The sequence below is a fragment of the Sphingomonas sp. CFBP 13720 genome, assembly GCF_014842075.1.
Classification (GTDB): domain Bacteria; phylum Pseudomonadota; class Alphaproteobacteria; order Sphingomonadales; family Sphingomonadaceae; genus Sphingomonas.
Window position 1 is genome coordinate 1 of record NZ_JACYVA010000006.1, and the last position, 57671, is coordinate 57671.

General features: G+C 66.4%; 46 protein-coding genes, 2 tRNA genes and 1 pseudogene (1 of these 49 running past the window's edge). 24 read left to right on the plus strand and 25 right to left on the minus strand.

Features of this window, described 5'->3' with window-relative positions; translation table 11 throughout:
* Positions 1-132: 132 nt before the first annotated feature.
* Positions 133-2205 carry a TonB-dependent receptor gene (locus IFT55_RS12535; RefSeq protein WP_192092560.1) on the minus strand — a complete coding sequence of 691 codons (2073 nt, stop codon included), beginning with the start codon at positions 2203-2205 and terminating at the stop codon, positions 133-135.
* A gap of 555 nt (positions 2206-2760) precedes the next feature.
* Positions 2761-4374, minus strand: coding sequence for an alpha-L-fucosidase (locus tag IFT55_RS12540; RefSeq protein WP_192092562.1), 1614 nt, complete (start codon positions 4372-4374; stop codon positions 2761-2763).
* Between the two features lie 98 nt (positions 4375-4472).
* Between IFT55_RS12540 and IFT55_RS12545 the strand changes: the two genes are divergently transcribed.
* The 7 genes from IFT55_RS12545 to IFT55_RS12575 all read left to right on the plus strand — a co-directional run bounded on the left by IFT55_RS12545 (position 4473) and on the right by IFT55_RS12575 (position 17697).
* Positions 4473-5276, plus strand: coding sequence for an IclR family transcriptional regulator (locus IFT55_RS12545; protein ID WP_192092564.1), 804 nt, complete (start codon positions 4473-4475; stop codon positions 5274-5276).
* A 146-nt stretch (positions 5277-5422) separates the two neighbouring features.
* Positions 5423-6724, plus strand: a complete 1302-nt coding sequence (locus IFT55_RS12550; protein WP_192092566.1) for an L-fuconate dehydratase — start codon at positions 5423-5425, stop codon at positions 6722-6724.
* An 89-nt stretch (positions 6725-6813) separates the two neighbouring features.
* Positions 6814-8445: a DUF5597 domain-containing protein gene (locus IFT55_RS12555; protein WP_192092568.1), complete on the plus strand. Its 1632-nt coding sequence runs from the start codon at positions 6814-6816 to the stop codon at positions 8443-8445.
* Entirely contained in the window at positions 8442-11297 is a 2856-nt protein-coding gene (locus tag IFT55_RS12560) for a glycoside hydrolase family 31 protein (protein WP_192092570.1), read from the plus strand. The genes IFT55_RS12555 and IFT55_RS12560 overlap by 4 nt, the downstream gene beginning before the upstream one ends.
* Before the next feature lie 566 nt (positions 11298-11863).
* The gene (locus tag IFT55_RS12565) at positions 11864-13075 is read left to right on the plus strand and encodes an efflux RND transporter periplasmic adaptor subunit (RefSeq protein WP_446740730.1); all 1212 of its coding nucleotides are present in this window, start codon (positions 11864-11866) and stop codon (positions 13073-13075) included.
* 6 nt (positions 13076-13081) lie between these two features.
* Positions 13082-16273, plus strand: coding sequence for an efflux RND transporter permease subunit (locus tag IFT55_RS12570; protein ID WP_192092572.1), 3192 nt, complete (start codon positions 13082-13084; stop codon positions 16271-16273).
* Positions 16270-17697 (plus strand): efflux transporter outer membrane subunit, encoded by a 1428-nt coding sequence (locus tag IFT55_RS12575; RefSeq protein ID WP_192092573.1) that lies wholly within the window; start codon positions 16270-16272, stop codon positions 17695-17697. Before IFT55_RS12570 ends, IFT55_RS12575 begins: the two co-directional genes overlap by 4 nt.
* A 244-nt stretch (positions 17698-17941) precedes the next feature.
* Here the strand turns inward: IFT55_RS12575 and IFT55_RS12580 are convergent, their stop codons facing one another.
* Entirely contained in the window at positions 17942-18385 is a 444-nt protein-coding gene (locus IFT55_RS12580) for a hypothetical protein (RefSeq protein WP_192092575.1), read from the minus strand.
* Positions 18386-18433: 48 nt separating this feature from the next.
* Complete coding sequence (locus IFT55_RS12585) at positions 18434-19150, minus strand: hypothetical protein (RefSeq protein ID WP_192092577.1); 717 nt, start codon at positions 19148-19150, stop codon at positions 18434-18436.
* A gap of 112 nt (positions 19151-19262) precedes the next feature.
* Here IFT55_RS12585 and IFT55_RS12590 point away from each other — a divergent pair, with 112 nt between their 5' ends.
* Both IFT55_RS12590 and rarD read left to right on the plus strand, forming a co-directional pair.
* A complete protein-coding gene (locus tag IFT55_RS12590) occupies positions 19263-19484 on the plus strand; it encodes a hypothetical protein (RefSeq protein ID WP_192092579.1) in 222 nt (73 codons plus the stop codon).
* A gap of 4 nt (positions 19485-19488) precedes the next feature.
* Positions 19489-20388 (plus strand): EamA family transporter RarD, encoded by a 900-nt coding sequence (rarD, locus tag IFT55_RS12595; protein WP_192092584.1) that lies wholly within the window; start codon positions 19489-19491, stop codon positions 20386-20388.
* 1 nt (position 20389) lies between these two features.
* Here the strand turns inward: rarD and IFT55_RS12600 are convergent, their stop codons facing one another.
* Both IFT55_RS12600 and IFT55_RS12605 read right to left on the minus strand, forming a co-directional pair.
* Complete coding sequence (locus IFT55_RS12600) at positions 20390-20953, minus strand: glycine zipper 2TM domain-containing protein (RefSeq protein WP_192092586.1); 564 nt, start codon at positions 20951-20953, stop codon at positions 20390-20392.
* A gap of 111 nt (positions 20954-21064) precedes the next feature.
* Positions 21065-21889 carry a class I mannose-6-phosphate isomerase gene (locus IFT55_RS12605; RefSeq protein ID WP_192092588.1) on the minus strand — a complete coding sequence of 275 codons (825 nt, stop codon included), beginning with the start codon at positions 21887-21889 and terminating at the stop codon, positions 21065-21067.
* A 92-nt stretch (positions 21890-21981) separates the two neighbouring features.
* Between IFT55_RS12605 and IFT55_RS12610 the strand changes: the two genes are divergently transcribed.
* The 3 genes from IFT55_RS12610 (at position 21982) to IFT55_RS12620 (ending at position 24993) form a co-directional block, all read left to right on the plus strand.
* Positions 21982-22935: an outer membrane protein assembly factor BamD gene (locus IFT55_RS12610; RefSeq protein WP_192092590.1), complete on the plus strand. Its 954-nt coding sequence runs from the start codon at positions 21982-21984 to the stop codon at positions 22933-22935.
* Between the two features lie 82 nt (positions 22936-23017).
* Positions 23018-24682: a DNA repair protein RecN gene (recN, locus tag IFT55_RS12615; protein WP_192092592.1), complete on the plus strand. Its 1665-nt coding sequence runs from the start codon at positions 23018-23020 to the stop codon at positions 24680-24682.
* Positions 24679-24993, plus strand: a complete 315-nt coding sequence (locus tag IFT55_RS12620) for a hypothetical protein (protein ID WP_192092594.1) — start codon at positions 24679-24681, stop codon at positions 24991-24993. Before recN ends, IFT55_RS12620 begins: the two co-directional genes overlap by 4 nt.
* Before the next feature lie 606 nt (positions 24994-25599).
* Here the strand turns inward: IFT55_RS12620 and bla are convergent.
* Together bla and IFT55_RS12630 are read right to left on the minus strand one after the other, a co-directional pair.
* Positions 25600-26526 (minus strand): class A beta-lactamase, encoded by a 927-nt coding sequence (gene bla, locus IFT55_RS12625; RefSeq protein WP_192092596.1) that lies wholly within the window; start codon positions 26524-26526, stop codon positions 25600-25602.
* Between the two features lie 386 nt (positions 26527-26912).
* Positions 26913-27557: a DNA-3-methyladenine glycosylase family protein gene (locus IFT55_RS12630; RefSeq protein ID WP_192092598.1), complete on the minus strand. Its 645-nt coding sequence runs from the start codon at positions 27555-27557 to the stop codon at positions 26913-26915.
* A 63-nt stretch (positions 27558-27620) separates the two neighbouring features.
* Here IFT55_RS12630 and IFT55_RS12635 point away from each other — a divergent pair, with 63 nt between their 5' ends.
* Positions 27621-27938, plus strand: a complete 318-nt coding sequence (locus IFT55_RS12635) for a 2Fe-2S iron-sulfur cluster-binding protein (protein WP_192092600.1) — start codon at positions 27621-27623, stop codon at positions 27936-27938.
* A gap of 326 nt (positions 27939-28264) precedes the next feature.
* Here the strand turns inward: IFT55_RS12635 and rlmB are convergent, their stop codons facing one another.
* Together rlmB and IFT55_RS12645 are read right to left on the minus strand one after the other, a co-directional pair.
* Complete coding sequence (gene rlmB, locus IFT55_RS12640; RefSeq protein WP_192092602.1) at positions 28265-29014, minus strand: 23S rRNA (guanosine(2251)-2'-O)-methyltransferase RlmB; 750 nt, start codon at positions 29012-29014, stop codon at positions 28265-28267.
* A gap of 1 nt (position 29015) precedes the next feature.
* Positions 29016-30611 carry a M20/M25/M40 family metallo-hydrolase gene (locus IFT55_RS12645; protein WP_249403808.1) on the minus strand — a complete coding sequence of 532 codons (1596 nt, stop codon included), beginning with the start codon at positions 30609-30611 and terminating at the stop codon, positions 29016-29018.
* Between the two features lie 137 nt (positions 30612-30748).
* Here IFT55_RS12645 and IFT55_RS12650 point away from each other — a divergent pair.
* A tRNA-Tyr gene (locus IFT55_RS12650) sits at positions 30749-30835 on the plus strand.
* A gap of 66 nt (positions 30836-30901) precedes the next feature.
* A complete protein-coding gene (locus tag IFT55_RS12655; RefSeq protein ID WP_192092606.1) occupies positions 30902-31210 on the plus strand; it encodes a YnfA family protein in 309 nt (102 codons plus the stop codon).
* 110 nt (positions 31211-31320) lie between these two features.
* On the opposite strand, the gene IFT55_RS12660 is transcribed toward IFT55_RS12655, so the two are convergent.
* A tRNA-Gly gene (locus tag IFT55_RS12660) sits at positions 31321-31394 on the minus strand.
* Between the two features lie 131 nt (positions 31395-31525).
* Between IFT55_RS12660 and IFT55_RS12665 the strand changes: the two genes are divergently transcribed.
* The 5 genes from IFT55_RS12665 (at position 31526) to IFT55_RS12685 (ending at position 37611) form a co-directional block, all read left to right on the plus strand.
* Positions 31526-32881 carry a cation:proton antiporter gene (locus tag IFT55_RS12665; RefSeq protein WP_192092608.1) on the plus strand — a complete coding sequence of 452 codons (1356 nt, stop codon included), beginning with the start codon at positions 31526-31528 and terminating at the stop codon, positions 32879-32881.
* 54 nt (positions 32882-32935) lie between these two features.
* On the plus strand, positions 32936-34270 hold the full coding sequence (gene hisS / locus IFT55_RS12670) for a histidine--tRNA ligase (protein WP_192092610.1): 1335 nt from the start codon (positions 32936-32938) through the stop codon (positions 34268-34270).
* On the plus strand, positions 34267-35340 hold the full coding sequence (gene prfA, locus IFT55_RS12675; protein ID WP_192092612.1) for a peptide chain release factor 1: 1074 nt from the start codon (positions 34267-34269) through the stop codon (positions 35338-35340). Before hisS ends, prfA begins: the two co-directional genes overlap by 4 nt.
* Positions 35341-35556: 216 nt before the next feature.
* Positions 35557-36375 (plus strand): peptide chain release factor N(5)-glutamine methyltransferase, encoded by an 819-nt coding sequence (gene prmC / locus IFT55_RS12680; protein WP_192092614.1) that lies wholly within the window; start codon positions 35557-35559, stop codon positions 36373-36375.
* Positions 36376-36618: 243 nt separating this feature from the next.
* Positions 36619-37611, plus strand: coding sequence for a DUF4167 domain-containing protein (locus tag IFT55_RS12685; protein WP_249403809.1), 993 nt, complete (start codon positions 36619-36621; stop codon positions 37609-37611).
* Between the two features lie 733 nt (positions 37612-38344).
* On the opposite strand, the gene lpdA is transcribed toward IFT55_RS12685, so the two are convergent.
* The 9 genes and pseudogenes from lpdA to mdh all read right to left on the minus strand — a co-directional run bounded on the left by lpdA (position 38345) and on the right by mdh (position 48744).
* On the minus strand, positions 38345-39745 hold the full coding sequence (lpdA, locus tag IFT55_RS12690) for a dihydrolipoyl dehydrogenase (protein WP_192092617.1): 1401 nt from the start codon (positions 39743-39745) through the stop codon (positions 38345-38347).
* Complete coding sequence (locus IFT55_RS12695) at positions 39738-40385, minus strand: DUF4276 family protein (protein WP_274604045.1); 648 nt, start codon at positions 40383-40385, stop codon at positions 39738-39740. Before IFT55_RS12695 ends, lpdA begins: the two co-directional genes overlap by 8 nt.
* 4 nt (positions 40386-40389) lie before the next feature.
* On the minus strand, positions 40390-41601 hold the full coding sequence (locus tag IFT55_RS12700) for an AAA family ATPase (RefSeq protein WP_192092621.1): 1212 nt from the start codon (positions 41599-41601) through the stop codon (positions 40390-40392).
* Between the two features lie 25 nt (positions 41602-41626).
* Positions 41627-42112 carry a DUF1877 family protein gene (locus IFT55_RS12705; protein ID WP_197976457.1) on the minus strand — a complete coding sequence of 162 codons (486 nt, stop codon included), beginning with the start codon at positions 42110-42112 and terminating at the stop codon, positions 41627-41629.
* Positions 42113-42132: 20 nt separating this feature from the next.
* Positions 42133-43389, minus strand: coding sequence for a 2-oxoglutarate dehydrogenase complex dihydrolipoyllysine-residue succinyltransferase (gene odhB / locus IFT55_RS12710; RefSeq protein ID WP_192092624.1), 1257 nt, complete (start codon positions 43387-43389; stop codon positions 42133-42135).
* A gap of 43 nt (positions 43390-43432) precedes the next feature.
* Positions 43433-46390 carry a 2-oxoglutarate dehydrogenase E1 component gene (locus IFT55_RS12715; protein WP_192092626.1) on the minus strand — a complete coding sequence of 986 codons (2958 nt, stop codon included), beginning with the start codon at positions 46388-46390 and terminating at the stop codon, positions 43433-43435.
* A gap of 77 nt (positions 46391-46467) precedes the next feature.
* Positions 46468-47352: a succinate--CoA ligase subunit alpha gene (gene sucD, locus IFT55_RS12720; RefSeq protein ID WP_192092880.1), complete on the minus strand. Its 885-nt coding sequence runs from the start codon at positions 47350-47352 to the stop codon at positions 46468-46470.
* 38 nt (positions 47353-47390) lie between these two features.
* Positions 47391-47681 (minus strand): annotated as a pseudogene (locus IFT55_RS12725) (GIY-YIG nuclease family protein).
* A gap of 100 nt (positions 47682-47781) precedes the next feature.
* Complete coding sequence (gene mdh, locus IFT55_RS12730) at positions 47782-48744, minus strand: malate dehydrogenase (RefSeq protein WP_192092628.1); 963 nt, start codon at positions 48742-48744, stop codon at positions 47782-47784.
* Between the two features lie 286 nt (positions 48745-49030).
* On the opposite strand from mdh, the gene IFT55_RS12735 reads away from it, so the two are divergent.
* Positions 49031-49312 carry an ETC complex I subunit gene (locus tag IFT55_RS12735; RefSeq protein ID WP_192092630.1) on the plus strand — a complete coding sequence of 94 codons (282 nt, stop codon included), beginning with the start codon at positions 49031-49033 and terminating at the stop codon, positions 49310-49312.
* A gap of 198 nt (positions 49313-49510) precedes the next feature.
* Here the strand turns inward: IFT55_RS12735 and groL are convergent, their stop codons facing one another.
* From groL to IFT55_RS12750, 3 genes are all read right to left on the minus strand, one after another.
* Positions 49511-51157, minus strand: coding sequence for a chaperonin GroEL (gene groL / locus IFT55_RS12740; RefSeq protein WP_192092632.1), 1647 nt, complete (start codon positions 51155-51157; stop codon positions 49511-49513).
* 44 nt (positions 51158-51201) lie between these two features.
* On the minus strand, positions 51202-51489 hold the full coding sequence (gene groES / locus IFT55_RS12745) for a co-chaperone GroES (protein WP_192092634.1): 288 nt from the start codon (positions 51487-51489) through the stop codon (positions 51202-51204).
* Between the two features lie 153 nt (positions 51490-51642).
* Positions 51643-53085: an MATE family efflux transporter gene (locus tag IFT55_RS12750; RefSeq protein ID WP_342029308.1), complete on the minus strand. Its 1443-nt coding sequence runs from the start codon at positions 53083-53085 to the stop codon at positions 51643-51645.
* 203 nt (positions 53086-53288) lie between these two features.
* Here IFT55_RS12750 and sppA point away from each other — a divergent pair, with 203 nt between their 5' ends.
* Both sppA and IFT55_RS12760 read left to right on the plus strand, forming a co-directional pair.
* Entirely contained in the window at positions 53289-55178 is a 1890-nt protein-coding gene (gene sppA, locus IFT55_RS12755) for a signal peptide peptidase SppA (RefSeq protein WP_192092636.1), read from the plus strand.
* A complete protein-coding gene (locus tag IFT55_RS12760; protein WP_192092638.1) occupies positions 55175-55738 on the plus strand; it encodes a GNAT family N-acetyltransferase in 564 nt (187 codons plus the stop codon). Before sppA ends, IFT55_RS12760 begins: the two co-directional genes overlap by 4 nt.
* A gap of 150 nt (positions 55739-55888) precedes the next feature.
* On the opposite strand, the gene IFT55_RS12765 is transcribed toward IFT55_RS12760, so the two are convergent.
* Positions 55889-56518 (minus strand): trimeric intracellular cation channel family protein, encoded by a 630-nt coding sequence (locus IFT55_RS12765; RefSeq protein WP_192092640.1) that lies wholly within the window; start codon positions 56516-56518, stop codon positions 55889-55891.
* Positions 56519-56602: 84 nt separating this feature from the next.
* Here IFT55_RS12765 and IFT55_RS12770 point away from each other — a divergent pair, with 84 nt between their 5' ends.
* Positions 56603-57259 (plus strand): YoaK family protein, encoded by a 657-nt coding sequence (locus IFT55_RS12770; protein ID WP_192092642.1) that lies wholly within the window; start codon positions 56603-56605, stop codon positions 57257-57259.
* Between the two features lie 22 nt (positions 57260-57281).
* On the opposite strand, the gene IFT55_RS12775 is transcribed toward IFT55_RS12770, so the two are convergent.
* Positions 57282-57671 carry the 3' portion of a response regulator gene (locus IFT55_RS12775; RefSeq protein ID WP_192092644.1) on the minus strand. The gene runs 3 nt beyond the window's last position, so only the last 390 of its 393 coding nucleotides appear in the window; the start codon falls outside the window, past its right edge; its stop codon occupies positions 57282-57284.

The following is a 57671-nucleotide window of genomic DNA, read 5'->3' on the forward strand; positions in this document are numbered from 1 at the left end:
AGACGGCGGAAGAGGGGGGAGGCGGAGGAAGACGGGGGGAGACGGGGGGCGGTAAGCGCCATCAGGATCAGGCTAATCGCGCGCCCACGCCCCATCCGTCCTTCCGGCACGGGCCGGAAGGACGGAGCAGGTTCAGATCGCCAGCCGCGCGGTCACGCGGATGTCGCGCCCGGCGAGCGGCGCATAGTCCTTGAGGAAGCTGGCATGTCGCCGCGCCTCCACGTCGAACAGATTGTTGGCCGACAGCGTCACGCTGGTCGCGTTGCCCTTTCCGAACGGGCGCAGTGCGATCGATGCGTTGACCATCGTATAGCCGGGCGTTTCGGTTTCCAGCACGGCGGTGCGGTCCTGCGCCGTCACAAGTTCGACCTCGCCGCGAACCCGTACCAGCCGTCCCTGTGCTTCCAGCCCGCCGAGCAGGCGCAGCGGCGGGATGCGCGGGGCGGGGCCGGTGTCGACGATCGTCGCGCGGGTATAGTCGGCCAGTGCGTCCGCGACGATCGCGGTCTCGCCGATCCGCGCCAGCCGTGCCGACGCCTCCGCCTCGAACCCCCACAGCCGCGCATCGGCCTGCGAATACTGGAACACGGGCAGGTCGTCCTCGACCTCCCCGGTCGGGGTTTCGTAGATGAAGTTGCGGAACCAGTTGTGATAGGCCGACAGGCCGAAGCTGTAGCCGTCGCCCGATCCCTTGACCGTCGCCTCGATCCCGTCGCTGATTTCCTTGACGAACGCCGGGTCACCGACCTCGAACGCCTGCGTCCCCGCATGCGGACCGTTGGCGAACAGTTCCTCGGCCGACGGGGCACGTTCGGTGTGGCTGCCGTTCAGTCCGAACCGGATGCCGTCGACCACCGCGATGCTGCCGCCGATCGATCCCGAGAAACTGTCGAAGCTGCGACGCAGCCGGTCGTTGCCCAGATCGGCATCGGCATCGGCCCGCGCGACGGTATATTCATAGCGTCCACCGGCTTCGGCACGCACCGGGCCGAAATCGAACGACTGAAGCGTGAACACGCCGAACTGCTGCGTCTCGCTCTTGGGCAGGAATTTCTCCTCGCCCACCACGTTCAGGTCGCGCAGGAACATCTGCCCGCCGAACGCGCCGCGCCAGTTGCCCCGTTGCGCCTGCACCGCCTCGATCCGGGCTTCCATCCCCTGATTGTAGAAGGTCGTGCCGATCTCGCCGGTATCCTCGATCTCGTCATGGCGATAATCGGCGAAGCCCGCGCGCACCCGGATCTTTTCGAGCAGCCCGCCGCCGGTCTGCACCTCGCCACGCAGGTCGGCGCGCGTCTGCTGGACGTGCAGCGTCACATTCTCCGCCTCGCCGCCCGTCAGGTCGTAGCGCAGCGGCACGCCGTAGCGGTTGTCGAGATGGCTGACCGAAAATCCCAGATTGCCGGTATCGGTCACCACCGACGCGCCGCCCGCGACTTCCCACATTTCCGAGGCGGAATTGGGCAGTTTGCCGCGCAGGTCGGCAAGTTCGCGGATCGCGGGATCGGCGCTGGCGGCGGCCTGCGCCCGCAACGGCCGCGACAGGATCGATCCGCCGGTTTCCAGATCGCCGGTCTTTGCCCAGGTGCCGTCGACGTGCAGCACGATCTTGCCCATCACAGGCACATCGACCGCCGCCGCGCCACTGCGCTGTTCGGCGGCGGTGCCATAGGTGCCGATCGCTTCGGCATGAACCGGTTCGGTCGGCACGCGGCGCGGGATGCGGCTGTCGATCACGTTTACCACGCCGCCGATCGCCGACGATCCGAACAGCAACGCGGCCGGACCGCGCAGCACTTCGATCCGGTCGGCGGTCAGCGGGTTGATCGCCACCGCATGGTCGACCGAGGTGTTCGACACGTCGAAGCTGCCGATCCCGTCGGTCAGCACGCGGACCCGTTCCCCCTGCAAACCGCGCAGCACGGGGCGCGAGGCATTGGGACCGAAGCTGGTCGCCGACACGCCGGGCTGCCGCGCCAGCGTCTCGCCGATCGTCGTGCGCAGTTCGCGGGTCAGTTCCTGTCCGGTCAGCACGCTGGTGCCCGACAGGATATCCGCCTGGTTGCGGGCATAGGGGGCAGTGACGACGATCTCGGCAGGGGCTTCGTCGTGATAGGCATCGCCCTGTGGCGTGGGCGTCTGGGCAAACGCCGCGAACGGCAGGAACAGCGCGGCACTCGACAGCAACAGGGCGGGGCGGGACATGGGACTACTCCGGTTTACGATGGCACCGTCCGTAAAGCGGTATGGTACAACATATCAAGCTATTTTGTGCGGTGCGGTAGAATGGCGAGGATGACGTACCGATGAGACCTTCATCCCGGCGCCGCCCGGGGACTTTTCGGGTATGTGCCGCCCTGGCCACCAATCGTACCGCCCAGGGATGTACTGCCCTCGCCACCGCCAGTCGTCACCCCAGCGAAGGCTGGGGTCGTTTGCGGCAGTGTTGGCACGCATCCCCGAGCGACCCCAGCCTGCGCCGGGGTGACGATTGGTTGTGGCAGGGGCGGCACGCTTTTCCGGGCGACCCCAGCGTGCGCTGGGGTGACGATTGGTTGTGGCAGGGGCGGCACGCTTTTCCGGGCGACCCCAGCCTGCGCCGGGGTGACGATTGGTTGTGGCAGGGGCAGCACGCTTTTCCGGGCGACCCCAGCCTTCGCTGGGGTGACGACTGGTGGTGGCGAGCGCAGCACGCTTTACCGGAAGACCCCAGCCTGCGCTGGGGTGACGAACGGTGAAGGGGGCGGAGGGCGCCCCCTCTTACACCAGCCCGCGTCCCTCGATCCGCACCACCGGCAACTGGCCGCCCGCCGGGCGCGGGGGCAGCGTCAGCATCAGCGCGTCGTCGCCCGCCACGAACCGCACCCGGCCGCCTCCGACCAGCGTCACGCGCTCGACGCTTCCGCCGTTGAGTCGGCCCCGGCCGAGCGACGCGACCCGCACCGGTGCGGTCGGCCAGTCGAGCAGGATCGCGTTCAACGTCCCGTTCTTGACCGTGAAGCGCACGTCGTTCGCGCCCAGCCGGCTCGCCTGCCCTTCGTTGTGCATGCCGCCGGCCAGATCGGTCGGCCCTTCGCCATAGATCCGCCATGGCCGCGAGCCATAGATGGCGGCCTCGCCCTCGCGCGTCATCCACCGGCCCAGATCGGACAGGATGCGTTCTTCCTCGCTGTCGATGCTGCCGTCGCCGCGCATCGGGACCGACAGCAACAGATTGCCGTTCTTCGACACGACGTCGGCCAGCCGTTGAAGCACCTGATGCGCCGGCACATAGCTTTTGTCGGTGAAGCGCGACCGGTTGTAATGCCAGTCGCCCAGACAGGTGCAGGTCTGCCACGGTTCGGGCCGCAGCCGGTCGGAAAAGCCGCGCTCGACATCCTCGACCATCGCCGTCCGCTGGAACGGGGTCAGCAGCTTGCCGGTCAGCACCACGTCCATCGCGCCCTTGTCGGCGATGCTCTGGCCATAGAAATGCGCCGCCGCCTCGACCCCGGCGGGGCCGAACGGCAATCCGGTATTGTCGAAATAGACGATGTCGGGACGGTATTTCTCGACCATCTCCTTCTGTCGCGCCAGCCAGCCGGTGACGAACGGCAGCTTGTCCGACGGCGCGAATTCCATCCAGCGGCGGCTGGTCGATTCGACCCAGTCGTCCATCGCCGCCTGCGTACGGATGCCGTCGGGCGGGGCGAAGCTGGGGCCGGTGTACAGCGCCTGCGGGTCCAGCCCGTCCCAATATTTGCCGCGTCCGTCCCGCTTGGTCAGGCGGGCGGCATCGTACCGCTCGCCCGCGCGCGGACCGGTGGCGTCATAGCCATAGGCGGTCTGCCACCAATGCCACGCATGGCTGATATGGTTCGACAGGCCAAAGCGCAGTCCCGCACCGCGCACCGCGTCACGCCACCCCGCCGCGATATCGCGCTTCGGCCCGACCCGGACCGAATTCCACGGATGATGGCTGCTGTCGAACAGGTCGACATTGTCGTGATGCCCCGCCATGCCCATCACGTAGCGCGCGCCGGCGGCCTTCCACCGCGTCACCAGCGCGGCCGGGTCCCAGCGTTCGCCGCGCCATTGGCCGAGGATGTCGATGAACCCGGTATCGGCGGGATGGCCATAGGTCTTGCGGTGATGGTCGTAGAACGGGTCGCCCTGTTCATACATCTTGCGTCCGTACCAGTCGCCGAATTCGGGGACGCATTGCGGTCCCCAATGGCCCCAGATGCCGAATTTGGCGTCGCGGAACCAGTCGGGCACCCGGAACGCGGCGGCCAGCGACGACCAGTCGGGCGTGGTCGTCTGTGCGGTGGCGGGCGCGGCCATGGCCAGCCCGATCGTCGACCCGCTGGCCGACAGGAACGTGCGACGGTTCATAATAGCAATCCTCTCGACATCATATATGCACGGCGCGTGCGCCGGTGCAAACGGTCAGCGGCTTGCGCGCGACGGTTTTTGGCGCGAGTGTCGCGCCCATGAACGCACCAGCCATTGTCGATGCCGACGAAGACGTCGTCGAGGACCGCCGATACCGCGCACCCGCGCTGGAAAAGGGTCTGGATATCCTCGAACTGCTGGCCGGGATGGCGACGCCGCTGACGCTGACGCAGATCGTCCAGCGGCTGGGGCGGTCGCACGGCGAACTGTTCCGCATGGTGCAGGTGCTCGAATATCGCGGCTATCTCACGATCGAACCGGGCGGGGAGGGCTATGTTCTGAGCGACCGGCTGTTCTCGCTCGGCATGAACCAGCCGCGGACCCGGCATCTGATCGAGGTCGCGTTGCCGGTGATGCGCCAACTGGCGCAGGATCGCGGGCAGTCGTGCCATCTGGCGGTGCATACGCGCGGCGACATGGTGGTCGTGGCGCGGATGGAGTCCGGTCAGGAACTGGGGTTCGCGGTTCGCGTCGGTTATCGCCGGCCGCTGTTGCAGGCGGCATCGGGGGCGGTGCTGTACGCATTCCAGCCCGCCGACGTGCGCGCCCGATGGGAAGCGCAGTTGCAGCCGACCCCGGACAAGGCCACGCTGGACGCGTTTCGCGCGCATGCGGACGAGGTTCGGCAGCGCAGCGTCGAACGCACGCCCAGCCGCTTCGTATCGGGAATCACCGATCTTTCCGCCCCGATCCTGCGTGGCGGTGCGGCGGCGGCGGCGCTCACCATGCCCTATCTGCCCAAACTGGACGGCGAGGACGCGATCGATGCCGCCGTTGCGGCGGTACAGGCGGCGGCGGCGACCATTTCGCAGCAACTGGTCGACGGGGACAATCACGCCTGAACCGTGGACCACGAAAAGGTCGCCGCATAATTCGCGGTTGCAACGAAAATCGCTCGCACATATAAAAACCGCTGGACCTGCCACCGGCGGGGCGGGGCGGATATGACACCAGCAAGGCACGCCGCCCGTGCGAGGACGGCGAACGCATGACGATCATCACCCGGCTTACGGTACACGACATCCGTTTTCCCACGTCCGCGTTTCTCGACGGGTCGGATGCGATGAACCCCGAACCGGATTACTCCGCCGCCTATTGCATCCTCGAAACCGACACGCCGGGGCTGGAAGGCCATGGCCTGACGTTCACCATCGGGCGCGGCAACGACCTGTGCTGCGCGGCGATCGCGACGCTGGCCCCGCTGGTCGAGGGACTGTCGCTCGAATCGATCGCGCAGGATGGCGCGGGATTCTGGCGGCGGATGACCGGCGACAGCCAGTTGCGCTGGGTCGGGCCGGAAAAGGGGATCATCCATCTGGCGACCGGCGCGGTGGTCAACGCGGTGTGGGACCTGCTGGCCAAGCATGCCGGACTGCCGCTGTGGGATCTGATCGGGTCGATGACCCCGCAACAGATCGTCGGGCTGATCGACTTCCGCTACATGACCGACTGCATCACGCCCGAAGAGGCGGTGGCGCTGCTCGAAACCCGCGCGGCGGGCAAGGCGGAACGGCGGGCGACGCTGCTGGCGGAGGGGTATCCGGCCTATACCACCTCGCCCGGCTGGCTCGGCTATTCAGACGAAAAGCTGGCACGGCTGTGCCGTGAGGCGGTCGAGGCCGGCTTCGTCCATGTGAAGCTGAAGGTCGGCGGCGATCCCGCCAACGACCGCCGCCGGGTCGCGATCGCGCGCGACGTGCTGGGTCCCTACATCGACCTGATGATCGACGCCAACCAGGTGTGGGAAGTCGATCAGGCGATCGCCTGCGTCAACGACCTCGCCTTCGCCAAGCCGCGCTTCATCGAGGAGCCGACCTCGCCCGACGACGTCGAGGGCCACCGCGCGATCCGGCAGGGGGTCGCCCCGGTGCAGGTCGCGACTGGCGAGATGTGCCAGAACCGCATCGTCTTCAAACAGTTCATCATGCGCGAGGCGCTGGACGTGGTCCAGATCGATGCGTGCCGGCTGGGCGGCGTCAACGAAGTGCTCGCCGTGCTGTTGATGGCGGCGAAGTACGAGCTTCAGGTATGGCCGCATGCCGGCGGCGTCGGGCTGTGCGAATATGTCCAGCATCTGTCGATGATCGACTATCTGTGCTTTTCGGGCGTCAAGCACGACCGGGCGGCTGAATTCGTCGACCATCTCCACGAACATTTCGTCGATCCGTGCATCGTCGAGCGCGGTGCCTATCGTGCGCCGACCCGTCCGGGCTATTCGATCGAGATGAAACGCGAGTCGCGGGAAGCGTACCGCTGGACCGGCAAGGCAGCGACACCAGTAAAAACATGAATCATAAGACAAAACGCCTTGCTTCCTATCCGGCACAAGGGCAACGTATCCCCTGACACCGTAGGACAAATCGGGCGACAGGGGACAGGATGAGAAGGCTTGGATACGCGACGGCATTTGGGCTCGCGCTTGCCCTGACGGGGCAGGCGGTCGCACAGACCGCGCCCCTGCCCACGCTGGAACGCAGCAAGGGCCGTCACGCGCTGATGATCGACGGCGCGCCGTTCCTGATGCTGGGCGTGCAGGCGAACAATTCGACCAACTATCCGTCGGCATTGCCGAAGCTGTGGCCGACGGTGCGGCGTCTCCATGCCAATACCGTCGAGATTCCGGTGGCGTGGGAACAGATCGAACCGGTCGAAGGGCGGTTCGATTTCAGCTATCTCGACGTGCTGCTGCCACAGGCGCGCGAACAGGGTGTGCGGCTGGTGCTGCTGTGGTTCGCGACGTGGAAAAACACGTCGCCTTCCTATGTCCCGACATGGGTGAAGACCGACAACGCCCGCTTCCCGCGGATGCGCACGCCCGACGGCAAGGCACATTACGCGATGTCGCCGCACGCGCCTGCGACGCTGGCGGCGGACAAGAAGGCGTTCGTCGCGCTGATGACCTATCTGCGCGAAAAGGACCCGCAGCATACGGTGGTGATGGTCCAGCCGGAGAACGAGGTCGGCGTCTATCAACAGGGACGCGACCATTCGCCGCAAGCCAACCGGTTGTTCGCGCAACCGATTCCTGCCGCACTGGCGAAGCGCACGGGCAAGTCGGGCAGCTGGGAACAGGCGTTCGGCAAGGACGCGGCCGATGCGTTCTTCAATGCATGGTACACCGCGTCGTATATCGACGAGATCGCGGCGGCGGGACAGGCGGTCAAGGATCTGCCGATGTACGTCAATGCGGCGGTCGGCGACCCGTTCGGCAAGCCCGGCGCCAGCGGCGGTGCCAGCGGCGGCCCCGACTGGGGCGTGATCGACGTATGGAAAGTCGCTGCCCCGCACATCGATTTCGTTGCACCCGATTTGTATGGCCGCGATCCCAAACCCTATGCCAAGTTCCTCGATCACTATGCGCGTCCCGACAATGCGCTGATGATCCCCGAAACCGGCAATGCGGCGGCGTTCGCCCGCTATCTGTGGCCGGTGCTGGGCAAGGGCGGCATCGGGTTCGCGCCGTTCGGGATGGACGACACCGGCTTCTTCAACTTTCCGCTGGGTGCCAAGGCGCTGGACGACGCGACGATCGATGCGTTCGCGTCGAAATATGCGTTCCTGGCACCGCAGGCGCGCGGCTGGGCGGCGCTGGCCTATGCGCATCCGACCTGGGGTTCGACCAAGGGGCTGGACGATGCGCAGCAGACGCAGGTCATGGGCCGCTGGCGCGTGACCGCCAGTTACGAGGAATGGCAGTTCGGCGACCGCGCATCGCCATGGCTGAAGAGCGAGCCGGTGCCGACCGCCGGACAGCCGGTCGGCGGCGCGGCGGTGGTGCAGGTCGCGCCCGACCAGTTCATCGCGATGGGCAGCGACGTGCGCCTGAAATTCGGCCTTGCCGACGGGAAACCGGGTGAGAACGGCATCATGCTGCGCACCGAGGAAGGTCATCTGGACGACACCGGCCGCTTCGTGGCGGAACGGGTGTGGAACGGCGACCAGACCGATTATGGATTGAACTTCACGCGGCCGACGATGCTGCGGGTGACGATGGGGATGTTCCGGGGATGACGAAGTTTTCCAAAACCGCCTTCGTGGCGCTGCTGATGACGAGCGCGCCTGCCCTTGCGGCGGACGTAAAACAGGTGGCCAACGGCGTGGTCGTCACGCCCGATGCCGGCCCGGCCAAGCGCGTCCGCGTGCTGGTCTATGGCGACGATCGGTTCCGCGTCACCGCGTTTCCGGGTGCCGAAACCGACCTGCCCGACAGCCTGATGGTGGTCGCGAAGCCGACCGGCAGCTATGCCGTCACGCAGGCCAACGGCATCGTCACGGTCAAGGCGGGCAAGGCATCGGCCGAGATCGACATGGATGACGGCGAAGTCCGTTTCCGCGACGCCGCCGGCCGGCTGACGCTGGCCGAAGCGCCGCGCGCCCGGTTCGAAACGACCAGCGTCGACGGAAAGCCGTACGTAAAGACCCGCCAGCAGTTCAACCGCGCGACGACCGAGGGTTTCTTCGGGCTGGGCCAGCATCAGAACCGCCAGATGAACTATCTGGGTCAGGACGTCGAACTGGCGCAGCACAACATGGACATCGGGATTCCGTTCGTCCTGTCGACGAAGAATTACGGCGTGCTGTGGGACAATAACGGCATCACCCGGTTCGGCAATCCGACCCCGTACAAGCTGGTCGGCGACGGGCTGGCGGTGTCGAGCGGCGGCAAGGCCGGATGGACCGCGAAATATTATCTGGGCAACGCGCTGAAGGTGACGCGCCAGGAACCGACGATCAACTATCAGTTCATCAAGGATCAGGCGAACTATCCGGCGGAGGCAAAGGCGGCGACGGTCGCGGCGACCACCGGTCAGAATACCGCCGGCAACGCGGTAGAGACGCAGAAGGTCGTGTGGACCGGACGCGTGACCCCGGCGCAGAGCGGCACGCACCCGTTCCGCCTGTATTCGTCCAGCTACGTCAAGGTCTTTGCCAACGGCAAGGAAGTGCTGTCGCGCTGGCGGCAGAACTGGAATCCGTGGTTCCATAACTTCGATCTGCCGATGACCGCGGGCAAGCCCGTCGACATCCGCATCGAATGGGAACCCAATGCCGGCTATATCGCGCTGTACGGCAACGATCCGCTGCCCGCCGCCGACCGCAATTCGCTGTGGTGGTCGTCCGATCTGGGCCGCGCGGTCGATTATTACTATGTCGGCGGCGACAATCTGGACGGCGTCGTCTCGGGCTATCGCGCGCTGACCGGCAAGGCGGTGATGATGCCGCGCTGGGCCTATGGTTTCTGGCAAAGCCGTCAGCGGTACGAGACGCAGGACCAGTTGCTGGGCGTCGTGCGCGAATATCGCAAGCGCCGCATCCCGCTCGACAACATCGTCCTCGACTGGTTCTACTGGCCCGAAGACCAGTGGGGCAGCCATGATTTCGACAAGGCGCGCTTCGCCGATCCGGTCGGCATGGTGAACGAGGTTCACGCGAACAACGCCAACATCATGATTTCGGTCTGGCCGAAATTCTATCCCAACACCGACAATGCGAAGGAACTGGCGGCCAAGGGCTTCCTGTATCAGGGCAACCTGCTCGCCGGGGAAAAGGACTGGGTCGGGAAGGGCTATGCCAATACCGATTACGATCCGTACGCCCCCGAAGCGCGCAGCATCTATTTCCGCCAGATGCGGGAAAAGCTGGTCGACAAGGGGTTCGACGCATGGTGGATGGATGCGACCGAACCGGACATCCATTCCAACCTGTCGATCGAACAGCGCGCGGAGCGCATGGGACCGACGGCGCAGGGCCCGGGCGCGGAATTCTTCAACAGCTTCCCGCTGGTCCATGCCGAAGGCGTCGCCGACGGCCTGCGCAAGGCACGGCCGGGGCAGCGTCCGTTCATCCTGACGCGGTCGGGCTTCGGCGGACAGCAGCGGACGTCGTCCGCGCTGTGGTCGGGCGACGTCGCGGCACGGTGGGACGATCTGCGCGACCAGATTTCGGCGGGCACCAACCTGTCGATGACCGGCGTGCCCAACTGGACGCACGATATCGGCGGCTTTGCGGTCGAGGACCGCTATTCGAAGGCCGATCCGAAGGCGCTTCCCGAATGGAAGGAGCTGAACCTGCGCTGGTTCCAGTTCGGCGCGTTCAGCCCGCTGTTCCGCAGCCATGGCGAAACGCCCAAGCGCGAAATCTATGAACTGGGCAAGGACGATCCGGCGCTCTACGCGGCGTTGGTCGACTATACGAAGCTGCGCTATCGTCTGTTGCCCTATATCTATGGGGCGGCGGCGGACACGTGGCTGCGCGACGGCACCATGATGCGCGGGCTGGCGATGGACTTCCCTGCCGACCGGCGCGGATGGAATGTCGACGACCAGTATATGTTCGGCCGGGCGTTCCTCGTCGCGCCGGTGACCGAGTTCAAGGCGCGCAGCCGGTCGGTCTATCTGCCCGCCGGCACCGGCTGGTACGACTTCGCCACCGGTGCCTATACGATGGGCGGCAAGTCGATCACCGCACAGGCACCGCTGGCCCGCATGCCGCTGTACGTCCGTGCCGGATCGATCGTCCCGACCGGTCCCGACGTGCAGTATAGCAGCGAACAGCTCGACGGCCCGATCGTCCTGCATGTCTTTACCGGCAAGGACGGCGTGTACGAACTGTACGAGGATGACGGCAAGACCGACGGCTATCAGCGCGGGCAATCCTCGCGCGTCGCGGTGGGCTGGAACGAAGCCACGCAGACGCTGACGATCGGCGCACGGACCGGCAGCTATCCCGGCATGGCGGCCAAGCGCGCGATGTCGGTCCGCTTCCACACGCCGGGCAAGGCCGTTGCGCCCGACTTCGCGATGAACCCGGCGACGACCTTCACCTATACCGGACAGGCGATATCGGTGCCGATGAAGCGATAACGGCTAGGTAGACGGCGGGAGCGTGCGATGCTCCGGCCGTTCGTTCGCGGTTAAAACCGGCGGGCCAATTAGTGCCAGCCGCCCGCCGCGCCCTGACGCCACCCCCAACGTCATGCCAGCGAAGGCTGGCATCTCCCCGTAACGGAGGGCCGTCCTGCAACCGCGCCGCGCCCGTCGACGCCCCAAGTCCATACCCAACCCATCCTGCGTAGCCATCGAACCCGTCGAAATGGCGTATCGAAGGACCGCACCGGCGCCTCGACCGGCTCGGTGTCCGTTCGGCACGCACAGTTACGGCCGTCCGTAGCGCTACGGAACCGACGTACCCCTGCGAACGGCGAGCAGCGAACCCGCGACCCGCAGGACTCGCCACCGCCGCCACGTCGTCCCGGCTAACCCACTGAAATCTTAAGTCGTGCCGCCCCGACTGTGCACCAGCCGTACGCCACGACATTTTGCGACAAATCCCGCATTGCGCCCGCCCGTGCCGGGTTTATGGAGGATGCAGACATATCGGATGGCCCGGCCGGTCCATCCGCGCCGACTCAAGCAGAGTATCCGCCTTGATCCGATCGCCCGCGTCGCCGCGCGCCTGTCTGTTTCCGTTGATCGCCCTTTGCGGCCTCGTATCGCTGACCGGCTGTGGCGGGGGCGACGCGGCGGCGGACAAGGATGCCAAGGGCAATCGCGGCCCGACGCAGGTCGGCTTCGTGGTGGTCCAGGCGACCAGCGTCGAACAGACCACCGATCTCGCCGCGCGCGTCGTCGCGTTCCAGCAATCCGAAGTCCGGCCGCAGGTGGCGGGCATCATCCGCCGCCGGTTCTTTACCGAAGGCGCGCTGGTCCGCGCCGGGCAGACGCTCTACCAGATCGATCCGCGCCTCTATCGCGCACAGACCAACGAGGCTGCGGCCAATCTGAACAGCGCGCGCGCCAATGCGGAGGCCACGCGCGTCCGCGCCGAACGCTTCCGCCCGCTGGCGGAGATCGAGGCGGTCAGCCGGCAGGATTATACCGACGCCGCCGCACAGGCGCGACAGGCACAGGCGGCGGTCGAACAGGGACAGGCGCAGTTGGAGACGGCGCGCGTCAACCTGTCCTTCACCAACGTACCCGCGCCGATCACCGGCCGGATCGGGCGCAGCTATTTCACCGAAGGCGCGCTGGTCACGACGAACCAGACCGATCCGCTGGCGGTGATCCAGCGGCTTGACCCGATCTTCGTCGATATCCAGCAATCGAGCGCCGATCTCCTTGCGCTGCGCCGTTCGCTGGCGGCGGGCGGGACGGTGCCCGGATCGGCGGCGGTGCGTCTCAGTCTTGAAGACGGCAGCGATTACGGCGCGACCGGCACGGTGCAGTTCGCCGAGGTGATGGTGAACGCCCAAACCGGCACCGTCACGCTGCGCGCGCGTTTCCCCAATCCGCAGGGTATCCTGCTGCCCGGCATGTTCGTCCGCGCGAAATTCGCGCAGTCGATCAACCAGCGCGCGATCCTCGTCCCGCAACAGGGGCTGAAACGCGATCCGAAGGGGCAGGCGACGGTGTTCGTCGTCGGTCCGAACGACACGGCGGTGCAGAAGGTCGTGCAGGCCGAACGGACGCAGGGCGCGTTCTGGGTCGTCACCGGCGGGCTGAACCCCGGCGACCGGGTGATCGTGCAGGGCACCGCCAATCTGCGTCCCAACGCGAAGATCCGCGCCGTGCCCGCCACCGCCGCGCAGCGCATCGCCCCGCCACAGGGTGACGCCGCCGCCGCCGCGCCGAAGGGCGGATAAGCTTTTATGTCGCGTATTTTCATCGATCGCCCGATCTTCGCATGGGTCATCGCGATCATCACGATGCTGGCCGGGCTGGGGGCGATCCTGAGCCTGCCCATCGCGCAATATCCCGACGTGGCACCGCCACAGGTCAATATCCGCGCGACCTATCCCGGCGCCAACGCCGACACGATCCAGAATTCGGTGACGCAGATCATCGAACAACAGCTGACCGGACTGGACGGGCTGCTGTATTTCAGTTCGCAAAGCTCGTCGCGCGGACAGGTGACGATCAGCGCGACGTTCGACAAGGGCGTCGATCCCGACATCGCGCAGGTGCAGGTCCAGAACCAGGTGCAACAGGCGCTGTCCCGCCTGCCGCAGCAGGTCCAGCAACAGGGTATCCGCGTCACCAAATCTAATCCCGACTTCCTGATGATCGTCGGCATCTTCGACGAAACCGACCAGCGTACCAACGGCGACGTGTCCGATTTCATGGAAGCGAACCTCGTCGAACCGCTCGCGCGGATCAACGGGGTGGGCGAAACCAACGTGTTCGGATCACAATATGCGATGCGGATCTGGCTCGATCCCGCGCGGCTCGCCTCCTATTCGCTGATGCCCGGCGACGTGGTGACGGCGATCCAGAACCAGAATACCGAGGTCGCGGCGGGCGAACTGGGCGGACAGCCCTCCGCGCCCGAACAGCAGTTGAACGCCACCGTCACCGCGCAGTCGCGACTGCAAACACCCGCACAGTTCAAGGCGATCATCCTCAAGACCCAGCCCGACGGCGCGACCGTGCGCCTGTCCGACGTGGCGCGGGTCGAGCTGGGGCAGGAGAATTACAACGCGCTCAGCCGGGTCAACGCGCATCCCGGCGCGGGCCTCGCCATCAGCCTCGCCCCCGGTGCCGACGCGCTGGAAACCGCCGAGCTGGTCAAGGCCGAGGTCGAGCGGCAGTCGGCGAAATTCCCCGCCGGGCTGACCTTCGCCTATGCCAACGACACGACCGCGTTCATCAAGCTGTCGATCGAGGAAGTGGTCAAGACGCTGATCGAGGCGGTGATCCTCGTCGTCATCGTCATGTTCGTGTTCCTGCAAAGCTGGCGCGCCACGCTGATCCCGACGATCGCGGTGCCGGTGGTGCTGCTCGGCACGTTCGGCGTGTTCTATCTGTTCGGCTTCTCGATCAACACGCTGACGCTGTTCGGTCTCGTCCTCGCCATCGGCCTGCTGGTCGACGATGCGATCGTGGTGGTCGAGAATGTCGAACGGTTGATGGAGGAAGACCCCGACCTGTCGCCGCGCGACGCGACGATCCGGTCGATGGAGGAAATTCAGGTCGCGCTGATCGCGATCGGCATCGTGCTGTCGGCGGTGTTCCTGCCGATGGCGTTCTTCGGCGGATCGACCGGGGTCATCTATCGCCAGTTCTCGGTCACGATCGTGGCGGCGATGGTGTTGTCGGTGCTGGTCGCGCTGATTCTGTCGCCCGCGCTGACCGCGACGCTGCTGAAACAGAAGAAGCGCGGTGAGGACGGCAGTCTCGAAGGCGGCTGGCTGGAACGCAAGTTTCCGCGCGTCGCGCATGTCGGCGAACGCGCGCGGAACGGCTTCAACCGCAATTTCGACAAGGGCGTGGCCAAGTACGAACGCGGCGTGACCCATGTCATCGACCGCAAATGGCTGTACCTGCTGATCTATGCCGGGGTGCTGGCGATCCTTGTCCTGCTGTTCTTCCGCCTGCCGACCAGCTTCCTGCCGACCGAGGATCAGGGCGCGGCATCGATCCGGTTCCAGCTGCCCGCCGGATCGACGCGCGGCCGTACCGAGGAAGTGCAGCGTGAGGTCGAACGCTATTTCACGACGCACGAGAAGGATAATGTCCGCACGCTGCTGGTCGTCGCGGGCGGTGGGGGCGGATCGTCGGGACAGAATACCGGGCAGGGCTTCATCAACTTCACCGATTGGGCCGACCGCAAGGGCAAGGAGAACCAGGCCGACGCGATCATCGCCCGTGCCTCCGCCGCGTTCCGCGGCTTCCGCGATGCGCAGGTCTTCGCGCTGCTGCCGCCCGCCGTGCGCGGGCTGGGGCAGGCCAACGGCTTCACGATGCAGTTGCAGAATACCGGCGCGATGACGCCGGCGCAGTTCGCGGAGGCGCGCGAGAAACTGCTCGCCGCCGCGACCGCCGATCCGATGCTGACCGGGGTCCGCCTGTCCGAACTGCCCGATATCGCCACGCTGAACGTCGGTATCGACCAGCAACGCCTGTCGACGCTGGGGCTGACGCAGGGGGACGTGAACAACACGCTGTCGACCGCATGGGGCGGGCGGTACGTCAACGACTTCATTGATCGCGGCCGGGTGAAGCGCGTGTTCGTCCAGGGGGACGCGCCCTATCGGTCCGAACCCGCCGACCTGTCGCAATGGTTCGTGCGCGGATCGGACGGACAGATGGTGCCGTTCTCGTCCTTCGCCCGCACCGGCTGGACCGTCGCGCCGACCACGCTGTCGCGCTTTCAGGGACTGCCCTCGTTCGAATTTCAGGGGCAGGCGGCCGACGGCGTCAGCTCGGGCGAGGCGATGGACCGCATCGCCGAACTGGCCGGACAGATCCCCGGCACCGGCGTGGCATGGTCGGGCCTGTCGTTTCAGGAACGGCTGTCGTCGGGGCAGGCGCCGCTGCTTTACGGCCTGTCGATCCTCGTCGTGTTCCTGTGCCTTGCCGCGCTGTACGAAAGCTGGTCGATCCCGGTCGCGGTGCTGCTGGTCATTCCGCTGGGCCTGATCGGCGCGATCGCGTTCGTGACGCTGCGTGGGCTTGAGAACGACGTCTATCTCCAGATCGGGTTGCTGACGACGATGGGGCTGGCCGCCAAGAACGCGATCCTGATGATCGAATTCGCCGAACAGGCCGAACGCAAGGGCGCGACGGTGATCGATGCGGCGATGGAGGCGGCGCGCATCCGGCTGCGCCCGATCCTGATGACGTCGCTGGCGTTCATCTTCGGCGTGTTGCCGCTGGCGATCTCGACCGGCGCGGGCGCGAACAGCCGGATCGCGATCGGCACGGCGGTGATCGGCGGCATGCTGACCGCGACGATCCTTGCCATCTTCTACATCCCGCTGTTCTTCGTGCTGGTCCGCCGGGGCTTGCGCGGCGGGATGCACAAGCTGCGCGGCACGCCGCCCGTGGAGGGAACGGCATGATCCGCCGCCTGTCGCCTTTGCTGCTGCTCGCCGGCTGTTCGATGACCCCGGCCTATGATCCCGCGCCGTTGCCCGTGCCGACATCATGGCCGGCGGGCGACGCCTATCTGAAACAGCGCGAGGCGGCGTTGCCCGCGCTGACGTTCGAACAGGTGTTCGTCGATCCCTGCCTGCGCACGCTGGTCGGGCAGGCACTGGTCAACAATCGCGATCTTCGCATCGCCGCCGCCAACATCCGCATCGCGCGGGCGCAATATCGCATCCAGCGCGCCGGCCTGTTCCCGCAGGTCGATGCATCGGGCGGGGCAGGCTATCGCGGCGGCGGCGGTGGCAGCAGCGGCGGCGGCGGCACGCAGGGTTCGGGGACGAACGTCTCGCTCGACGTCGGTGTCACCGCGTTCGAGATCGACCTGTTCGGTCGGCTGCGATCGCTGACCGAAGCCGAACAGAATCGCTATTTCGCGACCGAGGCCGGCGCGCGCGCCACCCGGCTGACGCTGGTCGGCGACATTGCGGAGGGGTGGGCGACCTACGGTGCGGACCGCAGCCTGATGGAGATCGCCGAACGGACCGCCGCCAACGCCCGGCGCAGCGTCACGCTGACCCGCGCGCGGTTGCAGGGCGGCGTCGCGCCACGCACCGACCTGCGACAGGCCGAACAGATCCTCGCCACCGCCGAAAGCGACGTCGCCGAACAGCGGACGCAACTGGCGCAGGACATCAACGCGCTGCAATTGCTGGTCGGTGCGCCAATCGATCCCACGCTGCTGCCGGAATCGATCGACCGGGTGCTGCCGACCATCGCCGACCTGCCCGCCGGGATCGATTCGGGGGTGCTGCTGCGCCGGCCCGACGTGGTGCAGGCCGAATATGAACTGATCGCCGCCAATGCCGATATCGGCGCGGCGCGTGCCGCGCTGTTCCCCCGGCTGTCGCTGACCGGACTGGTCGGGTTCGCCAGCGACGCGCTGCGTACCTTGTTCAGCGGCGGGGCGTTCAGCTACTCCGTGTCGCCGGGCATCTCCTATCCGATCTTCCGCGCGGGCGCGGCGCGCGCCAACGTCGAACTGTCGCAGGCACAGCGCGACGCGCTGCTCGCCAGCTATGAACGCACGATCCAGACCGCGTTTCAGGAAGTGTCCGACGCGCTGGCGCGGCAGGGGACGATCGCCGAACAGACCCGCGCCGACCGCGCGAACCTGAATGCCGCGCAGGACACGTTCCAGCTGACCGAGGCGCGCTATCGCGGCGGGATCGATACCTTCCTCACCAGCCTCGACGCGCAGCGATCCTATTACACCGCGCAGCGTCGGCTGGTGACGACCCAACTGGTCGCGGCGACCAACCGGGTGGCGCTGTACCGGGCGCTGGGCGGCGATTCGCGGCTGGAAACGACGGCGGCGGGACCGGTCGGGATGCGCTGAGGGGCGATTGCGCCGTTTCGGTCGAGGCAGACCCTTTCCCGGTTCGCCTGGCCGCTATCGCTGCCCCGTACGTCCGACCGATCCCGTTCGCAAGGGATAGGATCGCTCACGCGCAGTAGTCATCGAGCCTGCCGAAAGGGCGTATCGAAGGACCGCCACGCCGACTTCGTTCATCCTTCGATGTCGCCCATCGCTACCCGGCATGAACGGGTGTTGCCGACCCGATCATCCGCCGAGAGCGACGTCAGGCCGCCAGTGCAAATCGCGCAGGGCCATCGCCATCGTCGTTCGCCGCCTTGCGCACCGCCCGCGTCCGGCGTGCCCGCCCCGTTCGTCCGACCGTCCGCCGGAACCACAGGCGAACCGGCACGCCGCGCACGACGCCCGCCGCCGCAGCGACCGCCAGCGCGGCATCGATATAGGCGGCGAACTCGATCGTCCCCAACGCCACGACGATCTCGGGCGAAGCCAGCCCCATGACCACGATCATGTCGCCGCCCATCCAGAACGCGGTGCCGACCCCGGCCGCGACGATCAGGAACAACAGCCAGTGTCCCGTCGTCAGCGCGGCATCGCGCCGGGCCAGCGGTTCGACCAGCCAGCCGTCCAGCGTCCGGGCCAATGGCAATCCGGGCCATCCGCGCAGGACGACGATACAGGCAGCGAGCATTGCGACGATAGCGATCATGGTTCCCCCTGCGTAACGACATGGGGAGCCATGGGCCGTCCGTAAAGATCAGCCGCCATCGACGATCAGGTCGACCGACGTCCCGTCGCCGTCGGGCGTCAGGAACGCGACATAGGCCGCGTCACCGCGCGTGCCGCCGACCAGATGCTGCTCGCCCTCGGCCTGATGCTCCGCCGAATAGCCGCCGCGACGGGCCCGGGTATAGGTCCAGTCGACCATCTGCCCGACTGGACGGGCGATGACGAAGTGGACCACGCGCAGGCGACAGCCATCGGCGTCGGTGCCGGCGGCTTCGACGACGCGCGCATCGGGATGCAACGCGAACGGGCCGGGCAGGCGGTTGGCCCAGACGGCGGAATAGCCGACCTTCGTCGCGCATTGCCGGTCGCCCGACCGCTGTGCCGTCGCCAGTTCGCCCAGCGTCAGCGCTTCACGTCCGCCGCGACACGTCGGACAGTCGCCGGGGGCGGGGGCGTGTTCGAGCTTTTCGTCGCGGCCCGCGCTGCCCGCCGCGACGGTCGCCGATGGCACCGGCGCACCATATGGGCGATCGGGCGGGCGCACCGCATCGCCATTGGCCTGCGCCGCCAGCGTCGGATCGACCATGATCCGGTCCCGCAACGCCGCCGTCACCGCCGGATCGGCCGCATTGTCCTGCGCCAGTTCGGCTGCCAGCGTGTCGGGCGCGCCATCGCCCTTGCCCGCATCTCCGCAGGCGGCCAGCGCGAGCGTCGCGGCCCACAGGACAGGATGGCGAATCGTCATGCGAACTCCCGGATCGTTGCCGCAGCATGGCACGCCGACGGTTAAGCCCTGTTTGCGCGAAAAAGTCGCGTTCGTCATTGTCGTGACAGCGAACCGGGGCCATGTCGGGACCATGCTCAATATCGTTTCGCTCCTGATCGGTCTCGTCGCGCTGGTGATGGCCATCCCTGCGCTGATCCCCGTCATCTCGCTGATGAACTGGATCGTGTTCCCCATCGCGCTGGTCGGGTTCGTGGTCGGGTTGCTGTCGTCGAAGACGTCGGGGCGCAACCTGAACCTCGTGATCCTGATCGTCAGCGGGCTGCGGCTGTTCCTGACCGGCGGACTGATCTGATCGGATGACGCTGGCGGGGGACCGGCGCGGGCTGGCATATGGCGTCGGCGCCTATGTGCTGTGGGGGCTGTTGCCGCTCTATTTCCGGGTGTTGCACGACGTCGATCCGGGGGAGATCGTGGCGCAGCGCGTGCTGTGGTCGGCGCTGCTGGTCGCGGGCATCGTCATCGCGGTCCGGCGCGGCGCGGCGTTGCGCGCGGCGTTCGCCGACCGGCGCGCGCTGCTCAACCTGATCGGCAGCGCGGCGTTCATCGCGGTCAACTGGATCGTCTATGTCTGGGCGGTGCTCAACGGCCATGTGCTGGCGGCCAGCCTCGCCTACTTCCTCAATCCGCTGCTCAACGTGCTGCTCGGCGTCACGCTGCTGGGCGAACGGATGAACACCGCGCAGCGGGTGGCAATCGCACTGGCGGGACTGGGCGTGGCATTGTTCGCGATCGGATCGCTCGGCGAATTGTGGATCAGCCTCAGCCTCGCGTTCAGTTTCGCGTTCTATGGCCTGATCCGCAAGACGGTGTCGGTCGGCGCGCTCGAAGGGTTGATGGTCGAAACCACGCTGCTCGCCCCGGTCGCACTCGGCTATCTGCTGTGGCTGGGCAATGGCGTCCCGCTCGCGATCGAGCGCGGGGCTGGCATGGCGGCGCTGCTGGTGTTCGCCGGTGCGGCGACCACCGCGCCGTTGCTGCTGTTCTCCGCCGCCGCGCGTCGCCTGCCGCTCACGAGGATGGGCATGCTCCAGTTTCTGGCGCCGTCGATCCAGTTCGTGCTGGCGATCGCGGTGTTCGGCGAAACGCTGACCCCGGTGCGACTGGCGTGTTTCGCGCTGATCTGGGCCGGGCTCGCGGTCTATATCTGGGGCGGCGTGCGACGGCGGCCGGTCGTCCCGGCCGCCGTCCCCGAATAGATCAGCGGCAGACGACCTGACGCCGGTCGATCGACCGCCCCAGCAATGCGCCGCCCGCGCCGCCGATCAACGTGCCCAACAGGCGCGAATCACCGCCCGCGATGACGTTGCCCAGCGTGCCGCCGGCCAGCCCGCCGATGATGAGGCCGGTCGTCCCGTCGTTGCGCCGGCAATAATAGCGCCCGTTCTGCCCGCGATAGATGCGGTCGTTGCGGGTCAGCGAACGCGGCTGGTAATAGCGCCCGTCGCGATAATAGCGGTCGGCGAAATAGCGGTTCTGCCCGCGTTCGGGGCGGTTGTAATTGAAGTTGCGATATTGCCGCCAGTCGCGCTGGTCGCGGCGGACGTCCTGTCGCGCGTCGCGGACGTCGCGACGATATTCGCGCTGCGCCTGCCGCACTTCGCGAGGGTTGTCGGCGCGGCGTACGTCGCGGCGAAGATCGCGCCGCGCGTCGCGCACTTCGTCGCGATATTCCTGACGCGGCGATTGCGCCAGCGCCGGGGCGGCGGTGAGCGCGGGCAGGGTGACGGCCGCCGCCAGCGCGGCGAGAATGGGAAAACGCATTCGTCCAACTCCTTGAACAGAGATGATACGAAAACGTTGCGGTCGCGTAGCGGGTTGCGTGAACGGCAAACTACCCGCCGTTCACGCAACGCTCACGTGGCGGTGGTCCGCTCAGACGTATTTTTCACCCGGATAGGCGAACAGCAGGTCGGCGTCCGCGCCTGCGCGCAACGTCACCGTTCCATCGAACGTCAGGCAATCGCCTGCCGCCCATGCGACGCCGTCCGCCGTGCCCGACCCGGTGACCGGCACGAACCAGCCCTTCACGCCCGCCGGCACCGTCACGCTGCGGTCGCCGCCGGTCCAGCGTTCGAGCACGAACTTCGGCCCGTTGACCAGGATCGTGCGGTCGTCCGCGATCCGGCCCGGCGCAGGCGGCGCCACGAACGGACGCGCGTCGGACACGGCGACCCCGTCGTCCAGATGCAGCTCGCGCGGCCGGCCGTAATCGTACAGGCGGTAGGTCGTTTCCGAATTCTGCTGGATCTCGATCAGCGTGATTCCCGCGCCGATCGCGTGGACCGTCCCCGACTTCGCATAGAAGAAGTCGCCCGGCTTCACCGGCTTCCAGTCGAGCTTGTGTTCGATCGATCCGTCGAGCGCGGCGTCCTTCAGCTGTTCGGCGGTCATCGGCTCCAGCGTGCCCAGCGCGATCGTCGAATCGGGTTCGGCGGCCAAGAGCGTCCAGCATTCGTCCTTGCCGCGCGGCAATCCGCGCGCATGCGCCTGCGCATCGTCGGGATGGACTTGTACCGACAGTTTTTCGGACGTGAACAGATATTTGACCAGCAGGTCGGGGGTGTCGTCGCCGGGCGCCTTGAACCAGATTTCGCCGACCGGGTCGGCATCGGCGGGCTGGTCGGCAAAGCCGAGGCCGAGATGATGGCGGCCCCACGGCTTTTCGACGCGGTGCATTTCAAGCTTGGTTGCGGGCACGGAATCGCTCCTGTTCGGACAGTTTGGGGGTCGGTGCCGACATGCGCGAAAGGGACTGTTCGCGCTACCCCTTGCGCAGTACAAGCCCGTCCATGCGTACCGTATCGTCCCGCGCATCCGCGCTGCTCCTCGTCGCCCTCGCCGGCGTCGGCCTGTCCGCCTGTGCCCGTGGTGGTGCGGGGGCTGGCCGCGACCTGCCCTATGTCGCGCGCGACGTCGGCACCCTGTATTCCGCCGCGAAGGATCGGTTGGACCGCCATCAGTACAAGGTCGCCGCCGCGCTGTTCGACGAGGTGGAGCGCCAGCACCCCTATTCGGTCTGGGCACGCCGCGCGCAGTTGATGGGGGCGTTCAGCTATTATCTCGACGCCGATTATACGAAGGCGATTGCGGGATCGCAGCGGTTCCTGTCGGTCCATCCCGGCAACCGCGACGCACCCTATGCCTATTATCTGATCGCGCTCAGCTATTACGAGCAGATCAGCGACGTGACCCGCGATCAGAAGATCACGTTGCAGGCGATGGAGTCGCTGGGCGAACTGTCGCGCCGCTATCCCAACACGCCCTATGCCGCCGATGCGCGGCTGAAACTCGACCTTGTCCGCGATCACCTTGCGGGCAAGGAGATGGAGATCGGGCGCTTCTATCAGCAACGCGGCCAGTGGCTGGCGGCGCAGATCCGGTTCCGTTCGGTCGTCGACGAATATCAGACGACGACGCACGCGCCCGAAGCGCTGATGCGCCTGACCGAAACCTATCTGGCGCTGGGCGTGCCGGGCGAAGCGAAGAAGTCGGCGGCGGTGCTGGGTGCGAACTATCCCGGAACCGACTGGTATCAGCGCGCCTACGACCTGATCGGCGACAAGACCCCGCCGCCGCCCAAGCCGATCCCCGTCAAGTTCGCGCCGCCCGAAGCACCGCCTTCGGGAATCGTGACGCTGGAACCCGACGACGAACCGGCCCCGACGACGCCGACCACGCCGGCCCCGCCGCCGGTCACCCCGTCGCCCAGCACGCCGTCGCCCAACGGGCCGACCGGCAACTGACGCACGGCATCGTACGTTCGGCCCTTATGCCGTACGAAGATGTTTGTTCCTGCACTGTTCCTGCGGTAAGGGCGAAGGCGCGATGCTGACTGCGCTTTCCATCCGTGACGTGGTGCTGATCGAGGCGCTCGACCTCGATTTTGCCGAAGGACTCGGCGTGCTGACCGGCGAAACCGGCGCGGGCAAGTCGATCCTGCTCGACGCGCTCGGGCTGGCCCTGGGCGCGCGGGGCGACACCGCGCTGGTCCGGCATGGCGCGAAACAGGCGGCGGTGACCGCGACGTTCGCGCCGCCCGTCCCCGAGGGTCCGGTCGCGCGGCTGTTCGACGACAACGGTCTCGACCTCGAACCCGGCGAACCGCTGGTCATCCGGCGCATCGTCAAGGGCGATGGCGGCAGCCGCGGCTTCGTCAACGACCAGCCGGCATCGGCGGGGTTGCTGCGCGACCTTGCCCCGCACCTTGTCGAGATTCACGGCCAGCATGACGATCGCGGCCTGCTCAACCCGCGCGGCCACCGCGCGCTGCTCGACGGGTTCGGCCGCATTGACACCGCGCCGGTCACCGCCGCCTATCGCCGCTGGCGCGATGCCGATGCCGCGCTGGCGGCGGCCCGCGCGCAGATCGACGTCGCGCAACGCGATCGCGAATGGCTGGAACATGCGGTCGGCGAACTGACCGCGCTCGCCCCCGAACCGGGCGAGGAAGACATCCTCGCCGAACGTCGCCACGGCATGCAGCGCGCCGAAAAGGTCGCGGACGACCTGCAACAGGTCGAACAGCGGCTGGGCGGGTCCGATGGCGCACTGTCGGTGCTGCGACAGGCGGCGCGCGTGCTCGAACGCATCGCGGAGGATCACCCCGCACTCGCCGAATCACTGGCAGCGGTCGACCGTGCGCTGATGGAAGCGGAAGCGGCGGAGACTTCGCTCGGCGAAGCGGCCAGCGCGCTGGCGTTCGATCCGTCCGCGCTGGAGGATGACGAATCGCGTCTGTTCGCGCTGCGCGGCATGGCGCGCAAGCATCGCGTCCAGCCCGACGATCTGGCGGCGCTTGCGGAGGAACTGTCGGCACGCCTCGCGCTGCTCGAATCGGGCGAAGCCGGGATCGGCGCGCTGGAATCGAAGGTGGCGCAGGCGCGTGCCGTCTATCTGACCGCCGCCGACAAGGTGCACGACGCGCGCGCCGCCGCCGCCGTCCGGCTCGACGCGGCGGTCGCGGGCGAACTGGCCCCGCTCAAGCTGGATGCCGCGCGGTTTCGGACGGTCGTCGCCGCGCTCGACGACGGGCAATGGTCGGCGGCGGGGCGCGACCGGGTGGAATTCGAGATTTCGACCAACCCCGGTGCGCCGTTCGCGCCGCTGGCAAAGATCGCGTCGGGCGGTGAATTGTCGCGCTTCATACTCGCGCTCAAGGTCGCGCTGGCTGAAGAGGGCGGGGCGGCGACGATGATCTTCGACGAAATCGATCGCGGCGTGGGTGGCGCGGTCGCCTCCGCGATCGGCGACCGGCTCGCGCGGCTGGCACAGGCGACCCAGTTGCTGGTCGTGACGCACAGTCCGCAGGTAGCGGCGCGCGGCGCGCGGCACCTGCTGATCGCCAAGAGCCATGACGGTACGGTCACCCGCACCGGCGTCCGCCCGCTGACCAGCGACGAACGGCGGGAGGAAATCGCTCGGATGCTGTCGGGCGCGGAAATCACCGACGAAGCGCGGGCGCAGGCGCGACGGCTGATCGAGCCGGCGTGAGCGATCCGCTACGCACCCCTGATGGCCGCTATATCGTGGTCGACGGCGTGGTGTGGCGCGCGACGCGGCCCAACTTGTCTAACGAAGAACGCGACCGGCTGGTCAAGGCGCTGATGGACGCCCGCCGCGCGGTGGGTGCGGGCAAGCGTGCGGCGGACGACGCAGCCGTGGCGGCGGCGCGACGTGCGGTCGATGCGGCCAAGATCGCGCTGGGCGAACGCGGGCCGGTCTGGTGGACCGACGGTGCGCCCGACTGGAACCGGTACAAGGTGGAGAACACGCCCTATGCCGGCTGGTGGGCGGGGCGGTAGGGCATGATGGGTCGAGGTACACCCGTTCGTGCTGCGTAGCGCCTGAGCGAAGTCGAAGACGCGTAACGAAGCATCCGTGACAGTCCTGCGATACGCCCTTCCGACTGGGACGGAGCGGCGTTCAGCGCGATGGCGGCAGCACGACCGTCACCCCGGACCTGCTCTGGGGTCCACCGTGCGGCAATCGTTGGCGGTCGAGCCTTTTTCCCGCATCGTTGAGGGTCCGATCGACCCCGGAACGGGTCCGAGGTGACGAAAGACGGCCAATGTTCGCTGAAGGTCGATTAGGCCTTGGCGCAATGGCACTCGGGCTAAACGGTCACGCCTCGTCTAATCACGACTTAGAGCCGATCGCTATTCAGTCCTGACAGCCTGTCAACGGCGGATTTGCGTGCTTCCGGTGCTTACGTACCGATAGTACGCTGCGCCCCGGGTCATGCAAAGACCACCGTTTTCAGGACGGCATCGTCTGAATATCGATCGGCCCCGAAACGGTTCCGGCTGCGCTTGCGTCAACCCGCTGGCGATCGCCCGAAGCCTTGGGACGGTGGTGCAAGCCGGCCGGAAACCGCTCCGGTCTAAACATCGGACGGTCCGCCGCGCCGATCAGGTGCCCGACAGGCTGGCCGCGGCGATGCGCCCGACCGCCGCCAACACGGCGACGGCGTCCGGGTCGATCGCGTCGGTACGCCGGGCCGGCTCGAAATAGCCTGTGACGATCAGCGGCGCACGGCCGGCCGGCCCGCCAACGGCCAGATCGACATAGATACGCGTCGTCTCGCTGATCCCGGTGCCGGTCTTGTCGCCGGAGGTCCAGCCGGCGGGAAACCCCGAGCGGAGGCGACCCTGTCCGGTCGCCACCTCGGTCATCCACGCCTTGAGCAAGGCGCGGCTCGATTCGGCAAGGACGGTGCCGTTGACCAGCGCCGCCACCGTCTTCGCCATGGCGGCGGGCGTCGTCGTATCGAGCTGGGTTCCGGGCGGTGTCGCGTTCAGTTCGGGTTCGTATCGGTCGAGCCGGCTCGTCCCGTCGCCGATCGATCGCCAGAACGCCGTCATTCGCGCCGGGCCACCGAACCGCCGCATCAGGACGTTGGCGGCGGTATTGTCGCTGGTGACGAGCGTCGCACGAGCCAGATCGCGCACCGATAGGCCAAGGTCCAGATGCGCCTGCGTCACCGGACTCGACGAAATCATGTCGTCTTTTGTCCAGCGCAGGATCTCGTCCAGATCGATCCGGCCCGCATCCCCCCCGGCAAGCATCATCGCCGCCAGCGACAATTTGAACGAACTGGCATGTGCGAAGCGTTCGTCGTGCCGCCAACCGAACGCCGTGCCCCGTACCGGATCGAGGACGAAGGCACCCAGCCGACCGTTCGCCTCCCGCTCCAACGCGCGAAGCCGGGCGATGCCGGTCGCGTCGGGCGCCACCGGCGTCGCCGCCGACCGGCATCCCGGCAGGAACAGGGCGGTCCCGCCGATGATGGCGCTGCGGCGATCGAGCGAAGTGGATGCGAAGCCGGAAAAATCCATGGCGTGGCATATCACTATCGGCCGTCGCAGCAACGACCGTCCCATCGCCTCAGCCGCATGCCGCGCGCCGACATTGCAGCAGCGTGGCATGTCGGGATCGCGCTTCAGGTGCGCACACGCCGTTCCTCCAGTTCACGACGGCGCAGACAGAACCTCCGGGTTCCATCCGTCGCCCGCGAATGTCGATCGGCTTTGGCGGGCAGGTCTGCTCCGGCGACGATCCCGCTGTCCTACACGCCCCCGCCATGCGAAGGGCGACATCGCTCTTTGACAACCGCATTCACGACCGCGAACGCGCGACCGGTACGGCGCATCGCGAAAAGCGTGGCGAGTGTGACTTTCGTGACCTTTGGTGAAAATCCGCCGTTCGCAACGCCCGATCGCGCTCAGATCGCGCTGTTCGCCGCCGCCTGTGCCGCCGGATCGAACATGTAATGGTGCCACGCGAACACCGCCGCCGCGCCGCGATGCGGCCGCCACGCTTCCGCCACCTCACGGGTCAGCTTCTCGCTGGGCCGTTCGGCATGGCCGAGGATGCGGCCGACCTCGATCTGCACCGCCAGGTCGCCTGCTGGCCAGATATCGGTGCGCCCTTCGGCGAACAGCAGGTAGATTTCGGCCGACCAGCGCCCGATCCCCTTGATCCGCACCAGTTGCGCGATCGCTTCCTCGTCGTCCACCGGCAGCGCGGTCAGGTCGAGCCGGCCGCTCAGCACCTCGTCCGCCAGACTGCGGGCATAGCTCGCCTTCTGTCGCGACAGGCCCGCTTCCCGCAGCGCTTCGTCGCTGGTCGCGGGAATGCGCGCGGGATCGGTCGCATCACCCAGCATCGTCTCCAGCTTGCGCCAGACCGAATCGGCTGCCTTGTAGCTGACCTGCTGCCCGACGATCGTGCGCAGCAGCGTGGCATAGCCGCGATCGCGGATGCGGGGTTCGGGATATCCGGCGCGCGCGATCGCGGCGACGAATGCCGGTTCGATCGCGGCCAGTGCGTCCAGACCGGTGCGAAGCTGTTCGGCGGAAAGACCCATGGCATCATCCGTTGTAATGCACCGGCGCCCACGGCAAGGGACGCCCGAACAGGAGTTTGATCGATGCCAAGGCTTACCGTCGTCACCCGTGCAGGGGAAGAACGAACCGTGGACGGCCATGCCGGCTGGTCGGTGATGGAGGTCATCAAGGACCACGGCTTTGACGAGATGCTGGCGATCTGCGGCGGATGCTGTTCGTGCGCGACGTGCCACGTCGTCGTCGACCCCGCATTCGCCGATCGCCTGCCGCCGATCGGCGACGATGAGGAGGATCTGCTCGACACGCTGGACCATCGCGATCCGACGTCGCGGCTGTCGTGCCAGATCCGGTTCGAGGATGCACTGGACGGTTTGAAGGTGCGGATCGCCGCCGAGGAATAGAGACGAGGCAGCGCAAGCTGGTTCGCATTATTCCCGGCGCGGCCGGCGGGGCAGCGCCCCGACCGACGACACGGGCTTTGCCGGAGAATAGAGACGAGGCAGCGTAGCTGGTTCGCACTATTCCCGGCGCGGCCGGCGGGGCAACGCCTCGACCGACGACACGGGCTTTGCCCGTGTCGTGCCCCGCCCTCCCGTTCGGTTCGAGCAGCTTCGAGCGTGGTCGAGAAGCGTCCGTCGAGAACGGGTGCCTGACCGAACTCCGTTCTCGATACGCGCTCTCGACTACGCTCGATCGCTACTCGAACCGAACGGCCGGGGGCGCTCCATCACCCCTCGTGCGTCGCCAGCGCGTACAGCGCGATCGCGGCGGCGTTCGATACGTTCAGGCTCTCGACCCGGTCCGATATCGGCAGTTTGACCAGCACGTCGCAATGCGCCTCGGTATTGGCGCGCATGCCTTCGCCCTCTGCACCCAGCACCAGCGCGATGCGCTTCGGCCCCAGCGCCTGTCCCAGCGTCGTCTCGGCCTCGCCGGTCAGGCCGATGCGCCAGTATCCGGCGTCGCCCAGTTCGACCAGCGCGCGCGACAGGTTGACGACGCGGACCCATGGCACGTTTTCCAGCGCGCCCGACGCCGACCGGGCGACCGTCCCCGATTCGGGCGGGGCGTGCCGGTCCTGCGTCACGATGCCCAGCGCATCGAACGCAGCGGCCGAGCGCAGGATCGCGCCGACATTGTGCGGGTCGGTCACCTGATCCAGCAGGATGATCGGACGATCGTCGTCGCGCCCCTGTTCGATCAGGTCGGCCAGCCAGATATCCTCCAGCGGGTCGGCCTCGACCACGATGCCCTGATGCGGGGCATCGGCAGGGACCAGCCGCGCCAGATCGGCGACCTCGGCATACACCACCGGCACGCCTTCGGGCAGCACGAGGCTGGCACCCATTTCGTGGGTGCACCAGATCTTACGGATGCGGCGTTCGGGATTGTCGAGCGCGGCGAAGGCGGCGTGACGGCCCCAGAAGCGCGGTCGCTGCGGCGATGCCTTGCTCGGGCGGTGTCCTTTGCGGGCCATGTCAGTCTTTCTCGGGGAAGGCATAGGGGTCGGTGACGACCGGTTGGGTGGGCAACGGCGGACGCGGCAGCGCCCGGTCGGCATTGGCGGCGGTCAGCAGCAGCGACGCGAGGATGATCGCGTTCTGCCGCATGTCCGGCCCCTTCAGATGATCGAAGGTGTCGGCGCTGCTATGGTGCAGGCGGCTGCCATAGTCGAGCGGGTCCTGAATGAACTGGAACCCCTGCAACCCGACCGACTGGAAGAAATAATGGTCGGTCGACCCGGTGCGGCGATTGGCGACGGTCGTGGCGCCCATCGAACCGAACGGCGCGAACCATTCGCGCAGCACCGGCACGGCGGCGACGTTGTTCTCGGCATTGATTCCGCGAATCTTGCCCGATCCGTTGTCGATGTTGAAATACGCAGTCATCGCGTCGTAGCCGGGCTTCTTGGTGATCGGAAAGCGTTCGCTCCACCCATAGAAGCGCGCCAGCCCCGAATCACGGCCGCCGGCCGCTTCGGGGCGGCTGGCGATGTGACGCTCAACATAGGCGAGACTGCCGAGCAACCCCTGTTCCTCCGCATTCCACAGCGCGAAGCGAATCGTACGCTTCGGCTTGACGCGCATCGCGGACAGGATGCGTGCGGCCTCCATCACCACGGCGGTGCCGGCCGCATTGTCGACCGCGCCGTCGCCCGCGACCCAGCTGTCGAAATGCGCACCCGCCATGACATAGCCGGCCTTCGGGTCGGAACCGGGCAGGTCGGCGATGATGTTGTACGCGGTGGTATCGCTGTCGTCGAAGCGCACGTCGCTGACGATCTCCAGCGTCGGGGCCGGTCCGGTCTTGGTCAGCCGGGCGAGGCGACGATAATCCTCCGCCGCGATCTCGATGCCGGGCAGGGCGGGCGCGACCTCGCGCCGGAACAGATAGCCCGATCCGTGCAGCAGCTTGCCGTCGCGATACGACATGGTCGCCATCGCCACCGCGCCTTCGGCCTTCAGGAACGCATCCAGCTTCTGCGCGAAGTCGAGCCGTTTGGCGCGACGATCGGTGCTGGCCGGATCATAGACCGGCTCGCGCCAGCTATCGGCCTTGGCCAGATCCTCGCCGGTCAGCCGGCGGAACGGGGCCTCGCCCGGCTCCGATCCCTCGCCCGGGCGGGTGACCATCACGATCTTGCCCGACAGCTTGCCGCGCCATTCGGCGAAATCGCTTTCCTCGGCGATCGGCGCGACGATCACCGGCGCGGTCAGCGTGCCGCTCGTCCCCGGCGTCCACGCGATCGGGATGGCGGTCAACTGGACCGGGCGCGGCGTGACCATGCGGACGCTCGACCGTTCGATCGACCAGCCGCGGCCGAAATCGAAGCCTTCCTTGGTCGCAGTCAGTCCCCATTCGCGGAACTTGGCCTCGGTCCATGCCTCCGCCCGGCGCATGTTGGGCGAATTGGGCAGGCGCGGGCCGATCTGGTCGGTCAGGTGCTGCGCGATCGGCATGACCTGCGACCGGGTGGTGGCTTCGTCGGTGATCCGGTTGATCGCGTCGCGATCGACGCTCTGTGCCGCAAGCGGCGCGGCGATCAGGCAGGTGGCAAGCAGGAATGCGCGCAAAGTATGTCCCCCATGTCGGGTAAAGTGGCTGCCGATGACGCTAAGTCGCACATCAATATGGCGCAAGGCGTTGACAGCGCCGCGCGGGGACGGCAATGGGCGCGCTCGCTCGGGGCCAAGGCCCATGAGTGGCGGCTGGACAGGTGGCCGAGTGGTTAAAGGCAGCAGACTGTAAATCTGCCCGGGTTTCCCGTACGCTGGTTCGAATCCAGCCCTGTCCACCACCGCCCGCGCATCATGGCGCGGTGCGGTCGGCGCGCGAGAGGATCGCGATGCCCATTGCTACTCCCTTGATATTCCTGACCGCGGCGCTGTTCGAAATCGCCGGCTGCTTTGCGTTCTGGGCATGGTGGCGGCTCGACCGGTCGCCATGGTGGCTGGTGCCCGGCATGGCCGCGCTGGCCGCGTTCGCATGGATATTGGCGCAGAGCGACGCCGCTGCGGCCGGGCGTGCCTATGCCGGCTATGGCGGCGTCTATGTCGCGACCGCGATCGGATGGCTGTGGCTGGTGGAAGGGGTCGTGCCGGATCGCTGGGATCTGGCGGGCGGGGCTTTGTGCCTCGCGGGATGCGCGGTAATCGTGTTCGGCCCGCGATAGAGCGCACACCACTCGGCGGGCTGTCGATGCCATGCGCCGACGGTAAGAGAGCAGACCAGTTCGCTCTGAACGGCAGCGGACACGGAATAGGGAAGCACCGAAACCAGCGCTGGAGCGGGTAGCGGGAATCGAACCCGCGTATTCAGCTTGGAAGGCTGCTGCACTACCATTGTGCTATACCCGCACGCGCACGGCGTCGTGTGGGCACGCCCCTGCCACAGCGCGGGGCGCATGGTCAACCGCCCGACGGATTATGATGGCGGTCAGCAGGCGAGAATCCTATGACGCGGGGAAAGAATGCCGGGGGAGGGCAGGATGTTGGACGAGATCACCGGAGCGATGCGCGACGTGCTGGGCGCGCACGGCCCTGCGGTTCAGGCGGCGGCGAACAGCTTCGCGCCATCCGATTATTCGATCCATTTCTTCCTCCAGCTTGCGGTCATCCTCGCGACCTGCCGTTTGGTCGGCTGGGCGGGGCAGCGCTTTCTGGGACAGCCGCAGGTGGTGGGCGAGATGATCGCGGGCGTCGTGCTCGGGCCGTCGCTGCTGGGACTGTTCCTGCCCGATCTTCAGGCGGCGATCTTTCCGAAGGAGACCCGCAACGTGCTGTATGCGGGCGCGCAACTGGGCGTCGGGCTGTACATGTTCCTTGTCGGACTGACGCTCAATCTCGATCATTTCCGCACCAAGGCGCGCAGCGCGGCGGCGGTGTCGGCGGCGGGGATCGCGGTGCCGTTCCTGCTGGCAGTGCTGATCACGCCGCTGTTGCTGAACGTGCCGGGGCTGTTCGCGCCGGGAATCGGTACGGGCAGCGCGACCCTGTTCCTCGGCGCGTGCATCGCGCTGACCGCCTTTCCCATGCTGGCGCGGATCATCCACGAACGCGGGCTGGCCGACACGTCGCTCGGCACGCTGTCGCTGACCGCCGGCGCGTTCGACGACGCGGTGTCGTGGTGCGTGCTGGCGGTTGTGCTGGCGACGTTCGGCGGAGGCGCGGGCATCGCGGTGATCGCGATCGGCGGGGCGGTGCTGTACGCCGCGTTCCTGATTCTGTTCGGCCGGCGGCTGCTCGCGCCGCTGGGCCGCGCGGTCGAAGCGCGGGGCGAAATGAGCATGACCGTGCTGTCGATCACGCTGACGCTGTTCTGCATCTCCGCCTTCTTCATGGACGCGATCGGCATCCATGCGATCTTCGGCGGCTTCATCCTCGGCGTGTTCATGCCGCGCGGGCTGTTCGTCGCCGAACTCAAGCGCAAGGTAGAGCCGCTGGCGGTGGTGCTGCTGCTGCCGATGTTCTTCACCTATTCGGGGCTGAACACACGGATGGACATGGTCAATTCGCCGTCGCTGCTGCTGATCGCGCTGGGCGTGCTGGCGGTGTCGATCCTCGCCAAGTTCGGCGCATGCTGGGCGGCGGCGCGGCTGGCGGGTGAGGACAACCGCACCGCGCTGGGCATCGGCGCGCTGATGAACTCGCGCGGGCTGATGGAACTCATCATTATCAACATCGGCCTGCAAAAGGGGATCATCGGCCCCACGCTGTTCGCGATGCTGGTGCTGATGGCGATCGTCACCACGGTGATGGCGACCCCGTTGTTCGAGGCGGTCTATGGCCGAAAGGCGCGGGCGAGCGGCGAACTGGGGTCGATCGACCGCAAGGTCGCCGCATAGGGCCGGGATATCATCTGGCGTTCGCCGCGCGGACGCCATAGATACCGCGCCCTGATGGCAAAGATCACCACCCCGCGCCCGGTTCGCGGCACCCAGGATATCTTCGGCGACTTCGAACGGCGCTTCACTCATGTGGCGGAGACGTTCGAGCGCGTGCGGCGGCTTTATTGCTTCCAGCGGGTCGAGGTGCCGGTGTTCGAATCGACCGCCGTCTTCGCCCGTTCGCTGGGCGAGACGACCGATGTCGTGTCGAAGGAGATGTATTCGTTCGAGGATCGCGGCGGCGATTCGCTGACGCTGCGCCCGGAGTTCACGGCGGGTATCGCCCGTGCGTATCTGACCGAGGGGTGGCAGCAATACGCACCGCTCAAGCTGGCGACGCACGGTCCGGTGTTCCGCTACGAACGCCCGCAAAAAGGTCGCTATCGCCAATTCCACCAGATCGACGCCGAAGTGATCGGCGCGGCCGAACCGATGGCCGATATCGAATTGCTGGCGATGGCCGATCAGCTGTTGCACGAACTCGGCATCGCCGACGGCGTGACGCTGCAACTCAACACGCTGGGCGACGCCGAAACGCGCGACGCATGGCGTGCGGCGCTGGTCGAGCATTTCGAAGCGCATCGCGGCGACCTGTCGGAAGACAGCATCAAGCGGCTCGACAAGAACCCGATGCGCATCCTCGATTCGAAGGACCCGCGCGACCGGCCGATCGCCGACAGCGCGCCGGGGATCGACGGGTTTCTGACGGCGGAAGCGGCGGACTTCTTCGCGGCGGTAACCGGTGGACTGGACGCTGCCGGGGTCAAGTGGACCCGCAACGACCGGCTGGTGCGCGGGCTGGACTATTACCGTCACACCGCGTTCGAATTCGTCACCGACCGGCTGGGCGCGCAGGGTACGGTGCTGGCCGGCGGGCGATATGACGGGCTGATCGAAAGCCTTGGCGGGCCTTCGACGCCGGGTGTCGGCTGGGCGGCGGGGATCGAGCGGCTGGCGATGCTGCTGGCGGAGCCGAAGTCGCCAACCCTGTTCGCCGTTGTGGTGCCGCTCGGAACTGCGGCGGAACGTGCGGCGCAAACGGTCGTGACCGACCTGCGCCGGACCGGATTGCGGGTCGATATGGCCTATCGCGGTAACATGAAGCGCCGAATGGCTAAAGCCAACGCAGACGGTGCCGAATATGCAATCATCCTCGGCGATGACGAGCTGGCGCGAGGTGAAGCCGCCGTGAAGAATCTGCGGAGTGGAGAACAGCAAATCGTTCCGCTGGACCGGTTGCGTGTAACGATGTGGGCGCAGTTCATGGCCGACGACAATCCCGATGTCGCGGACGTGACCAGCTTTGACGACCATGGGAACATCGTCCCGGAACCGTTCGCGCGATGACCATTGCCCCCGAACGCATCGCCCAGATCGAGGCGCGGCGCGACGAATTGCAGGCGCAGATGGCGACCGGCGATCTGCCGGGCGATCGCTTCGTCGCGGTGTCGAAGGAATATGCCGAACTCGAACCGGTGGCGCAGGCGGCGGGCGAGGTGCGGCGGTTGCGCGCCGAGAGCGAGAGCCTGCTGTATATGACGCAGGACGCCGATGACGACCTTCGGCAGATGGCGACCGAGGAACTTCACGACAATCGCGCGCAACTGGAAGCCGCCGAACGCGCGCTGGCGTTGGCCTTGCTGCCGCGCGATGCGGCCGACGAACGCGCGGCGATGCTCGAAATTCGCGCCGGCACCGGCGGGGACGAGGCTGCGCTGTTCGCGGGCGACCTGTTCCGCATGTATCAGCGCTATGCCGACAATCGCGGCTGGCGGATCGAACTCATCTCGGCATCGGCATCCGATGCGGGCGGGTACAAGGAAGTCGTCGCCAGCGTGACCGGCGCGGGGGTGTTCGCCCGGCTGAAATTCGAAAGCGGCGTCCACCGTGTCCAGCGCGTGCCGGCAACCGAGAGCGGCGGGCGGATCCACACCAGCGCGGCGACCGTCGCCGTCCTGCCCGAAGCAGAGGAAGTCGACGTCCAGATCGACGAGGTGCGCGACCTGCGGATCGACGTGTACCGTTCGTCCGGGCCGGGCGGACAGTCGGTCAACACCACCGATTCGGCGGTGCGCATCACGCACCTTCCTACCGGTCTGGTGGTCATCCAGCAGGATGAAAAATCGCAGCACAAGAACAAGGCCAAGGCGCTGAAGGTACTGCGCACCCGGCTGTACGAGGCGGAACGCTCGCGTCTTGCTGACGAACGTGCCGGCACGCGCCGGTCGATGGTCGGATCGGGCGACCGGTCGGAACGCATCCGCACCTATAATTTCCCGCAGGGCCGCGTGACCGATCATCGCATCAACCTGACGCTCCATCGCCTTCCCGAAATTCTGGAAGGCGAGATGGAAGAACTGCTCGGTGCCCTGATCGCGCAGGACGAAGCCGAGCGGCTGGCGACGCTGGATGGGTGAGGCGGCAGAAGGTCGTTCTCACGCGAAAGCGCGAAGGCGCGGAGGAAGAAGGGGGTTTTCGCGCGGAGGCGCAGAGGCGCAGGGAAGGTTCGCGGCGACGACCGATCGCGCAGCGATCCGATTCGTCCCCCGGCAAACCAGCAAGAGAGCGCCGTTCGGCGCAACCGACCGACCCGCACGCACCCTCTGCGCGCCTCCGCGGCTTCGCGTGAACCCATGACCACGCTTCGCCACGCACTGACCGAAGCAACGACGCGCATCGCTGCATTCTCGGAATCCCCCCGCCTAGACGCCGAACTCCTCGCCGCCCACGCGCTTGGCACATCGCGCGAATCGATGCTGCTCGCCCGCCTCGACGACCCCGTACCGCCCGGCTTCGCGGCGCTGGTGGAGCGACGGCTGGCGCACGAGCCGGTCGCCTATATCGTCGGCAGCCGGGCGTTCTGGACGATCGAACTGACGGTCGGCCCCGGTGCGCTGGTGCCCCGCGCCGACAGCGAGACGCTGATCGAGGCGGCGGTGGCCCATTTCGGCGACCGCTCGCCCCGGCATATTCTCGACCTCGGCACCGGGCCGGGCACGTTGCTGCTCGCGGCGCTCGACCAATGGCCCGACGCGGACGGTCTGGGCATCGATGCATCGGAAAGCGCGCTCGACTATGCGCGGGGGAATGCTGCCAGTCTCGGCATGCAGGCGCGGGCGAGCTTCCGCATCGGCGATTGGGCGAGCGGCATCGACGACCGGTTCGACCTGATCCTCGCCAATCCGCCCTATATCGGGGCCGACGAAATCCTGCCGCACGAGGTCGCCGGCCACGAACCAGCGTCGGCGCTGTTCGCGGGTCAGGACGGGCTGGACGACTATCGCCGGATCGTCCCCGATCTGCCGCGTCTGCTCGCGCCCGGCGGGATTGCCACGATCGAAATCGGCCATACACAGGGGGATGCGGTATCGGCGCTGGTCGCCGCCGCTGGCCTGTCCGCCCGGATCGTACCCGACCTCGGCGGCCGTCCGCGCTGCGTGGTGGCCGGTTGAAGACAATGGCGTGCTGCCCCATCTTTCCGCTTGGAGAAGCCCGACGCAGCGGCTAAGACCGGGTCGGGGCAGCACCATCGACCAGGTCGTTGATAGCGGGGCAGGGCTCCTTCCATCGTCATGTGAGCCGCTGTCGTCCGGTGGCCATGGCAGACGGGCGGTGCTCGCGCATCGTTCGCGGATTTGCTCGCAGCCGCGATCGCTGGATCGACGGACAGGTAAGGACAGGACAACCAAACCTTGATGGATAATCGTCAGGCCGGCCGCCGTCGCGGTCGCGGTGGACAGCGCCAGCCGGGAACCGGCGGCGGCAACAATCCGCGCAACAATGGTAACCGCATCGACAACCGCGCGCGTGGCAACGCGGCGCAGTTGCTGGAAAAGTACAAGAATCTTGCCGCCGATGCGCAACGCGCCGGCGACCGGGTCAACACCGAATATTACCTGCAGTTCGCCGATCATTATTTCCGCGTGCTCGGCGACAGCCGCCCGCGGGTCGAGGAACAGCGCGGGGGCCGCGACGATTACGCGGACGGCGATGATTCCGACTTCGACGGCGACAACGGATCGGACGCAGTCGCGCAGGAGCGCGGCAATCGCGACGACCGTGGACAACGCGACGACCGTCCGGTTCGTGCGCAGCGCGACGATCGCGGTCCGCGCGAGGACCGGGGCGACCGTGTGCAGCGCGACGACCGTGGCGAACGCGCACCGCGCGAGGATCGTGTCGCTCGCGAGGACCGCACACCACGCGAAGATCGCGTCGCTCGCGAAGACCGCGCACCGCGCGAAGATCGTGTAGCCCGAGAAGACCGTGCGCCGCGTGAAGATCGCGTTGCCCGCGAGGACCGCGCACCCCGTGAAGAACGCGCTACCCGAGAGGACCGCGCACCGCGCGAAGATCGCCAGCCGCGCGAACGGCTCCGTCGCGACGCGGGCCGCAGCCCTGCCGAAGACGCGGGCGAAACGATGCAGAGCGAAGGCGAAGCCGGCACGCAGGCCAACGATGTAGTCGAGGTAGCGGAGGTCAAGGCACCCCGCCGTCGCACGCCGCGTCCGCGCGTCGATGCGGTAGCCGCCGCACCGGCGGAAGCGATCGAACCGGGCGAACCGACCGCGTCGATCGAGGCGGATCGCCTGCCACCCTCGCTGTCGACCAGCGACGATGGTGCGGAACGCCCACGTCGCCGCCGCCGCGTGCGCGCCGATGAGGAAGCAGTGCCGCCCGTAGCCTGATATGGCGTGATCGCGGTGTCGCGAACGAGGCCGGTGCCACGGAGACGTGGTGCCGGCCTTTTTCATTCGAGGCGGGTCCAAACCGGCCGTACGCATGCCCGGCGTGACGAATCCCGGCCGGGTTACGGCGGATGCAGCTTCATTCCTACAGCCGATCGACGTTCAGCCCTGACGGCATGCGTACGACGTCTTGCACCCTTCCGGCGCACGTACCGCTTTAGCCTACTGTGCTGAGGGCGGGCCAAACCAGCGTTTCCGAACATTTTTGTCTCGATGCCGATCGGCGGCTTCGTTCGTCGTTCGCGAAACAGCGGCATCGCGATCAGAGCGTGCCATACATGGATCCAACGCATGCCTGTATTGGCGGACCAGCGGAGCGGTGGGTCGAGGCCCAAGGTGTATGGCGTAACCGGACGTCAGCGCGCGAAGGCAGCATGCGTCCGTTTGCAAAGGGCGGATCGACGTTCAGCGAACATCAGTCTCATGTCGTCATCCCGGGACTTTGCCACGGCGAGGCGCAGGCAGGCCGCGAAAGCACGCTCACGGTGAGCGCCGATTCAACCTAAGCGCAACGGACCAGATTGCGAAGCTAGGGCAGGGCAACGTTCAGCCGCACGACATCCGAACCCGACGTTACCGTATTTCCGCCAAGCGCCCCACAACCGGCCGCACATGAAAAAGGGCGGCGTGTGTCGCCACATGCCGCCCCAAACGTTCAAACGCCAGTCGTCGATCAGATGTGGATCGGCTTGCCCTGTACCGCCATCGCCGCTTCCTTCAGCGCCTCGGCATGCGTCGGATGCGCGTGGCAGGTATAGGCGATGTCCTCGCTGGTCGCGCCGAACTCCATCGCTTGCGCTGCCTGTGCGATCATCGTGCCCGCCAGCGACGATACGATCCATACGCCCAGCACGCGGTCGCTCTTCGCGTCGGCGATGACCTTTACGAAACCATCGGTGTCGCGATTGGTCTTGGCTCGGCTGTTGGCGGCGAAGGGGAACTTGCCGACCTTGATCTCGCCCTTTTCCTTCGCGGCTTCTTCGGTCAGCCCGACGCCGGCGATCTCGGGCATGGTGTAGACCACGCTCGGGATCACGTCGTGGTTCACGATGCCGGTCTGGCCCGCGATGAACTCGGCGACCGCGACGCCCTCGTCCTCGGCCTTGTGTGCCAGCATCGGGCCATGGACGACGTCCCCGATCGCCCAGATGCCGTCGACCTTGGTGCGGAACTCGTCGTCGATATCGACCTGTCCGCGCTGGTTCACCGTCAGCCCCGCCTTGTCGAGCGCCAGCCCTTCGGTGTTGGCACGGCGACCGATCGACACCAGCACCGCATCGGCGGTGATCGTCGTCGCCTCGCCACCCGCCGCCGGCTCGACGGTCAGCGTCGCGGTAGCGCCATCGACGCGCGCGCCGGTGACCTTGGTCGATGTCTTCAGGTCGAAGCCCTGCTTCTTGAACAGCTTGGCCGATTCCTTGCGAACCTCGCCATCGAAGCCCGGCAGGATCTGGTCGGCATATTCGACCACCGTCACCTTCGCGCCCAGACGCCGCCACACGCTGCCGAGCTCCAGCCCGATCACGCCGCCGCCGATCACCACCAGATGCTCGGGCACCTTGGGCAGTGCCAGCGCGCCGGTCGAATCGACGATGATCGCCGTGTCGTTGTCGACATCGACGCCCGGCAGCGGGGTGACCGACGATCCGGTCGCGATCACGATATCGCGTGCGGTGACGGTGCGGTCGCCGATACGGACGCTATGGTCGTTCTCGAACGCGGCATAGCCTTTCAGCCACTCGACCTTGTTCTTCTTGAACAGATATTCGATGCCGCCGGTCAACTCGCCGACCGCTTTCGCCTTCTCGGCGTGCATCTGGTCGAGGTTGAGCGTCGCGCCCTGGATCTCGACACCGAACTTGGCGAGATGGCCGCTGGTCGCTTCCTCGTACAGTTCGGACGCATGCAACAGTGCCTTCGACGGGATGCAGCCGACGTTGAGGCACGTACCGCCCAGCGTCGCGCGACCCTCGGCACAGGCGGTCTTCAGACCAAGCTGCGCCGCGCGGATCGCCGCGACATAGCCACCGGGACCGGAACCGATCACCAGAACGTCGAAGTCGTATTCAGCCATTGGTTTGCCTTTGTCCGTTAGCGAGAAGGGCGTTCAACCCTGTCCAGAATTGTCCGAAAGATGGCGAGACGTTGGTATCGGGCATCAGCAGGCTACCCATAGTCCGCGCCACGTCGATCTTGGGCAGGCGATCGAGGCCACGCAAATGGCCTGCCCCCTGCAATACGCGCAGAAACGCCTCGTGGGTTCCTCCACGAATTGCATCCGGATCGCGGTACGCTGCTTTTCGCAATGCCCTGCCTGATCCGGGCCATGCCCGTTCCACCGCGTTCGCATCCCCAAAGAACCATGCCTCCAGTTCCTCGATCACGATGCGGTTTACAACGTCGAAATCGGCGGTCGCGTCATGCCGGTTCCGGACACGCAATCCGGCGGCACGACATGCATCCTCGACCTGACGTTTCAGGACAACGCAGTTATCATCGTCCCGATCGATCAACACCAGGGAGAGCGGACGGTGTTCGGCCGGTACGCGGGCATAGCCCATCATTCGCATGGGCAACCGCGCCAGCAACTGCTGTTTCGATCCGTAATTGACCGCTTGCCATGCGATAGCCTGGTCAAGGAAGCGCGGCAGCAGTTCCAAAAGAAACGCTTCCATGGACGGCTCTTCGACGTGGATGTGGAGTTTGCGTGGCATGCCGTCAGGGATTGCCTGCTTCGAAGAAGCCTTCGGTCCACAATTGGCCAAGTGTGGCACCCGCGGCGATCTGTTCCGGGACACCAGCCATCTGCGACGCGCGAACGGCCTCGGTATAGCCCATTGCATTGCGGCGAAGCGCCCATACCTGTGCTGGCGTCAATGCGTCGATGAAGAACGGCGAGTGGGTCGTCACCACCATCTGCATCCGTCGCGCGGCGACTTCGCATTCCTCGGCAAGTTCTCTGAGCAGCCTCGGATGCAGGAAATTCTCCGGCTCTTCGATGCCAAGGAAGGGGGGCGGTGAAGGATCGTTCAGCTGGATCAGGTATGCCAGCATTTTTAGCGTGCCGTCCGATACATAGCGCGCCTGAACGCCTTCGGCAAAAGGCGCATCCTTGACCGTCAGCAACAGGTGCCCGGTTGGCAGGGAAACGGGCTGGACCGACTCCAGCTTTGGAATACGCCGCCGCAGCGCAGTGAACACGCGTTCCAGTACCATCGGGTGACGTTCCGAAAAATACTGGATAACATTCGCGAGATTGTTGCCGGTACGCGAAAGATGCTCTTGCGGCCCGGCCTCGGGAACGACCCGGGTATCGCTTGTCGACAAGTATGACAGGTGCCAGCCTACGATAAAGTCGCGAAGTGACCGGACGCGAGGATTGTCTGCCAATTGGCCTAACGTGCTGACTGCCAGTACGTCGGGTGCCGCGAGCGGCAAATCGCGACGGGTATCGTCCTGTTCCGGCAATTCCCCGGAGATTACTGATCCGAGGCCGAACCGATAATCCAGAAACCGGAAAGGCTTCCCAAAGCTGCCGCGTTTCCAGTGCATCCACTCAGAAGCTACGACCGGTCGGCCTTCTGCTTCGTCGATGGCAAGGTGATACCGTACCAATCCCGGTCGTACACCACCGATCTGGCCGCCTTCCCGATACGCGACCTCGAACGTGATCGGTCCGGTTTGTCCACGGCTTCTGAGGTCGGAAAACTTGCCCCGCTTGTCGACCGCTCGACGCAGACCCTCAGAAAAACAGTCCGATAGAAACGCAAACACATCGAAGAACGTCGATTTTCCGCTACCGTTTGCCCCCAGCAGGACGGTCAGCGGTGTGATACCCTTGAACTCGACCTGTTGCAGTGAGCGGAAGTTGCCGATGGTTACTTGCTCGATGCGGGCAGGCGACGTGGCACGGGCTTGGGTATCAGCCATGATTATCCATCCCGTCCCAAATCGTTCACGCGATCACGCGGATCGCGCCATCGCCGGTCCGCCGGCACGTCGTCGCAAAGCGACGCAATGCGGGCACACCCTGCATGATATAATCGAGCGCCTCGGCGCCTTCATCCGCGAACATGTCCGCCAGATAGACGTCGGCCGCGACGAATGCCGCCGGATCGTAGCGTGCCGCAAGTGTCGCGTCGTCGAGTTTGTCGAGTGCCGCCGCAAACGCCGCCATCCGTTCGGGAGAGATCACGCCGAAGCCGTCCATCCCGTTCTCGTCCGCGCCCAGTTCGGGCAACGCTTCGCAGATCAGGCCCAGCGGGTGCGGCGTCCGGCCTCCGTCGGTCAGCATGAAATGCAGCGCATCCCATGCCTTGTCGAAATCGATGACGTCGGCGCCGTCGACCGCTTCCTCGAACACGAATTCCTCGAAATCGGTGGGCGTCGCGATCAGCCGATCGATATCGGCCGCCCCTGCACGACGCAGATAGATCACCATGCCCACCGTCTCGCGCTCCCTTACAGGTCGATCAGCAGGCGCGTCGGGTCCTCGATCGCGTTCTTGAGCGCGACGAGGAAGGTCACCGCCTCGCGACCGTCGATCAGACGATGGTCGTAGCTGAGCGCCAGATACATCATCGGGCGGATCACGATCTGTCCGTCGCGGACCACCGGGCGTTCCTCGATCCGGTGCAGACCCAGCACCGCCGACTGCGGCGGGTTGATGATCGGCGTCGACATCAGCGATCCGAACACGCCGCCGTTGGAGATGGTGAAGGTGCCGCCCTTCATCTCGTCCATCTTCAGCGTGCCTTCCTTGGCGCGCTTGCCGAAGTCGCCGATCGTCTTTTCAACGCCCGCGACCGACAGCTTGTCGGCGTCGCGGATGACGGGAACGACGAGGCCGCCCGGCGCGCTGACCGCGACCGAAATGTCGGCATAGTCGCGATAGACGATCTCATCGCCCTCGATGCTGGCGTTGACGGACGGAATGTCCTTCAGCGCCATCGTCGCGGCCTTCACGAAAAAACCCATGAAGCCAAGGCGAACGCCGTGCTTCTTCTCGAACAGGTCCTTGTACTTCGCCCGCGCCTCGATGACGGCGGTCATGTCGACGTCGTTGAAGGTGGTCAGCAGCGCCGCCGTGTCCTGTGCTTCCTTCAGGCGGCGGGCGATCGTCTGACGCAGGCGGGTCATCTTCACCCGCTCTTCGCCGCGCGTCGGTGCGGTGGCGGCCACGGGTGCCGCGGCAGCGGCGGGCGCGGCACCCGTGGCCGCTGCGGCTGATCGGTCGCCGGCTGCGGCGACGACGTCTTCCTTGGTGATGCGACCGTCACGGCCCGTACCCTTAACCTTCGCCGGGTCGACGCCGTGTTCGAGGATCGCACGACGGACCGACGGCGACAGCGCGGCGGCGTCGACGTTGGTCTCGGCGGGTGCCGGGGCCGGTGCGGGTGCCGACGCCGTCGGCGCGGCCGCTGCGGGTGCCGCATCGGCCTTCGGCGCTTCGGCCGGCTTGGGTGCCGCTACGGCACCACCGCCGGCATCGATCGTCGCGATCATCGCGCCGACCGACACGGTGTCGCCCGGCTGTACCGCATGCGCACCCATCACGCCCGCGACGGGGGAGGGGACTTCGACCGAAACCTTGTCGGTTTCAAGACTGGCGATCGGCTCATCGGCGGCGACGGCGTCGCCTGGCTGCTTCAGCCATTCGCCCAGCGTCGCTTCGGTGATCGATTCGCCCAGCGTGGGGACGAGAACTTCGGTTGCCATCGGGTCTTCCTCATCTGCCCCTGAAGGGGCCAGCACATGGTGGTTACGACGCAGCCTTGCCGGTGGCGGCGTTGCTTTCGGACTGGCGGGTACGACGGATCTCGTCGCGGACATTGTGGCCCAGCGCATCGGCGACCAATGCACCCTGTTCGGCCTGGTGCCGCTTCATCAACCCGGTGGCGGGCGATGCGGCGGCGGCACGACCGGCATAGCGTGCCCGACGAACCGGTGCGCCCGCATCGGCCAGCGCATCCTCGATCAGCGGCTCGACCAGGAACCACGAACCGTTGTTCTTCGGCTCTTCCTGGGCCCAGACTACGTCGGTCAGCTTGGGAAGACGCTGCAACCGCTTGACCAGCGCGTCCGACGGGAACGGATAGATCTGTTCCACGCGGACGATCTGCGTCGTAGTGTCGCCCGCCGCGTCGCGTGCCTCGATCAGGTCGAACGCGACCTTGCCCGAACACAGCACCAGACGCGTCGTGTCCGCGTCGGCGGGTGCCGACGGGTCGGACAGCAGCCGCTGGAAATGCGTCGTGCCAAGGAAGTCCGCCGTCTTCGACACCGCCATCTTGTGCCGCAACAGCGACTTGGGCGTCATCATGACCAGCGGCTTGCGGAAATTCCGGTGCATCTGCCGCCGCAGCAGGTGGAAATAATTCGCCGGTGTCGTGACGTTGGCGACCTGCATATTGTCGCCCGCGCACAGTTGCAGGAAGCGTTCGAGCCGTGCCGAGCTATGCTCCGGTCCCTGACCTTCGTAACCGTGCGGCAACAGCATCACGAGGCCGTTGGCACGAAGCCACTTGGCCTCGCCCGCCGCGATGAACTGATCGATCATGATCTGCGCGCCGTTGGCGAAATCGCCGAACTGCGCTTCCCACAATACCAGCGCCTTCGGATCGGCGAGCGCATAGCCATATTCGAAGCCCAGCACACCATATTCGGACAGCGGGCTGTCGAGCACCTCGAAGCTGCCATGTTCGATCGTCCGCAGCGGCACGTATTTATGCTCGTCGGTCTGGTCGACCCACACCGCATGACGTTGCGAGAACGTGCCGCGGCCCGAATCCTGTCCCGACAGTCGTACGCCGAACCCTTCGGACAGCAACGACCCGAATGCCAGCGCCTCGCCGGTCGCCCAGTCGAATCCTTCGCCGCTGGTGAACATCGCCCGCTTGGCATCCAGCACGCGCGCCAGTGTCTTGTGGATCTGAAGATCCTCGGGAATGGCGGTCAGCGTGCGGCCGAGCGAATCGAACAGCTTCTGTTCGATGCCGGTTTCGACCGACCGGCGCGATCCCTCTGCGTCCATCGGCGCATGCAGGCCCGACCAGCGCCCGGCGAACCAGTCGGCACGGTTGGGCTTGTACGACTTGGCCCCCTCGAACTCGCCTTCCAGCTGCTGGGTGAACTCGGCGGTCTTGGCGGCGGCGAACTCGCCGTCGATCACGCCTTCGTCCTGCAGCCGCTTGCCATAGATTTCGCTGACGCCGGGATGGCCCTTGATCTTGGCGTACATCAGCGGCTGGGTGAAGGACGGCTCGTCGCCTTCGTTATGGCCGAAGCGGCGATAGCACCACATGTCGATTACGATATCGCGCTTGAACGTCTGACGGAACTCGATCGCCATCTTCGTCGCGAACGTCACGGCCTCCGGATCGTCACCGTTTACGTGGAATATCGGCGCCTGAACCCCCTTCGCCACATCCGAAGGATATGGCGACGAACGTGCGAATTGCGGGCTGGTGGTGAAACCGACCTGGTTGTTGATGATAAAATGGATGCAGCCGCCAGTATTGTAGCCACGGATGCCCGAGAAGCCGAGGCATTCCCAGACGATTCCCTGACCCGCAAAGGCCGCGTCGCCGTGGATCAGCACCGGCAGCACCTGTTCGTGCGTGCCCAGATCGTCGCGGAACGTCTGTTGCGCGCGTACCTTGCCCAACACGACCGGGTTCACCGCTTCGAGGTGGCTCGGGTTGGCGACCAGCGACATATGGACGGTGATGTCGTCGAAGCTGCGATCGGTCGAGGTGCCGAGGTGATATTTGACGTCGCCCGATCCGCCGATCTCGTCGGGGTTCGCCGAACCACCGGCGAATTCGTGGAAGATCACCCGCACCGGCTTATGCATGACGTTGGCCAGCACGTTTAGCCGGCCGCGATGCGCCATGCCGTACACGATCTCGCGCACGCCCATCTGGCCGCCATATTTGATCACCGATTCCAGCGCCGGAATCATCGATTCACCGCCGTCGAGCCCGAAGCGCTTCGTGCCGACATATTTGCGGCCGAGGAATTTCTCCCACTGCTCGGCCTCGATGACCTTGCTCAGGATCGCCTTCTTGCCGTCGTTCGAGAACTGGATCGCCTTGTCACGGCCTTCCATGCGGTCCTGCAGGAACTTGCGTTCCTCGACGTCGGCGATGTGCATGAATTCGAGGCCGACATTGCCGCAGTAATTCGCGCGCAGGATATCGACGATTTCGCGCACCGTTGCCCATTCAAGGCCGAGCGTCCCGCCCAGATAGACCGGCGTGTCGATCTCGGTATCCGAGAAACCGTGATATTCGGTACGCAGATCGTCGGGCAGTTCACGTCGCGCCAGACCGAGCGGATCGAGATTGGCGGCCAGATGCCCGCGCACGCGATAGGTGCGGATCAACAACTGTGCGCGGATCGCGTCGCCCGCCGCCTTGGCGATATCGACCTTGGGTGCCGCAGGCGCGGGGGCAGGCTTCGCGCCGCCCCGTGCAGGCTTCGGAGCAGGTTCCATCTGCGTCGGATCGAGCGCGGCGGTCAGCGCGTCGGTGTCCGTCAGCGGCCAGCGCTTGCTCTGCCAGCTGGGATGCTGGACCGCACCCTCCAGACCGTCGAACCACTGCCGCCATCCGGCATCGACCGACGACGGATCGTCGCGGTAGCGACCATAGAGCGTTTCCACGAACGCCGGGCTGACGCCGGCGGCAATGTCGAAATCCTGGCCTTCGTAGCCCATGGTCACTTCCTGTCGTGTCCGCGTTCCCGGTCCAACCGGGAGGTGCCCCGTGCGAACGATCGCACGGGGATCTTCGTTCAGCCGTTCAATACTTCGAGCAGCGTGGATCCTAGCTCGCTGGGCGAGGCCGCGACCTTGATACCGGCCGCTTCCATCGCTGCGATTTTGCTTTCGGCATCGCCCTTGCCGCCCGAAACGATCGCGCCGGCGTGGCCCATGCGACGACCCGGAGGCGCGGTGCGACCGGCGATGAAGCCAGCCATCGGCTTGCTGCGGCCGCGCTTTGCCTCGTCGATCAGGAACTGCGCGGCCTGTTCTTCCGCATCGCCGCCGATCTCGCCGATCATGATGATCGACTGGGTGGCATCGTCGGCAAGGAACAGTTCGAGCACGTCGATGAAGTTGGTGCCGTTGACCGGATCGCCGCCAATACCGACCGCCGTGGTCTGGCCCAGACCGGCGTTCGACGTCTGGAACACCGCCTCATAGGTCAGCGTGCCCGAGCGCGAGACGACGCCGACGCTGCCCTGCTTGAAGATGCTGCCGGGCATGATGCCGATCTTGCACTGGCCGGGCGTCAGCACGCCGGGGCAGTTCGGGCCGATCAGCCGCGACTTCGATCCCGACAGCGCGCGCTTGACCTTGACCATGTCCAGCACCGGAATGCCTTCAGTAATCGCAACGATCAGGGGGATTTCGGCATCGATCGCTTCGAGGATCGAATCGGCGGCGAAGGGCGGCGGCACGTAGATGACCGATGCGTCGGCGCCGGTCTTCGACTTCGCTTCGGCAACGGTGTTGTAGACAGGAAGACCGAGATGCTCGGTTCCGCCCTTGCCCGGCGTTACGCCGCCGACCATCTGCGTGCCGTATTCCAGCGCTGCCTTGGTATGAAAGCTGCCGGTTTCACCGGTCATCCCCTGGGTGATGACCTTGGTGTTCTTGTTGACGAGGATGCTCATCTTCGTTTCCCTTGCGTACTCCATAACCGGAGCGAAAATCAGGCCAACTGGTCGAACAGGTCGTTCCAGCCGGGATTGGTTTCTTCGATCAACCGCAACGTCCAGTCGCGGTTCCACTTCTTGATCCGGCGTTCCCGAAGGCGCGCTTCCTACAAATCGTCGTGGCATTCGTACCAGACTAGAAGCGTGCAGTCGTGTTCGCTCGTAAATCCTTCGACGGCTCTGGTACGGTGCTGATGGATAGGCTGAACCAGCGTACTGGTCGAACCAGTGTAAATCGTTCCGTTGCGGCAGCTGGCCATGATGTAGACGTATCCGTCCTTCATCATGGCAGGCCTACCATTCTGTATCCCCGCGCAGGCGAGGATCCAGAGCCATAGGCGTTGTACCCCGTACCCTGGACCCCCGCCTGCGCGGGGGTACGACATGTTACGCCAAACTGTCGTCGATGCCCTTACACGCCACCAGCAGTTCCTTGACCGCGTCGACCGATACGGTGAGGTTCGCCTTTGCCTCGTCGTCCAGCGCGATCTCGACGATCTGTTCGACGCCGCCTGCACCGATCACCACCGGCACGCCGACATACAGGTCGTTCACGCCATACTGACCGTCGACATAGGCTGCCGCTGGAAGGACGCGCTTCTGGTCGTACAGATAGGCCTCGGCCATCGCGATGCCGCTGGTCGCCGGGGCGTAATAGGCCGATCCGGTCTTGAGCAGCGCGACGATCTCGCCGCCGCCGCCACGCGTGCGCTTGACGATCGCGTCGATGCGCTCCTGCGTCGAACGGCCCATCTTGATAAGGTCGGGAACCGGGATGCCCGATACCGTCGAGTAGCTGATGACCGGAACCATCGTGTCGCCATGGCCGCCCAGTACGAAGCTGGTAACGTCCTTGACCGATACCTTGAACTCGTCGGCGAGAAAGTGGCTGAACCGCGCGCTGTCGAGCACGCCGGCCATGCCGACGACCATGTGGTGCGGCAGGCCGGAGAATTCGCGCAGCGCCCATACCATCGCGTCGAGCGGGTTGGTGATGCAGATCACGAACGCGTCGGGTGCGTTGGCCTTGATGCCCTCACCAACGGCCTTCATGACCTTCAGGTTGATGCCTAGCAGGTCGTCGCGGCTCATGCCCGGCTTGCGCGCCACGCCCGCGGTCACGATGATGACGTCCGCGCCGGCGATGTCGGCATAGTCGTTGCTGCCGGTGATCGTGGCGTCAAAGCCTTCGACCGGTCCGCACTGCGAGAGGTCGAGCGCCTTGCCCTGCGGCACACCTTCGGCGACGTCGAACAGGACGATATCGCCCAGGTTCTTGAGCGCGGCCAGATGGGCGAGGGTGCCACCGATGTTGCCAGCGCCGATCAGCGCGATCTTCTTGCGAGCCAAGACTTCTCTCTCCGTGCAATCGGGACGCGGTCCTGCCGCGACGCGGGGGCCATAAGCTGTTTTGGAAAGCGAAACAACCCCAAAGCTACTCTTAATGATAATGCATCGCAACTGCGATATGGCGGATTTCGATCCTAAGGATTGTGGGTAACTGGTAGTATTCGCATTATCAGCGTCACTTTCGCGTAACCGATGATGCGGCCACTGGCGCGGGCGGGGCAGGCTTTGCTATGAATTGCGCAATGTGCCGTGCAGGCGGCCACAACGACGATCCAGGAACAGCCGTATGTCCAATGCGCGAATCTATCAGTTTCCCAAGAATGCGATGCAATCGGGCCGCGCCCGCGCAGAGACATGGATGCTCGAATTCGAACAGGTCGAACCGCGCCGTGCCGACCCGCTGACAGGCTGGGCCGGGTCCGGCGATACGCAAGAGCAGGTAAAGCTGCGTTTCCCGACGCTGGATGCCGCGGTCGAGTATGCGACGCGCGAAGGGATCGAATATCACGTGATCCCGGCACCCGAACGGAAGCTGAAGCTTCAGGCCTATGCGGATAATTTCAAGTAAGGCGGATCACCGCTCCGGCAGGCGCCGGGGCAGAGGATAGAAAAAGGCCGGGAAGGGGCATCCCCTCCCGGCCTTTTTTCGCGTCTGGATCCCGCGACGGCAAAGCCGCCGCCCGTCGGTCGGGTGCAAGAGCACCCGCCGGCCGGATCGATGCGGACCCCGGACTAGCCCGTGGCTCGCCCGGGGGGCCGCAATCGATCAGAAGTCCATGCCGCCCATGCCGCCCATGCCGCCGCCGGCGGGCATTGCCGACGACTTGCCGTCGTCGGGAAGCTCGCTGACGGTCGCTTCCGTGGTGATGAGCAGACCGGCAACCGACGCCGCGTTCTGCAGCGCGGTGCGCACGACCTTGGTCGGGTCGATCACGCCGGCCGCGACAAGGTTCTCGTACTTGTCGGTCGCTGCGTTGAAGCCCATCGACGGGTCGTTGCCGTCGAGCAGTTTGCCCGAAACGACCGCACCGTCGTGACCGGCATTCTGTGCGATCTGACGCACCAGCGAGGTCAGCGACTTGCGAACGATGTCGATGCCGCGGGTCTGGTCGTCATTGGCACCGGTCAGGCCGTCGAGCGCCTTGGTGGCGTACAGCAACGCCGTACCGCCGCCGGGGACGATGCCTTCTTCGACGGCTGCGCGGGTTGCGTGCAGTGCGTCGTCGACGCGATCCTTGCGCTCCTTCACCTCGACCTCGGTGGCGCCACCGACCTTGATGACGGCCACGCCGCCGGCCAGCTTGGCGAGACGCTCCTGCAGCTTTTCGCGGTCATAGTCCGAAGACGTGACCTCGATCTGCTGACGGATCGCATCGGTGCGACCCTTGATCGCATCGCTGTCGCCCGCACCGTCAACGATGACGGTGTTGTCCTTGTCGATCGTCACGCGCTTGGCGGTGCCGAGCATGCCCAGCGTCACCGACTCGAGCTTGATGCCGAGGTCTTCGCTGATGACTTCGCCCTTGGTCAGGATCGCGATGTCTTCGAGCATCGCCTTGCGACGATCGCCGAAGCCCGGTGCCTTGACCGCTGCGACCTTCAGACCGCCGCGCAGCTTGTTCACGACCAGCGTGGCGAGCGCTTCACCCTCGATATCCTCGGCGATGATCAGCAGCGGACGGCCCGACTGCACCACGGCCTCTAGGATCGGCAGCATCGCCTGCAGCGACGACAGCTTCTTCTCGTGGATCAGGATGTAAGGGTCGCTAAGCTCGACCTGCATCTTTTCCGGGTTGGTGATGAAGTAGGGCGACAGGTAGCCGCGGTCGAACTGCATGCCCTCGACGACATCCAGCTCGAATTCGAGGCCTTTGGCCTCTTCGACCGTGATAACGCCTTCCTTGCCGACCTTTTCCATGGCTTCGGCGATCTTCTCGCCGACTTCCACATCGCCATTGGCCGAGATGATGCCGACCTGTGCGACTTCGGCCGAACCCGATACGGGCTTCGAACGCGCCTTCACATCCTCGACCACCTTGGTCACGGCGATATCGATGCCGCGCTTCAGGTCCATCGGGTTCATGCCGGCGGCGACCGACTTCATGCCTTCACGCACGATCGCCTGTGCCAGCACGGTGGCGGTGGTGGTGCCGTCGCCCGCGATGTCGTTGGTCTTCGAGGCCACTTCGCGCACCATCTGGGCGCCCATGTTCTCGAACTTGTCCTTCAGTTCGATTTCCTTGGCGACCGACACACCGTCCTTGGTGATGCGGGGCGCGCCGAACGACTTGTCGATCACGACGTTGCGGCCCTTCGGCCCCAGCGTGACCTTGACCGCGTCGGCAAGGATGTCGACGCCGCGCAGGATGCGTTCGCGTGCGTCACGACCGAATTTCACTTCTTTGGCTGCCATGTGGCTACCCTTTCAGTATTGGAAACAGAATAAAGACGAAGGGTTCAGCCGACGATCCCGAGGATGTCGCTTTCCTTCATGATGAGCAGGTCTTCACCGTCGACCTTGACCTCGGTGCCCGACCACTTGCCGAACAGGATGCGGTCGCCGGCCTTGACGTCCAGCGGGGCGATCTCGCCCTTGTCGTTGCGGGCACCGGTGCCGGCGGCGACGACTTCGCCTTCCTGCGGCTTTTCCTTGGCCGTGTCGGGGATGATGATCCCGCCGAGCGTCTTTTCCTCGGCTTCGACGCGGCGAACGAGCACGCGATCGTGCAGCGGACGGAAGTTCATGCGCGGTTTTCCCTTTTTGGTTGGCATGGTAAATTGGTCTGGCACTCACCCAGGGGGAGTGCCAGCGCCCCGGATATGTGGAGGCGTTCATCCACCGTCAAGGCGCGGGGAACAAATTTGCGGACGCGGCGTGGCGGCAACCGGGCAGGGCGTTCAGCGAACCCCGACCAGCCCCAGTCGTTCGCGGCGACGCCAACGGTCGACAAGAAGGACGGCAACGACCAGCAGCCCGAGCGCAAGACCGATCCAGATGCCGATGCCACCCATCGGCGTCCAGAATCCTAGGAGGACGGACGTGGCGAACCCGATCGCCCAGTATCCGACCAGCGCGATCACCATCGGCACGCGGGTGTCCTGCACCCCGCGCAGCACGCCAGCCGCCACGGCCTGCGCCCCGTCGAACAACTGGAACAGCGCCGCGATCGCGAGATACTGGACCGCCAGTGCGACCATCGCCGCATTGGCCTGGGCACCGGTATCGACATAGACGCCGACGAACGCGCGGGGAAACGCCCATAGCAGGGTCGCAGTAACGACCATGAAGCCGGTGCCGACCGCCAGCGCCGACCACCCTGCACGGGCCATCCATTGCCGGTCGCCCGCGCCATAGGCCATACCGACCCGGATCGTGGCCGCCTGTGCGATCCCGAACGGCACCTGGAACAGGAACGCCGCGATCTGGAGCGCGATGGCATGCGCTGCGACCTCCGTCACGCCGATCCGCCCCATCAGGAACCCTGCGGCGGAGAACAGCGCCCCCTCGAACGTCATCGTCGCGGCGATCGGCAGGCCCAGCACCACGATCTGGCGCAGTCGCGACCATTCGTGCCGCCACCACCGCCCGAACAGGCGGAAGCGCCGCAGCCGTCGGTCGCCGATCAGGACGATCGCATAGGCGGCGGTCATCGCGATGCTGGTCGACAGGCTGGCGATCGCCGATCCTTCCAGCCCCCATGCCGGAAAGCCCAGATTGCCGAACACCAGCAGCCAGTTGGCGAAGATCGACACGCCCAGCCCCAGCGCGGTGATCGCCATCGCCCAGCCGGGCCGGCCGAGCGCCGCCGCCGTGATGCGCATCACCGTACCGGTCAGCGCCGGGATCAGCGCCCATAACAGGATGTCGAGGAACGCGTCCGCCCGCGCCGCAACGGTCGCGTCCTGTCCGGTTGCCAGCAGCATCGCCTGACCGTGCGACATCGCGATCATGAACGGGACGCTGCCCAGCACCGCGATCCACATCGCCATGCGGAACGACCGGCGTACTTCACGCACCGCATGGCGGCGCTGGCCGAGTTCGGCGGCGATGATCGGCGCGGCGGCACCGATCAGCCCCGACAGCGCAAACAGAATGACGCCATAGATATAGACGCCGAGCGTGGCGGCAGCCAGTTCGACCTCCCCCAACCGCGCCACGAACACGACATCGACGGCATAGACCGCCATCTGCAACAGGTTCGCGCCGACCAGCGGTGCCGCGAGGCGCAGCGTCGCCGCCAGTTCGGCCCGCGCCGTCGCGGGCGCGGCGGCAGACGTGAAGGGTATGGGCGGCATCACGGACACCGGGGGCGTGTAGAAGCTGCCGACGCGGAACGCCATAACCTCTCCACCGTCGAGCGGGTGCATGCAGGACGGGACCAAAAGGAATGTGCCGCAAGCGTTGCGGCGTCGAGCAGGCCACCCTTTCTTCCGGCCCGCGCCCAACTCAGCGGCGCACGTCCTCTGGCCAGAAAGATGTTTCTGTTTACTCCCCCGGCACCCCCGCTATTTATCGGGGCACGATAAGTCCCGAAGGAAATCGCGTGAAGCTCGTCCGTGGTGCGTGGAAATTGCTGGTCGGTATCAAGGATGCGCTGGTGCTCCTTGCGATGCTGTTGTTTTTCGGAATGTTGTTCGCGCTGCTGTCGTCGCGGCCCAATACGCGCATCACCGACGGCGCGCTGGTGCTTGACCTGTCGGGATCGATCGTGGAACAGCCGGCGGAGGCCGATCCCGTCGCCGCATTCTCGGGACAGAAGCTGACGCAGCAGCTTCGGCTGCGCGACGTAGTCCGGGCGCTGGACGCGGCGAAGGACGATGCACGTGTCAAGGCGGTGGTGCTTGACATGGATCGCTTCGCGGGCGGCTATCCAGCGACGCTGGCCGAAGTCGGCGATGCCGTGGCGCGGGTCCGTGCCGGGGGCAAGCCGGTACTGGCCTATGCCACGCTCTATACCGACGGTGCGTACCGCATCGCGTCGAACGCCAGCGAGATCTGGCAGAACCCGTTCGGCGGCACGATGTTTCGCGGCCCCGGCGGATCGCAGCTTTATTACAAGGGTTTGATCGATAAGCTGGGCGTCAACGCCCACGTCTACCGCGTCGGCGAGTTCAAATCGGCGGTCGAGCCGTTCACGCGCGCCGACCAGTCCGAGCCGGCCCGTGCGGCGAATCAGGCGCTGTACGGCGCGATCTTCGACCAATGGCGCTCGGCGATCACGAAGGCGCGGCCCAAGGCACAGATTGATGCGTTCCTGACGCGCCCGGTGGAGCTGGTACAGGCGGTCGGCGGCGACGTGGCACAGGCCAATCTTCGCGGAGGGCTGGTCGATCATCTGGGCGACCGGATCGCGTTCGGACAGCGCGTCGCCAAACTGGCGGGCGCGGAAGCCGGCAAGGCGATCGGCAGTTTCCGCACGATCGGGTACGCCAACTGGCTCGCCGCGCATCCGGTGCCGCGCGGCGGCGACGCGGTCGGCGTCATCACCGTGGCGGGCGAAATCGTCGACGGACAGGCTGGGCCGGGCACCGCGGGCGGCGACACCATCGCCGGACTGCTGCTCGACGGTCTGGCCAAGCGCAACCTGAAGGCATTGGTCGTCCGCGTCGATTCGCCCGGCGGATCGGTGCTGGCATCCGAACGCATCCGCCAGGCGATCCTGCAAGCAAAGAACGTCAACAAGATACCGGTCGTGGTATCGATGGGTGGCCTTGCCGCGTCGGGCGGATACTGGGTATCGACGCCGGGCGACGTGGTGTTCGCCGAACCCAATACGATCACCGGATCGATCGGCGTGTTCGGCGTGATCCCGACGTTCGAGAACACGCTGGCGAAGGTCGGCGTCAGCGCCGATGGTGTCGCCACGACGCCGTTGACCGGGCAGCCCGACGTCCTGCGCGGCACCAGCCCGGCATTCGATGCCATCATGCAGGGCGGCGTCGAGGATATCTATCGTCGCTTCACCGGGCTGGTCGCGCAGTCGCGCAAGCTGCCGCAGGCGCGTGTCGACCAGATCGGGCAGGGCCGGGTTTGGGACGGCGGCACGGCGCGCCAGTTGAAACTGGTCGACCGGTTCGGCAATCTGGACGACGCGGTGGCCGAAGCGGCGAAGCGCGCGAAGCTCGACCCGGCAAAGGTCCACGCGGTCTATCTGGACAAGGAACCGAGCGCGCTCGACCAGTTGATCCGCAGCTATGCCGAACGCAACCGTGAAGAAGGCGAGGGTGGGGAGGCGGCGACCGACCTGATCGGTCATGTCGCGCGCGAACAGCGCGGGATGCTGACACAGGCGCTGGGCGACGCGCGGCGGATGCTGTCGGGCCGTGCCGGGGTGCAGGCCCGCTGTCTGGAATGCGCCGGTATGGGGCCGGTCGCGGCGTCGGCAGACGATGCGTCGCTGTTCGATCTGATCGTCGCGCGGTTCGGCCTGTGATCGCGATCCGCGCCGCCCGGACCGAGGATGCGGCGGCGATCGCCGCGATCTATGCACCCTATGTACTGGGCGGCACGGTATCGTTCGAAACCGAGGCACCCGATGCGCGCGCGATCCGGCATCGAATGAGCGGCAGCGACGGGCTGTACCCATGGCTGGTCGCGACGACCGGCGAAGCGGACGGCGACGCGGTATTGGGCTATGCCTATGCCACGACGTTCCGCGAGCGGCCGGCGTATCGCTATGTCGTCGAAACGTCGATCTATATGGGTGGCGGCACGCAACACCCCGGCGCGGGGCGCATCCTGTACGAAGCGCTGGTCGACACGTTGCGCGCACAGGGGTTCACGCAGGCGGTCGGCGTGCTGTCGCTACCCAACTCCGCTTCGATCGCGCTGCACGAAGCGGTCGGTTTCCGCCGGGCGGGGGTGTATCGCGAAATCGGGTTCAAGCAGGGCCGGTGGATCGACGTCGGCTTCTGGCAGTGCGCGCTGAACGAAGGTACGATCCCACCCAAGGAGCCGCGCCCCTTCCGCGACGTGGGTGTCGTGCGCGGCTAGGGCCGATCCGCATTCCATAAGGACGCACTGAAAAGGCTGGTTTGGCGTGACGCTGACCGGAGCGCACGAACGCTATGTCAGCATCGTAAGCGCAAGGCTGGCGTTTGCAGGGCGTCAGGGCTGGATGCAGATCGGTAATCGAGCGTTTCCCTACCGTTTGCCGCCATAGGCCGGAAGCGCCAGCCGGAACCGGATCGCCGCCCCGCGCAGCGCGAATCCCGCCGCCGCCGCCGGAAACGCCGCGACGAACGGGGGCAGTCCCGCCGCGACCAGCGCGACGTGCAGTCCGGCCGCCAGCGCCGCCGCCGTGACATAGAGTTCGGGGCGGATGAGGATCGACGGCACCCCGGCAAGTACGTCGCGCAGGATGCCGCCGACGCACGCCGTCAGCACACCCATCAAGGCCGCCTGAAACTCCGGCACGCCCCATGTCAGCGCCTTGGCCGCGCCGAACACCGCATAGGCGGCCAGTCCCGCCGCATCGAGCCATTCGAGCGCACGTTCGCGCCACCAGCGTTCGGGCGTGAGCCACACCGCCGACGCGACCGCGACGCAGATCGCGGCGACCGGCGACCCATGGACCCAGAAGACCGGTGCCCCGATCAGCAGGTCGCGCACCGTACCGCCACCGACGCCGGTCACGAGCGCGAAGAAGATCGCGGTCACGAGCGTCTGTCCCGTCCGCGCCGCCGCCAGCGCGCCCGATGCCGCGAACACGGCGATGCCGATCATGTCGAGCGCGCCGAGCATCTGGCCGAGCGCCTGCGGGGAAGGAACCATATCCTCCGCCTATCGCGGCCGGCGCGATCGGACCAGTCCCGATCCCCCTTGTCGAGCGCGCGCCCGATCGGGCAAGGGAAGGCGATGCGACGCCTGACCCCTGCCGCGACTCTCGCGACCACGCTGCTCGCGGCGCTGGCCGGTGTGGTCGACGCGCTGGCGTTCCAGAGCCTTGGCGGTTTCTTCGCCTCGTTCATGAGCGGCAATTCGACCCGGTTGGGCATAGGCCTTGCCGACGGGTGGAGCGGGGCGGCTGCGACGGCTGCCGCGCTGCTGCTGGCGTTCGTATGCGGGACGATGCTGGGCACGATCGCGGGCGCGGCGGCCACCGAACGGCTCGGTGCGGCACGTCGGCCCGAAGCGGTGATGGGCGTCGTCACGTTGTTGCTGGCATGCGGCGCGGCGCTGTCCGGCTTCGTGCCGATCACGCTTGCCATGTTGCCGCTGGCCGCCGCGATGGGCGCACAGAACGGGGTCGTCGCGCCGGGCGGGGAGGTGCGGATCGGTCTGACCTACATGACCGGGACGCTGGTGCGGATCGGACAGCGTCTGGCCCGGCGCCTGTTGGGCGAAAAGGAAGCGCCCGGCCTGCGGCGGGAGCTGTTGTTGTGGCTCGGCTTCGTCGCGGGCGTGGTGGCAGGGGCGCTGTGGTGGCACTGGCTGGGACTGGCGGCGCTGTGGGTCGCGGCGGCGGCGTCGGCCGCGCTGACGATGCTGGTCGCGCGGGTCACGCTCGACTGAACGCGCGACCCGCACGGGCGCGCTATTCCGTGCCGGTCGTGCCGTCCGTCTCGGGCAACAGTGCGCGGATCTCCCCGATGAAGCGCGCAAGTGAAATCGGTTTGGTGATATAGGCGTTCGCCCCGGCGGCGCGGACGCGATCCTCGTCGTCGCGTCCCGAATAGGCGGTGACCGCCATGATCGGAATCGTGCGAAGGCGCGTATCGGCCTTCAGCATCGCGATCAGTTCCAGACCGGTCATGTGCGGCAATTGGATATCGGTGACGATCAGGTCGGGCTGGAACGCGCGCGCGCGCGTCACCGCCTCACGCCCGTCGCGCACCGGCTCCGTTTCGAATCCGTGTGCGCGCAGCAGGTCGCAAAACAGTTTCAGGTTGAGTTCGTTGTCCTCGACAACGAGTACCCTTTTTGC

What these genes read in the sequence shown, in the direction of transcription:
- IFT55_RS12535 (WP_192092560.1), bottom strand. Translation starts at nt 2,205, where the DNA reads ATGTCCCGCCCCGCCCTGTTGCTGTCGAGTGCCGCGCTGTTCCTGCCG.
- IFT55_RS12540 (WP_192092562.1), bottom strand. Translation starts at nt 4,374, where the DNA reads ATGAACCGTCGCACGTTCCTGTCGGCCAGCGGGTCGACGATCGGGCTG.
- IFT55_RS12545 (WP_192092564.1), top strand. Translation starts at nt 4,473, where the DNA reads ATGAACGCACCAGCCATTGTCGATGCCGACGAAGACGTCGTCGAGGAC.
- IFT55_RS12550 (WP_192092566.1), top strand. Translation starts at nt 5,423, where the DNA reads ATGACGATCATCACCCGGCTTACGGTACACGACATCCGTTTTCCCACG.
- IFT55_RS12555 (WP_192092568.1), top strand. Translation starts at nt 6,814, where the DNA reads ATGAGAAGGCTTGGATACGCGACGGCATTTGGGCTCGCGCTTGCCCTG.
- IFT55_RS12560 (WP_192092570.1), top strand. Translation starts at nt 8,442, where the DNA reads ATGACGAAGTTTTCCAAAACCGCCTTCGTGGCGCTGCTGATGACGAGC.
- IFT55_RS12570 (WP_192092572.1), top strand. Translation starts at nt 13,082, where the DNA reads ATGTCGCGTATTTTCATCGATCGCCCGATCTTCGCATGGGTCATCGCG.
- IFT55_RS12575 (WP_192092573.1), top strand. Translation starts at nt 16,270, where the DNA reads ATGATCCGCCGCCTGTCGCCTTTGCTGCTGCTCGCCGGCTGTTCGATG.
- IFT55_RS12580 (WP_192092575.1), bottom strand. Translation starts at nt 18,385, where the DNA reads ATGATCGCTATCGTCGCAATGCTCGCTGCCTGTATCGTCGTCCTGCGC.
- IFT55_RS12585 (WP_192092577.1), bottom strand. Translation starts at nt 19,150, where the DNA reads ATGACGATTCGCCATCCTGTCCTGTGGGCCGCGACGCTCGCGCTGGCC.
- IFT55_RS12590 (WP_192092579.1), top strand. Translation starts at nt 19,263, where the DNA reads ATGCTCAATATCGTTTCGCTCCTGATCGGTCTCGTCGCGCTGGTGATG.
- rarD (WP_192092584.1), top strand. Translation starts at nt 19,489, where the DNA reads ATGACGCTGGCGGGGGACCGGCGCGGGCTGGCATATGGCGTCGGCGCC.
- IFT55_RS12600 (WP_192092586.1), bottom strand. Translation starts at nt 20,953, where the DNA reads ATGCGTTTTCCCATTCTCGCCGCGCTGGCGGCGGCCGTCACCCTGCCC.
- IFT55_RS12610 (WP_192092590.1), top strand. Translation starts at nt 21,982, where the DNA reads ATGCGTACCGTATCGTCCCGCGCATCCGCGCTGCTCCTCGTCGCCCTC.
- recN (WP_192092592.1), top strand. Translation starts at nt 23,018, where the DNA reads ATGCTGACTGCGCTTTCCATCCGTGACGTGGTGCTGATCGAGGCGCTC.
- bla (WP_192092596.1), bottom strand. Translation starts at nt 26,526, where the DNA reads ATGGATTTTTCCGGCTTCGCATCCACTTCGCTCGATCGCCGCAGCGCC.
- IFT55_RS12630 (WP_192092598.1), bottom strand. Translation starts at nt 27,557, where the DNA reads ATGGGTCTTTCCGCCGAACAGCTTCGCACCGGTCTGGACGCACTGGCC.
- IFT55_RS12635 (WP_192092600.1), top strand. Translation starts at nt 27,621, where the DNA reads ATGCCAAGGCTTACCGTCGTCACCCGTGCAGGGGAAGAACGAACCGTG.
- rlmB (WP_192092602.1), bottom strand. Translation starts at nt 29,014, where the DNA reads ATGGCCCGCAAAGGACACCGCCCGAGCAAGGCATCGCCGCAGCGACCG.
- IFT55_RS12665 (WP_192092608.1), top strand. Translation starts at nt 31,526, where the DNA reads ATGTTGGACGAGATCACCGGAGCGATGCGCGACGTGCTGGGCGCGCAC.
- hisS (WP_192092610.1), top strand. Translation starts at nt 32,936, where the DNA reads ATGGCAAAGATCACCACCCCGCGCCCGGTTCGCGGCACCCAGGATATC.
- prfA (WP_192092612.1), top strand. Translation starts at nt 34,267, where the DNA reads ATGACCATTGCCCCCGAACGCATCGCCCAGATCGAGGCGCGGCGCGAC.
- prmC (WP_192092614.1), top strand. Translation starts at nt 35,557, where the DNA reads ATGACCACGCTTCGCCACGCACTGACCGAAGCAACGACGCGCATCGCT.
- IFT55_RS12685 (WP_249403809.1), top strand. Translation starts at nt 36,619, where the DNA reads ATGGATAATCGTCAGGCCGGCCGCCGTCGCGGTCGCGGTGGACAGCGC.
- lpdA (WP_192092617.1), bottom strand. Translation starts at nt 39,745, where the DNA reads ATGGCTGAATACGACTTCGACGTTCTGGTGATCGGTTCCGGTCCCGGT.
- IFT55_RS12695 (WP_274604045.1), bottom strand. Translation starts at nt 40,385, where the DNA reads ATGCCACGCAAACTCCACATCCACGTCGAAGAGCCGTCCATGGAAGCG.
- IFT55_RS12700 (WP_192092621.1), bottom strand. Translation starts at nt 41,601, where the DNA reads ATGGCTGATACCCAAGCCCGTGCCACGTCGCCTGCCCGCATCGAGCAA.
- IFT55_RS12705 (WP_197976457.1), bottom strand. Translation starts at nt 42,112, where the DNA reads ATGGTGATCTATCTGCGTCGTGCAGGGGCGGCCGATATCGATCGGCTG.
- odhB (WP_192092624.1), bottom strand. Translation starts at nt 43,389, where the DNA reads ATGGCAACCGAAGTTCTCGTCCCCACGCTGGGCGAATCGATCACCGAA.
- IFT55_RS12715 (WP_192092626.1), bottom strand. Translation starts at nt 46,390, where the DNA reads ATGGGCTACGAAGGCCAGGATTTCGACATTGCCGCCGGCGTCAGCCCG.
- sucD (WP_192092880.1), bottom strand. Translation starts at nt 47,352, where the DNA reads ATGAGCATCCTCGTCAACAAGAACACCAAGGTCATCACCCAGGGGATG.
- IFT55_RS12735 (WP_192092630.1), top strand. Translation starts at nt 49,031, where the DNA reads ATGTCCAATGCGCGAATCTATCAGTTTCCCAAGAATGCGATGCAATCG.
- groL (WP_192092632.1), bottom strand. Translation starts at nt 51,157, where the DNA reads ATGGCAGCCAAAGAAGTGAAATTCGGTCGTGACGCACGCGAACGCATC.
- groES (WP_192092634.1), bottom strand. Translation starts at nt 51,489, where the DNA reads ATGAACTTCCGTCCGCTGCACGATCGCGTGCTCGTTCGCCGCGTCGAA.
- IFT55_RS12750 (WP_342029308.1), bottom strand. Translation starts at nt 53,085, where the DNA reads ATGGCGTTCCGCGTCGGCAGCTTCTACACGCCCCCGGTGTCCGTGATG.
- IFT55_RS12765 (WP_192092640.1), bottom strand. Translation starts at nt 56,518, where the DNA reads ATGGTTCCTTCCCCGCAGGCGCTCGGCCAGATGCTCGGCGCGCTCGAC.
- IFT55_RS12770 (WP_192092642.1), top strand. Translation starts at nt 56,603, where the DNA reads ATGCGACGCCTGACCCCTGCCGCGACTCTCGCGACCACGCTGCTCGCG.